The organism is Serratia sp. CY56464 (assembly GCF_052168435.1).
Taxonomy (GTDB): Bacteria; Pseudomonadota; Gammaproteobacteria; order Enterobacterales; family Enterobacteriaceae; genus Serratia; species Serratia marcescens.
Window position 1 is genome coordinate 338,934 of record NZ_JBJNMV010000002.1, and the last position, 57,671, is coordinate 396,604.

Annotated in this window: 50 protein-coding genes and 1 other annotated feature (2 of these 51 cut by a window edge); of the genes, 34 read left to right on the forward strand and 16 right to left on the reverse strand. The window is 59.7% G+C overall.

All coding sequences use genetic code 11. From position 1 onward, the window contains the following. Window positions 1-465, reverse strand: the 5' portion of a protein-coding gene (locus ACJ8KE_RS15250; RefSeq protein WP_438285063.1) for a YfiR family protein. 147 nt of this gene lie to the left of the window's left edge; the window shows 465 of its 612 coding nt (coding positions 1-465); it begins with the start codon at window positions 463-465; the stop codon falls past the left edge of the window. A 633-nt stretch (window positions 466-1,098) separates the two neighbouring features. On the opposite strand from ACJ8KE_RS15250, the gene sltY reads away from it, so the two are divergent. Further along, the gene (sltY, locus tag ACJ8KE_RS15255; RefSeq protein ID WP_016929153.1) at window positions 1,099-3,027 is read left to right on the forward strand and encodes a murein transglycosylase; all 1,929 of its coding nucleotides are present in this window, start codon (window positions 1,099-1,101) and stop codon (window positions 3,025-3,027) included. A gap of 54 nt (window positions 3,028-3,081) precedes the next feature. Further along, window positions 3,082-3,411 (forward strand): trp operon repressor, encoded by a 330-nt coding sequence (trpR, locus tag ACJ8KE_RS15260; protein ID WP_016929152.1) that lies wholly within the window; start codon window positions 3,082-3,084, stop codon window positions 3,409-3,411. Window positions 3,412-3,422: 11 nt separating this feature from the next. Here trpR and yjjX read toward each other — a convergent pair whose 3' ends face one another. Next, window positions 3,423-3,941 carry an inosine/xanthosine triphosphatase gene (gene yjjX, locus ACJ8KE_RS15265; protein WP_004933015.1) on the reverse strand — a complete coding sequence of 173 codons (519 nt, stop codon included), beginning with the start codon at window positions 3,939-3,941 and terminating at the stop codon, window positions 3,423-3,425. 101 nt (window positions 3,942-4,042) lie between these two features. Here yjjX and gpmB point away from each other — a divergent pair, with 101 nt between their 5' ends. After that, entirely contained in the window at window positions 4,043-4,690 is a 648-nt protein-coding gene (gene gpmB / locus ACJ8KE_RS15270; RefSeq protein WP_079451082.1) for a 2,3-diphosphoglycerate-dependent phosphoglycerate mutase GpmB, read from the forward strand. Here gpmB and robA read toward each other — a convergent pair. Then, window positions 4,687-5,556: an MDR efflux pump AcrAB transcriptional activator RobA gene (robA, locus tag ACJ8KE_RS15275; RefSeq protein ID WP_033641224.1), complete on the reverse strand. Its 870-nt coding sequence runs from the start codon at window positions 5,554-5,556 to the stop codon at window positions 4,687-4,689. The two genes, gpmB and robA, sit on opposite strands and share 4 nt — an antisense overlap. A gap of 342 nt (window positions 5,557-5,898) precedes the next feature. Here robA and creA point away from each other — a divergent pair, with 342 nt between their 5' ends. Then, entirely contained in the window at window positions 5,899-6,378 is a 480-nt protein-coding gene (creA, locus tag ACJ8KE_RS15280; RefSeq protein WP_004933005.1) for a protein CreA, read from the forward strand. A gap of 51 nt (window positions 6,379-6,429) precedes the next feature. Here creA and arcA read toward each other — a convergent pair whose 3' ends face one another. After that, the gene (arcA, locus tag ACJ8KE_RS15285; RefSeq protein WP_004933003.1) at window positions 6,430-7,146 is read right to left on the reverse strand and encodes a two-component system response regulator ArcA; all 717 of its coding nucleotides are present in this window, start codon (window positions 7,144-7,146) and stop codon (window positions 6,430-6,432) included. 629 nt (window positions 7,147-7,775) lie between these two features. Here arcA and ACJ8KE_RS15290 point away from each other — a divergent pair. From ACJ8KE_RS15290 to thrC, 5 genes are all read left to right on the forward strand, one after another. Next, complete coding sequence (locus ACJ8KE_RS15290; RefSeq protein WP_016929150.1) at window positions 7,776-8,462, forward strand: tRNA/rRNA methyltransferase; 687 nt, start codon at window positions 7,776-7,778, stop codon at window positions 8,460-8,462. Window positions 8,463-8,674: 212 nt separating this feature from the next. Continuing rightward, on the forward strand, window positions 8,675-8,743 hold the full coding sequence (thrL, locus tag ACJ8KE_RS15295) for a thr operon leader peptide (RefSeq protein WP_086581142.1): 69 nt from the start codon (window positions 8,675-8,677) through the stop codon (window positions 8,741-8,743). Next, window positions 8,682-8,799, forward strand: a sequence feature (Thr leader region). It overlaps the preceding gene by 62 nt. A gap of 24 nt (window positions 8,800-8,823) precedes the next feature. Beyond that, window positions 8,824-11,283: a bifunctional aspartate kinase/homoserine dehydrogenase I gene (thrA, locus tag ACJ8KE_RS15300; RefSeq protein WP_442517302.1), complete on the forward strand. Its 2,460-nt coding sequence runs from the start codon at window positions 8,824-8,826 to the stop codon at window positions 11,281-11,283. Between the two features lies 1 nt (window position 11,284). After that, window positions 11,285-12,214, forward strand: coding sequence for a homoserine kinase (gene thrB, locus ACJ8KE_RS15305; protein WP_016929148.1), 930 nt, complete (start codon window positions 11,285-11,287; stop codon window positions 12,212-12,214). A 3-nt stretch (window positions 12,215-12,217) separates the two neighbouring features. Beyond that, on the forward strand, window positions 12,218-13,507 hold the full coding sequence (gene thrC, locus ACJ8KE_RS15310) for a threonine synthase (protein ID WP_079450071.1): 1,290 nt from the start codon (window positions 12,218-12,220) through the stop codon (window positions 13,505-13,507). Between the two features lie 46 nt (window positions 13,508-13,553). Here the strand turns inward: thrC and yaaA are convergent, their stop codons facing one another. Both yaaA and ACJ8KE_RS15320 read right to left on the reverse strand, forming a co-directional pair. Continuing rightward, window positions 13,554-14,330 carry a peroxide stress protein YaaA gene (yaaA, locus tag ACJ8KE_RS15315; protein ID WP_028127867.1) on the reverse strand — a complete coding sequence of 259 codons (777 nt, stop codon included), beginning with the start codon at window positions 14,328-14,330 and terminating at the stop codon, window positions 13,554-13,556. Window positions 14,331-14,435: 105 nt separating this feature from the next. Beyond that, on the reverse strand, window positions 14,436-15,872 hold the full coding sequence (locus ACJ8KE_RS15320) for an alanine/glycine:cation symporter family protein (protein ID WP_016929145.1): 1,437 nt from the start codon (window positions 15,870-15,872) through the stop codon (window positions 14,436-14,438). A gap of 383 nt (window positions 15,873-16,255) precedes the next feature. On the opposite strand from ACJ8KE_RS15320, the gene tal reads away from it, so the two are divergent. The 3 genes from tal (at window position 16,256) to ACJ8KE_RS15335 (ending at window position 19,380) form a co-directional block, all read left to right on the forward strand. Continuing rightward, entirely contained in the window at window positions 16,256-17,209 is a 954-nt protein-coding gene (gene tal, locus ACJ8KE_RS15325; protein WP_004932982.1) for a transaldolase, read from the forward strand. 151 nt (window positions 17,210-17,360) lie between these two features. Then, complete coding sequence (gene mog, locus ACJ8KE_RS15330) at window positions 17,361-17,948, forward strand: molybdopterin adenylyltransferase (protein WP_015376607.1); 588 nt, start codon at window positions 17,361-17,363, stop codon at window positions 17,946-17,948. Window positions 17,949-18,072: 124 nt separating this feature from the next. Then, entirely contained in the window at window positions 18,073-19,380 is a 1,308-nt protein-coding gene (locus ACJ8KE_RS15335; RefSeq protein ID WP_442517303.1) for an MFS transporter, read from the forward strand. A 45-nt stretch (window positions 19,381-19,425) separates the two neighbouring features. Here ACJ8KE_RS15335 and satP read toward each other — a convergent pair whose 3' ends face one another. Further along, a complete protein-coding gene (satP, locus tag ACJ8KE_RS15340) occupies window positions 19,426-20,025 on the reverse strand; it encodes an acetate uptake transporter (RefSeq protein WP_028127866.1) in 600 nt (199 codons plus the stop codon). Window positions 20,026-20,349: 324 nt separating this feature from the next. Here satP and dnaK point away from each other — a divergent pair, with 324 nt between their 5' ends. The 4 genes from dnaK (at window position 20,350) to nhaR (ending at window position 25,989) form a co-directional block, all read left to right on the forward strand. Beyond that, on the forward strand, window positions 20,350-22,263 hold the full coding sequence (gene dnaK / locus ACJ8KE_RS15345; RefSeq protein WP_004932972.1) for a molecular chaperone DnaK: 1,914 nt from the start codon (window positions 20,350-20,352) through the stop codon (window positions 22,261-22,263). Between the two features lie 106 nt (window positions 22,264-22,369). After that, entirely contained in the window at window positions 22,370-23,494 is a 1,125-nt protein-coding gene (dnaJ, locus tag ACJ8KE_RS15350) for a molecular chaperone DnaJ (protein ID WP_004932969.1), read from the forward strand. A gap of 236 nt (window positions 23,495-23,730) precedes the next feature. Continuing rightward, on the forward strand, window positions 23,731-24,897 hold the full coding sequence (nhaA, locus tag ACJ8KE_RS15355) for a Na+/H+ antiporter NhaA (RefSeq protein ID WP_033641227.1): 1,167 nt from the start codon (window positions 23,731-23,733) through the stop codon (window positions 24,895-24,897). 192 nt (window positions 24,898-25,089) lie between these two features. After that, the gene (gene nhaR, locus ACJ8KE_RS15360) at window positions 25,090-25,989 is read left to right on the forward strand and encodes a transcriptional activator NhaR (protein ID WP_028127865.1); all 900 of its coding nucleotides are present in this window, start codon (window positions 25,090-25,092) and stop codon (window positions 25,987-25,989) included. A 71-nt stretch (window positions 25,990-26,060) separates the two neighbouring features. Here nhaR and rpsT read toward each other — a convergent pair whose 3' ends face one another. Beyond that, a complete protein-coding gene (gene rpsT, locus ACJ8KE_RS15365) occupies window positions 26,061-26,324 on the reverse strand; it encodes a 30S ribosomal protein S20 (RefSeq protein WP_004932960.1) in 264 nt (87 codons plus the stop codon). Window positions 26,325-26,714: 390 nt separating this feature from the next. Here rpsT and ribF point away from each other — a divergent pair, with 390 nt between their 5' ends. From ribF to ispH, 5 genes are all read left to right on the forward strand, one after another. Beyond that, window positions 26,715-27,653, forward strand: coding sequence for a bifunctional riboflavin kinase/FAD synthetase (gene ribF / locus ACJ8KE_RS15370; RefSeq protein WP_016929138.1), 939 nt, complete (start codon window positions 26,715-26,717; stop codon window positions 27,651-27,653). Window positions 27,654-27,809: 156 nt separating this feature from the next. Next, window positions 27,810-30,626: an isoleucine--tRNA ligase gene (gene ileS / locus ACJ8KE_RS15375; RefSeq protein ID WP_442517304.1), complete on the forward strand. Its 2,817-nt coding sequence runs from the start codon at window positions 27,810-27,812 to the stop codon at window positions 30,624-30,626. A gap of 13 nt (window positions 30,627-30,639) precedes the next feature. Continuing rightward, on the forward strand, window positions 30,640-31,149 hold the full coding sequence (gene lspA, locus ACJ8KE_RS15380) for a signal peptidase II (protein ID WP_016929136.1): 510 nt from the start codon (window positions 30,640-30,642) through the stop codon (window positions 31,147-31,149). A gap of 1 nt (window position 31,150) precedes the next feature. Further along, window positions 31,151-31,621, forward strand: a complete 471-nt coding sequence (gene fkpB / locus ACJ8KE_RS15385; RefSeq protein ID WP_016929135.1) for an FKBP-type peptidyl-prolyl cis-trans isomerase — start codon at window positions 31,151-31,153, stop codon at window positions 31,619-31,621. Beyond that, window positions 31,602-32,555: a 4-hydroxy-3-methylbut-2-enyl diphosphate reductase gene (gene ispH / locus ACJ8KE_RS15390; protein ID WP_261460069.1), complete on the forward strand. Its 954-nt coding sequence runs from the start codon at window positions 31,602-31,604 to the stop codon at window positions 32,553-32,555. Before fkpB ends, ispH begins: the two co-directional genes overlap by 20 nt. Before the next feature lie 273 nt (window positions 32,556-32,828). Here ispH and ACJ8KE_RS15395 read toward each other — a convergent pair whose 3' ends face one another. Then, complete coding sequence (locus ACJ8KE_RS15395; RefSeq protein WP_028127864.1) at window positions 32,829-33,755, reverse strand: LysR family transcriptional regulator; 927 nt, start codon at window positions 33,753-33,755, stop codon at window positions 32,829-32,831. A 191-nt stretch (window positions 33,756-33,946) separates the two neighbouring features. Between ACJ8KE_RS15395 and pvcA the strand changes: the two genes are divergently transcribed. From pvcA to kefC, 8 genes are all read left to right on the forward strand, one after another. Next, a complete protein-coding gene (pvcA, locus tag ACJ8KE_RS15400; protein WP_079450074.1) occupies window positions 33,947-34,912 on the forward strand; it encodes an L-tyrosine isonitrile synthase in 966 nt (321 codons plus the stop codon). 96 nt (window positions 34,913-35,008) lie between these two features. Beyond that, window positions 35,009-35,872, forward strand: coding sequence for a TauD/TfdA dioxygenase family protein (locus ACJ8KE_RS15405; protein ID WP_016929131.1), 864 nt, complete (start codon window positions 35,009-35,011; stop codon window positions 35,870-35,872). 25 nt (window positions 35,873-35,897) lie between these two features. Continuing rightward, a complete protein-coding gene (locus tag ACJ8KE_RS15410) occupies window positions 35,898-37,157 on the forward strand; it encodes a glycosyltransferase (RefSeq protein WP_239442147.1) in 1,260 nt (419 codons plus the stop codon). Between the two features lie 263 nt (window positions 37,158-37,420). Continuing rightward, on the forward strand, window positions 37,421-38,242 hold the full coding sequence (dapB, locus tag ACJ8KE_RS15415; protein ID WP_048796020.1) for a 4-hydroxy-tetrahydrodipicolinate reductase: 822 nt from the start codon (window positions 37,421-37,423) through the stop codon (window positions 38,240-38,242). A 470-nt stretch (window positions 38,243-38,712) separates the two neighbouring features. Beyond that, on the forward strand, window positions 38,713-39,861 hold the full coding sequence (gene carA, locus ACJ8KE_RS15420) for a glutamine-hydrolyzing carbamoyl-phosphate synthase small subunit (protein WP_071525950.1): 1,149 nt from the start codon (window positions 38,713-38,715) through the stop codon (window positions 39,859-39,861). A gap of 16 nt (window positions 39,862-39,877) precedes the next feature. Continuing rightward, window positions 39,878-43,102, forward strand: coding sequence for a carbamoyl-phosphate synthase large subunit (carB, locus tag ACJ8KE_RS15425; protein ID WP_033641234.1), 3,225 nt, complete (start codon window positions 39,878-39,880; stop codon window positions 43,100-43,102). Window positions 43,103-43,273: 171 nt separating this feature from the next. Then, window positions 43,274-43,831: a glutathione-regulated potassium-efflux system oxidoreductase KefF gene (gene kefF / locus ACJ8KE_RS15430; RefSeq protein ID WP_016929126.1), complete on the forward strand. Its 558-nt coding sequence runs from the start codon at window positions 43,274-43,276 to the stop codon at window positions 43,829-43,831. Further along, complete coding sequence (gene kefC / locus ACJ8KE_RS15435; protein ID WP_116404037.1) at window positions 43,824-45,677, forward strand: glutathione-regulated potassium-efflux system protein KefC; 1,854 nt, start codon at window positions 43,824-43,826, stop codon at window positions 45,675-45,677. The genes kefF and kefC overlap by 8 nt, the downstream gene beginning before the upstream one ends. Window positions 45,678-45,709: 32 nt before the next feature. Here the strand turns inward: kefC and ACJ8KE_RS15440 are convergent, their stop codons facing one another. Further along, window positions 45,710-46,324, reverse strand: a complete 615-nt coding sequence (locus ACJ8KE_RS15440; RefSeq protein ID WP_016929124.1) for a LysE family translocator — start codon at window positions 46,322-46,324, stop codon at window positions 45,710-45,712. Between the two features lie 128 nt (window positions 46,325-46,452). Here ACJ8KE_RS15440 and ACJ8KE_RS15445 point away from each other — a divergent pair, with 128 nt between their 5' ends. The 4 genes from ACJ8KE_RS15445 to ACJ8KE_RS15460 all read left to right on the forward strand — a co-directional run bounded on the left by ACJ8KE_RS15445 (window position 46,453) and on the right by ACJ8KE_RS15460 (window position 50,415). Next, window positions 46,453-47,259: a threonine/serine ThrE exporter family protein gene (locus ACJ8KE_RS15445; RefSeq protein WP_016929123.1), complete on the forward strand. Its 807-nt coding sequence runs from the start codon at window positions 46,453-46,455 to the stop codon at window positions 47,257-47,259. Beyond that, window positions 47,256-47,720, forward strand: coding sequence for a threonine/serine exporter (locus ACJ8KE_RS15450; protein ID WP_015376621.1), 465 nt, complete (start codon window positions 47,256-47,258; stop codon window positions 47,718-47,720). Before ACJ8KE_RS15445 ends, ACJ8KE_RS15450 begins: the two co-directional genes overlap by 4 nt. 143 nt (window positions 47,721-47,863) lie before the next feature. After that, window positions 47,864-48,346, forward strand: coding sequence for a type 3 dihydrofolate reductase (folA, locus tag ACJ8KE_RS15455; protein ID WP_016929122.1), 483 nt, complete (start codon window positions 47,864-47,866; stop codon window positions 48,344-48,346). A 179-nt stretch (window positions 48,347-48,525) separates the two neighbouring features. Then, on the forward strand, window positions 48,526-50,415 hold the full coding sequence (locus tag ACJ8KE_RS15460) for a PhoX family protein (protein ID WP_016929121.1): 1,890 nt from the start codon (window positions 48,526-48,528) through the stop codon (window positions 50,413-50,415). Window positions 50,416-50,463: 48 nt separating this feature from the next. Here ACJ8KE_RS15460 and apaH read toward each other — a convergent pair whose 3' ends face one another. From apaH to lptD, 6 genes are all read right to left on the reverse strand, one after another. Beyond that, window positions 50,464-51,315 carry a bis(5'-nucleosyl)-tetraphosphatase (symmetrical) ApaH gene (gene apaH, locus ACJ8KE_RS15465; protein WP_016929120.1) on the reverse strand — a complete coding sequence of 284 codons (852 nt, stop codon included), beginning with the start codon at window positions 51,313-51,315 and terminating at the stop codon, window positions 50,464-50,466. 2 nt (window positions 51,316-51,317) lie between these two features. Next, complete coding sequence (apaG, locus tag ACJ8KE_RS15470; RefSeq protein ID WP_016929119.1) at window positions 51,318-51,695, reverse strand: Co2+/Mg2+ efflux protein ApaG; 378 nt, start codon at window positions 51,693-51,695, stop codon at window positions 51,318-51,320. 12 nt (window positions 51,696-51,707) lie between these two features. After that, entirely contained in the window at window positions 51,708-52,526 is an 819-nt protein-coding gene (gene rsmA / locus ACJ8KE_RS15475) for a 16S rRNA (adenine(1518)-N(6)/adenine(1519)-N(6))-dimethyltransferase RsmA (RefSeq protein ID WP_016929118.1), read from the reverse strand. Next, window positions 52,519-53,520, reverse strand: coding sequence for a 4-hydroxythreonine-4-phosphate dehydrogenase PdxA (pdxA, locus tag ACJ8KE_RS15480; RefSeq protein WP_016929117.1), 1,002 nt, complete (start codon window positions 53,518-53,520; stop codon window positions 52,519-52,521). The genes rsmA and pdxA overlap by 8 nt, the downstream gene beginning before the upstream one ends. Continuing rightward, window positions 53,498-54,799 (reverse strand): peptidylprolyl isomerase SurA, encoded by a 1,302-nt coding sequence (gene surA, locus ACJ8KE_RS15485; protein ID WP_004932876.1) that lies wholly within the window; start codon window positions 54,797-54,799, stop codon window positions 53,498-53,500. Before surA ends, pdxA begins: the two co-directional genes overlap by 23 nt. A 65-nt stretch (window positions 54,800-54,864) precedes the next feature. Continuing rightward, window positions 54,865-57,225 carry an LPS assembly protein LptD gene (gene lptD, locus ACJ8KE_RS15490; protein ID WP_016929115.1) on the reverse strand — a complete coding sequence of 787 codons (2,361 nt, stop codon included), beginning with the start codon at window positions 57,223-57,225 and terminating at the stop codon, window positions 54,865-54,867. 228 nt (window positions 57,226-57,453) lie between these two features. Between lptD and djlA the strand changes: the two genes are divergently transcribed. Next, window positions 57,454-57,671: the beginning of a co-chaperone DjlA gene (gene djlA / locus ACJ8KE_RS15495; RefSeq protein WP_015376627.1), read on the forward strand. It continues 604 nt past the right edge of the window; the window shows 218 of its 822 coding nt (coding positions 1-218); its start codon is at window positions 57,454-57,456; its stop codon lies off the right edge, out of view.

Sequence of the window (57,671 nt, forward strand, 5' to 3'; positions counted from 1 at the left end):
GCTATCGTTCTCGCTGATGCTGAGAATGGAGTTGCCGGAAATGCGCTGCATGAAATTTTGTCTCTGCGCGGCGGTGATGTTCCCTAAGTAGATGACATCACAGCCGGTACTCAGCGTTGGGCTGTCGAACGGCACGCGCTCGGCTTTAATCGGACGCGGCGCGCTCAGCAGGATCGGATCGAACAGCCCTTCGGCATACTGGGTGGGTGCGGTCACGCACAAGCGGATCGGATTGGGTTCACGCGACCAGCGTGCGTAGCTGATGATGCCTACCACCACGGTCGTCACGGCGTGCGTGCGCTTTTGATAGGGATCAGCGGCGGCGTGCGTAGGCTCGGACAACGTCAGCAGCACCAACAAAACGATCAGCAGCAGGCGGCCGATATTCAGGCGTGCGTCAAGGAAGCCCGGTTCGGGGCTTTTTGCGCAACGCATCGCTATCGCGGTCTTATTCACCATCTTCACCCGCCATTCCGGCCTGATCCACCGCCCGCAGGCCGTGGCCTGACAAGGAAAAATCCGGCCCGCTTGAAGGGACAATCGTTTTGCTGAAAGCTGTCAGTCGCACTGCCTAATGAACACTATCTAACCCATAATTGGCGCGGATTGTATTATAAGATGTCTTCGTTGGGCGCTTTATGTGCTGTTTTCTCGGAATTATCTTACTTATTTTTGATAGTATAAAAATGCCCACCCGGGTTTGCCACCGCTTTTCTGCAAAGTTGGCGCGTTTAGCCTGCTGTCAGGCGATTTGCGCAACGGCGGCGTCATGTCGAAAATGCAATAATGTGTTGGCTAATAATTAAAAAGTATTTTACTTCTCCAATAAGTGCCGGGGCAGCTAATAAAAATCCGGTGGCTGGAAATATCCCGCCGGCCTGATTTGTCAGCCAAAGTAAACGTTTTTTACCTGGCCCCCGTCATGGCGATACACTTCTTCTTCTACAGTATTGAATGGATAAGCGATTGCGCTGTCTATGGTAGATATCCGCGTCCGGGCCGTGCGCCCGGCTTTATTTTGTCCCGCGGCGCCGTGGTGCGGCGGTCACCGGGGAGCTGGGCGGCTCCTGCGGTACAACCAGTGAGGAAAGAGCGAGGATGGTCAAGGTGGACAAGCGACGGCTGTTGGCAATGGGCCTGTGTCTGACGGCGTTTTCAGGCGCGGCGCTGGCGGATTCTCTGGATGCGCAACGTCAGCGTTACCAGCAGATCAAACAGGCGTGGGACGGCAATCAAATGGACGTGGTGGCGCAGCTGATGCCGACGCTGCGCGATTACCCGCTTTATCCTTACCTGGAATACCGCGAGCTGACACAGGATCTGAGCCAGGCGGGGTTCTCCGAGGTGAACGACTTTATCAAACGCCACCCGACGCTGCCGCCGGCGAAATCACTGGTGCCGCGCTTCGTCAATGAACTGGCGCGGCGCGAAGACTGGCGCACCCTGTTGGCCTTCAGCGCGCAGCCGCCCAAACCGGTGGCTGCGCGCTGCAACTATTACTACGCCAAATGGGCTACCGGTGACCAGCAGGCGGCCTGGAGCGGCGCCGATGAACTGTGGCTGAACGGCAAAACGTTGCCGAGCGCCTGCGATCGTCTGTTCAGCGTCTGGCGCGGCGCAGGCAAGCAAACGCCGCTGGATATTCTGGCGCGCATGAAGCTGGCGTTGAAAGAGGGTAACAGTTCGCTGGTCAGCAACCTTTACGGCCAGTTGCCGGCCGACTATCAAACCATGGGCAACGCCCTGGTGCGCTTGCAAAACGATCCGACCACCGTGGAAGCCTTCGCCCGCAGCGTGGGGCCGACTGACTTTACCCGTGCCGCCACCGGCATCGCCTTTGAACGCCTGGCGCGGCAGGATGTGGAAAACGCGCGGGCGATGATCCCGACGCTCGCGCGGTTGCAGAAAATGAGCGACGACGAACGGCTGGGGTTGGAAGAGGCGGTGGCCTGGCGCCTGATGGGCAGCGACGCTACCTACGAGCAGGCGCAGTGGCGCGATCAGGTGATTCTGCGCAGCCGTTCGCCTTCGCTGTTGGAGCGCCGAGTACGCATGGCGTTGGGCAACGGCGATCGGCAGGGCGTCGCGACCTGGCTGGCCCGCCTGCCGGAAGAGTCGCGCAACAAGGATGAGTGGCGCTACTGGCGCGCCAGTCAACTGATGGACGAAGGCAAACGCGCCGAAGGCGAGGAGATGTTGCGTAACCTGATGACCGAACGCGGCTTCTATCCGATGGTCGCGGCGCAGAAGCTGAACGCCACTTATCCGGTGATGGTGGCGGTGGCGGCCAAGCCGCGCACGTCGCTGGTCGACGGGCCGGAGGTCGCCCGGGTGCGTGAGCTGATGTACTGGAATATGGACAACCTGGCCCGCAGCGAGTGGGGCTCGTATGTCGCCAGCCGCAGCCGGCCGGAACAAGAAGCGCTCGCGCGCTACGCCTTTGAGCAAAAATGGGCCGATCTGAGCGTGCAGGCGACCATCGTCGGCAAGCTGTGGGATCATCTGGAGGAGCGTTTCCCGGTCGCCTGGCCGCAGGAGTTCCGCCGCGCGACCGATGACAAGGGGATCACCACCAGCTACGCGATGGCGATCGCGCGTCAGGAGAGCGCCTGGAATCCGAAAGCGCAGTCGCCGGTTGGCGCTACCGGCCTGATGCAGGTGATGCCGCGCACCGCGCAGCATACGGTGCAGATGTACAATATTCCCGGCTATGTCGGCCCGAGCCAACTGTTCGATCCGCAGACCAATATCACCATCGGCACCAGCTATCTGGAGTCGGTCTATCAGCAGTTTGGCCGCAACCGCATTCTGTCGAGCGCCGCCTATAATGCCGGCCCGTCGCGGGTGAATACCTGGCTGGGCAACAGCGCGGGGCGGATCGATCCGGTGGCATTCATCGAAAGCATTCCGTTCTCTGAAACCCGCGGCTACGTCAAGAACGTGCTGGCTTATGATGCATTTTACCGTTATCTGACGCACCGGCCGGCCAAGGTGCTGACCGACGCCGAGTGGCAGAGACGTTATTGATTTTGACGGCCCTATGGTATGCTGCTGTACTAGTTAAATAGTATGGTGGCTGCCATGACGCAATTATCGTTAAACGACCCCGCTCTTTCAGAACAAGGCAATGAGGATTGGCTGCGCTTCGTCGCGCTGCTGCAGAATTCCTTTGCGCAAGAACTGCATCAACCGCTGCTGCAGCTGATGTTGACGCCGGACGAGCGCACCGCGCTGGGCACCCGGGTGCGGATCATTCAGGAACTGATGCGCGGCGAGATGAGCCAGCGCGAGTTAAAAAATGAACTGGGCGCGGGGATCGCCACCATCACCCGCGGATCGAACAGCCTGAAAGCGGCTTCACCCGCGCTGAAACAGTGGCTTGAGCAGCAGCTGTTGCACGACGCGCCCTAGCAGACTCAGCGTTATTGCTGATAGATGGCGTTGTGGAACGGCACCAGCGCCAGCAGGAGCGCCTGGTGGTAAACGCTGGTGCGGCTCAGCCGGCCGTCGGTGAAGACGCCGATGGCGCCGCCCTGACGTTTCACCTCGGCGTTGCCGGTGATCGCCGCCATTTCGCTGCCCAATTCGCGACCGGCGCGAATACCTTGTAAGATGACCTCCGGCAGCATCAGGCTCGCCGAGCGGGATTCGCCACGGATGTGCGGGTTCTCGATGGTCATCCAGGCGAAGGTCATATTCTCTTCAATCCCGGCTTCCACGCCGACCCAAAAATCGGCCTCGGGCCTGACCTGGCGCGCTTCCATGACGCGTTGACGCGAACCGGTGCGGGTTTCGTGGTTGCCTATCGGCTGCAGCGAGACGCCGCTGGCGACGTCAACGGATTCAATGCGGTATTGGCCCGCGCCAAAGACGTCATCGAAGGCGAGTTGAATAGCCTTGATCTTTGCCGGGTTGGTAGTTGCAGCGACAACATGGTACATAACGGGTTTGATATCCTTCTGGCCGATACGCCGGGCAGCGGCAAAAGCGCCACCGGGCCGGGGATAAATGCAAATTTCACGCAGTATAACGGAAAACAAAAATGTTACAGGTATACCTCGTTCGCCATGGCGAAACGGAATGGAACGCGGCTCGCCGTATCCAGGGTCAGTCCGACAGCCCGTTAACCGCCATGGGGGAACACCAGGCCCATCTGGTCGCCAGGCGCGTCAGCAAAGAAGGCATTACGCACATCATTACCAGCGATCTGGGGCGCACGCGGCGCACCGCGCAGATCATCGCCGACGCCTGTGGCTGCGAAGTGATTAGCGATCCGCGTTTGCGTGAGCTGCACATGGGGGTTCTGGAAGAACGCCTGATCGACAGTTTGACGCCGCAGGAAGAGCAGTGGCGCAAACAGATGGTCGATGGTACTCCTGACGGCCGTATCCCTCAAGGCGAATCCATGGAGGAGCTGGGCGAGCGCATGCGCGCCGCGCTGGAGAGTTGCCTGATGCTGCCTGAAGGCAGCAAGCCGCTGCTCGTCAGTCATGGCATCGCGTTGGGGTGTTTGATCAGTACGGTGCTGGGGCTGCCGGCCTATGCGGAACGCCGTCTGCGCTTGCGCAACTGCTCACTGTCGCGCGTCGATCACCAGCAGAGCCCTTGGCTGGCTTCCGGCTGGATCGTGGAAACGGCGGGCGATGTCACGCATTTGGACATGCCCGCGTTGGACGAACTGCAGCGTTAACGCCGAATCGGGATCAGGTAATCGCACTTGATCTCGATAGGCGCCTGATGCGGACGGCGCTCGCCTTTCGGATAGAAGCGCTCGATGTCGTGCCCTTTGCGGCGCGTCAGCTGGAGCGCCGGCAGGCAGGTGCCGTAGACCGTCAGAATAAAGTCTTGCAGTCCCTCGGTGGGCCCTTCGTAGCTGAACATCGCAAACTCACCGCCCGGCAACACCAGCGGCTGGCCTTCCTGTACCTTGTCAGGCACCTGATCCGGCTCCAGCGCCGTGGTGTACAGCACTTCCTGTTCGTCGTCCTTCTCCTGGCTCGGTCGCGAGTGGTGCAGCCCGTACAGCACCGGCGGCAGGGTTTCGACGTCACCGAGGAACTGACGCCAGAACTGTGAGCGCAGTTCGGTGCGCACGGTGGTGATCTGTTCCAGCGTACAGGAGTAGCTTTGGGTCAGGCCGACCAGGTGCTTGTCCGGCAGCGAGACGAATTCCGGCTGCGGCAGGGTGAAGGCTCCCAGACGGATCGGCGGACAGATGCCGAATGCGTTCCAGTCTTCGGCGCGGCGGTACAGCGCCGGCGTTTGCGCAAACTGTTTTTTGAAGGCGCGGGTGAAGGTCTGCTGCGAGTCGAAGCGATATTGCAGGGCGATATCCAAAATCGGCCGGCTGGTCAAACGCAGCGCGACGGCGGCTTTGGACAGCCTCCTTGCCCGGATGTAAGCACCGATGGCGTTACCGGTAATATCTTTGAACATCCGTTGCAGATGCCATTTGGAGTAGCCTGCCTTGGCCGCCACGTTATCCAGCGACAAGGGTTGGTCCAAATGGCTTTCCAGCCAGCTAAGCAGATCACGAATGATACCGGCTTGATCCATAGATCTTCCTCGTAAAGCTTGGGGGTAGGAACCCGAACTGTTGATTCGTCACGCTGGTGCTGCGCTATCAGACCGATCCATGAGCCATTATGCGTTGCACTCTTTGCCTCTGCTGCGCATGCCGCGCCAGAGTTGGATTGGGGTACACCGTAGTGGGCGCAAAGAAATAACGACGCCGCATCATAGCAATTTTTTTACTCCGCGACTCTCAAAGATTTTTGTCACGCTCTGTGCTAAAACGGACGGTGCGGACCCGTAAAAAACCGATTCCGTGAGCTTAGACATAAATAATGGCGACCGCCGAACCTATTTTTGCAGCAAGGTTATACCGGAGTTAAGTAAATGAAAAAAAGCTGGATATTTTTATTCGGTTTGGTTTGCGCAACCGTTGGCAGCGCGCAGGCGGAGCAGGTGGGCTCCGTTGATACGGTGTTTAAATTGTTGGGGCCGGACCACAAAATCGTGGTGGAAGCGTTCGACGATCCGGACGTTAAAAATGTAACTTGTTATATCAGCCGCGCCAAAACCGGCGGCATCAAAGGCGGCCTGGGGCTGGCGGAGGACACCGCCGACGCGGCCATTTCCTGCCAACAGGTGGGGCCTATCGAGCTGAGCGACAAGATCAAAAACGGCAAGGCGGAAGGCGATGTGGTGTTCCAGAAACGCACCTCGCTGGTGTTCAAGAAGTTGCAGGTGGTGCGCTTCTATGACGCCAAGCGCAATTCGTTGATTTACCTGAGCTACTCCGACAAGGTGATCGACGGTTCGCCGAAGAACGCGTTGAGCGCGGTGCCGATCATGCCGTGGGCTGAGACGAAATAAAAAAACGGGGTTCAGCATGCTGAACCCCGTTTTCATGACGGCAGGCCGGAATTACTCTTCCAGATCGCCGCAGAAGCGGTAGCCTTCGCCGTGAATGGTGGCGATGATTTCCGGCGTGTCCGGCGTCGATTCGAAGTGTTTGCGAATGCGACGGATGGTGACGTCCACGGTGCGGTCATGCGGCTTCAGCTCGCGGCCGGTCATTTTCTTCAGCAGTTCGCCGCGCGACTGGATCTTGCCCGGGTTTTCGCAGAAGTGCAGCATGGCGCGGAATTCGCTGCGCGGCAGCTTGTATTGTTCGCCGGCCGGGCTGATCAAAGAACGGCTGTTGATGTCCAGCTCCCACCCATTGAACTTGTAGCTCTCGACCAGGCGGCGCTCTTCGCCCAGGCTGCCCAGGTTCATGGTGCGCGACAGCAGGTTGCGCGCGCGGATGGTCAGCTCTCGCGGGTTGAACGGCTTGGTGATGTAATCGTCGGCGCCGATTTCCAGGCCGAGGATTTTGTCCACTTCGTTATCGCGACCGGTCAGGAACATCAAGGCGACGCTGGCCTGTTCACGCAGTTCGCGCGCCAACAGCAGGCCGTTTTTGCCTGGCAGGTTGATGTCCATGATGACCAGATTGATATCATTTTCAGACAGGATATTGTGCATCTCTGCACCATCATTGGCTTCATGAACAATGTAGCCTTCCGCCTCGAAAATGCTCTTCAGGGTGTTACGAGTGACTAACTCGTCTTCGACAATCAGAATGTGCGGGGTCTGCATATTTGCTACCTAAAATTGCCAACAAAATAGAAAATCGGAAGTACAGAAGTCTTTGTTTTCTTAGAGGAGGGCAGAGATAGCGCCACGTTCCCTCTCAGCAAATGACTAAAGTACGTAAACTCGTTCTTGATGCACTTTCCATCTCATGTCAACAAGATCGCTAGCCTGGTGGGGATGCTGTTCCCTACAACCCCTGGGGTGCCGAAACGGCGCATATCCTAACCCCATTAACAGCAATATAACAGCGCGTGCCGAATTCATCACCCAACAAAACTACGCTTTGTTGACATATATCAAATTCAATTGTAGCACGTTAACAGATTTGTGAAAAACACTTACAGAAATGCCAGTTTAAGTCACAGAACCTCAAATTCTGTGAACGATTCAGCATTATCCGGCCCGATAGGATACAATTATTCGCTTATTGATCATCGCGTTGTTTTAACTTATTGATAAATAAACGCAGTAAAACATAAGCACGAATAATGACTATTACGATGGGTTTATTAGCTCAACGAGCCGTTTAATCTTGTTTGTTGCTATTAACGCGTTTATTGTTACGTAATTGTAAATATAAGCGGGCGCTGCGCCATCGTCAAAAACGCAGGCCTGCCTTCGGTGGAAGAGTGATGCAGCTTCATATTGTTTTAGTGGCTCCGGCGCGGCCGGAAAATGTTGGCGCGGCGGCGCGCGCGATGAAAACCATGGGCTTCACGTCGTTGCGCATCGTTGACAGCGAGGCGCACCTGCAGCCGGCGGCGCGCTGGGTGGCGCACGGTGCCGGCGAGATCCTCGACGGCGTGCAAACGTTCGCCACGCTAGAGCAGGCGCTGGCGGGCGTGGATTTTACCGTCGCCACTACCGCCCGCAGCCGCGCGCGCTTTCACTACTACTGTACGCCGCCCGAACTGCTGGAACAGCTGAGCGAGCGTAAGCAGTGGGTCGGCCAGGCCGCGCTGGTGTTCGGCCGCGAAGATTCCGGCTTGACCAACGAAGAGCTGGCGTTGGCGGACTTGCTGACCGGCGTGCCGATGCAGGCGGACTATCCGTCGCTTAACCTGGGCCAGGCGGTGATGGTGTACTGCTACCAGCTGGCTAGCCTGATGGGTGTCAATACGCCACAGGAAACGGCGGCGTCGGAAGGGCAGCTTAAGGCGCTGCGCCGCCGCGCCGATGCCTTGTTGAGCGCATTGGATGTCGGCGATGACCAAAAATTGCGCGACTGGCTGCACCAGCGCCTCGGCGCGCTGCAACAGCGAGATACGGCGATGCTGCATACGCTGCTGCACGACATCGAAAAAAAACTCGCCAAGTGATAGCGGCTCCATCAGACGGTTACCCAGCGTGATCCACTAGTAAATCGGCTTTAAGTTGTTTTTTTGTTCTGTCATTTTGCTTTTCACCTGTTGCATCGCGCATTACCGCCGCTGAACGGAAAATAAGCAAAAAAAAGAAATAGTTTGACTTGGGATAGCGATTGCTTTAACCAATAGAGGGGACAGAGTATTTCATGAGACAGACAGACAACATGCGCAACATCAGCCTGAAAACCACAATTATTACCACCACCGATACCACAGGTAACGGGGCGGGCTGACGCGCACAGGAAACACAGAAAAAAGCCCGCACCTAATCAGTGCGGGCTTTTTTTTCGGCTTAAATTCGGAGAGATCACACATGCGAGTGCTGAAATTTGGCGGAACCTCGGTGGCGAATGCAGAACGTTTTCTGCGCGTCGCCGACATCATGGAGAGTAATGCGCGTCAAGGGCAGGTAGCCACGGTCTTGTCCGCCCCCGCAAAGATCACCAACCATCTGGTGGCGATGATCGACAAAACGGTGGCGGGCCAGGACATTCTGCCGAATATCAGCGACGCCGAGCGGATCTTTGCCGACCTGCTGAGCGGGCTGGCGCAGGCGCTGCCGGGCTTTGAATACGATCGCCTGAAAGGCGTGGTCGATCAGGAATTCGCGCAGCTCAAACAGGTGCTGCACGGCGTCTCGCTGCTGGGGCAGTGCCCGGACAGCGTGAACGCGGCGATCATCTGCCGCGGCGAAAAACTCTCCATCGCCATCATGGAAGGGGTGTTCCGCGCCAAGGGCTACCCGGTCACGGTGATCAACCCGGTGGAGAAACTGCTGGCGCAGGGCCACTACCTGGAGTCTACCGTGGATATCGCCGAGTCCACGCTGCGCATCGCCGCAGCGGCGATCCCGGCCGACCACATCGTGCTGATGGCCGGTTTCACCGCCGGGAATGACAAGGGGGAACTGGTGGTGCTGGGCCGCAACGGCTCCGACTATTCCGCCGCGGTGCTGGCCGCCTGCCTGCGCGCCGACTGTTGCGAAATCTGGACCGACGTCGACGGCGTGTATACCTGCGATCCGCGCACCGTGCCGGACGCCAGGCTGCTGAAATCGATGTCGTACCAGGAGGCGATGGAGCTTTCCTATTTCGGCGCCAAAGTGCTGCACCCTCGCACCATCACGCCGATTGCCCAATTCCAAATCCCATGCCTGATTAAAAACACCTCTAACCCGCAAGCCCCCGGCACGTTGATCGGCAAAGACAGCACCGATGACGCAATGCCGGTCAAAGGCATCACCAACCTGAACAATATGGCGATGATCAACGTCTCTGGCCCGGGCATGAAAGGCATGGTCGGCATGGCCGCGCGGGTGTTCGCCGTGATGTCGCGCGCCGGCATTTCGGTGGTGCTGATCACTCAATCCTCTTCCGAATACAGCATCAGCTTCTGCGTGCCGCAGGGCGAACTGCAGCGCGCCCGCCGCGCGCTGGAGGAGGAGTTCTATCTGGAATTGAAAGACGGCGTGCTGGATCCGCTGGACGTCATGGAGCGCCTGGCGATCATCTCGGTGGTCGGCGACGGCATGCGCACCCTGCGTGGCATTTCCGCGCGCTTCTTCTCCGCGCTGGCGCGCGCCAACATCAATATCGTCGCCATCGCCCAGGGCTCTTCCGAACGTTCAATCTCGGTGGTGGTCAGCAATGACTCCGCTACCACCGGCGTGCGCGTCAGCCACCAGATGTTGTTCAACACCGATCAGGTGATCGAAGTGTTCGTCATCGGCGTCGGCGGCGTCGGCGGGGCGCTGATCGAGCAGATCCACCGCCAGCAGCCGTGGCTGAAACAAAAACATATCGATCTGCGGGTGTGCGGCATCGCCAACTCGCGCGTGATGCTGACCAACGTGCATGGCATCGCGTTGGACAGCTGGCGCGACGAGCTGGCCGGCGCGCAGGAGCCGTTCAATCTCGGCCGCCTGATCCGGCTGGTGAAGGAGTATCACTTGCTGAACCCGGTGATCGTCGACTGTACCTCCAGCCAGGCGGTGGCCGATCAATATGTGGACTTCCTGGCGGACGGCTTCCATGTGGTAACGCCGAACAAAAAGGCCAACACCTCGTCGATGAACTATTATCAGCAACTGCGCGCGGCCGCGGCCGGTTCGCACCGCAAGTTCCTGTACGACACCAACGTCGGCGCCGGTTTGCCGGTGATTGAGAACCTGCAAAACCTGCTGAACGCCGGCGATGAGCTGGTGCGCTTCTCCGGCATCCTGTCCGGCTCGTTGTCCTTTATCTTCGGCAAGCTGGACGAAGGGCTGTCGCTGTCGGCGGCGACCCTGCAGGCCAGAGCCAATGGCTACACCGAGCCGGATCCGCGCGACGATCTGTCCGGTATGGACGTGGCGCGCAAGCTGCTGATCCTGGCGCGCGAGGCCGGTTACAAGCTGGAGCTGAGCGATATCGAGGTCGAGCCGGTGCTGCCGCCGTCCTTCGACGCGTCGGGCGACGTGGACCATTTCCTGGCGCGGCTGCCGGAACTGGATAAAGAGTTCGCGCGCAACGTGGCCAATGCCGCCGAGCAAGGCAAGGTGCTGCGCTATGTCGGTCTGATCGACGAAGGGCGCTGTAAGGTGCGCATCGAGGCGGTGGACGGCAACGATCCGTTGTATAAAGTGAAGAACGGCGAGAACGCGCTGGCCTTCTACAGCCGTTATTATCAGCCGCTGCCGCTGGTGCTGCGCGGCTACGGCGCCGGTAACGATGTGACCGCAGCGGGCGTGTTCGCCGATCTGCTGCGCACACTGTCATGGAAGTTGGGAGTTTAATATGGTTAAGGTGTATGCACCGGCCTCGATCGGTAACGTTAGCGTCGGTTTCGATGTGCTGGGCGCGGCGGTTTCGCCGATCGACGGCACGCTGCTGGGCGACTGCGTCAGCGTGGAAGCCGCCGAGACGTTCAGTTTGCAGAATGCCGGGCGCTTTGTCAGCAAGCTGCCGGCCGAGCCGAAAGAGAACATCGTTTATCAATGCTGGGAGCGTTTCTGCCAGGAGATCGGCCGCGAAGTGCCGGTAGCGATGCGGCTGGAAAAGAACATGCCGATCGGATCGGGGCTGGGCTCCAGCGCTTGTTCGGTGGTGGCCGGGCTGATGGCGATGAACGAATTTTGCGATCGCCCGCTGGATAAGACGACGCTGCTCGGCCTGATGGGCGAGCTGGAAGGCCGCATTTCCGGCAGCGTGCATTACGACAACGTGGCGCCCTGCTATCTGGGCGGCCTGCAGCTGATGCTGGAAGAGGAAGGCATTATCAGCCAGGAGGTGCCGTGCTTCGACGATTGGCTGTGGGTCATGGCCTATCCGGGCATCAAGGTCTCCACCGCCGAAGCGCGCGCCATTTTACCCGCGCAATACCGTCGTCAGGATTGCATCAGCCACGGCCGCTATCTGGCCGGCTTTATTCATGCCTGCCATACCCGGCAGCCGCAGTTGGCCGCCAAATTGATGCAGGACGTGATCGCAGAACCGTACCGCACTCGTCTGCTGCCGGGCTTCGCCGAAGCGCGCAAGGCGGCGCAGGACATCGGCGCGTTGGCCTGCGGGATCTCCGGCTCCGGCCCGACGCTGTTCGCCGTCTGCAATGACGGCGCCACCGCGCAGCGCATGGCCGCCTGGCTGCAACAACACTATCTGCAAAACGACGAAGGTTTTGTTCATATTTGCCGTCTGGATACCGCAGGCGCTCGACTACTGGGATAACGCATGAAACTGTACAACCTTAAGGATCACAACGAGCAGGTCAGCTTCGCGCAGGCGATCAAACAAGGCCTGGGCAAGCAGCAGGGGCTGTTCTTCCCGCTGGAGCTGCCGGCGTTCGAACTGACCGAGATCGACCACCTGCTGGAGCAGGACTTTGTCACCCGCAGCAGCCATATTCTGTCGGCCTTTATCGGCGAAGAGGTGCCGGAGGCGGCGCTGAAGAAACGCGTGCAGGCCGCCTTTGAGTTCCCGGCGCCGGTGGCGAAAGTGACGGAAGACGTCTCCTGCCTGGAGCTGTTCCACGGCCCGACGCTGGCGTTCAAAGACTTCGGCGGCCGCTTTATGGCGCAGATGCTGGCGGAAGTGGCCGGCGATCAGCCAGTGACCATTCTGACCGCCACCTCCGGCGACACCGGCGCCGCCGTGGCGCACGCCTTCTACGGCCTGAAAAACGTCCGGGTGGTGATCCTCTACCCGCAGGGCAAAATCAGCCCGTTGCAGGAGAAACTGTTCTGCACCCTGGGCGGCAACATTCACACCGTGGCGATCGACGGCGACTTCGACGCCTGTCAGGCGCTGGTGAAGCAGGCGTTTGACGATCAGGAATTGAAAGATGCGCTGCACCTGAACTCGGCCAACTCGATCAACATCAGCCGTTTGCTGGCGCAGATCTGTTACTACTTCGAAGCGGTGGCGCAGCTGCCGCAGGAAGCGCGCAATCAGCTGGTGATTTCGGTGCCGAGCGGCAACTTCGGCGATCTGACCGCCGGGCTGCTGGCCAAGTCGCTGGGTCTGCCGGTGAAACGCTTCATCGCCGCCACCAACGCCAACGACACCGTGCCGCGCTTCCTGACCAGCGGCCAGTGGCAGCCGCACGCCACGGTCGCGACGCTGTCCAACGCCATGGACGTCAGCCAGCCAAATAACTGGCCGCGCGTGGAAGAGCTGTTCCGTCGTAAGGTCTGGCAGCTGAAAGAGCTGGGCCACGCGGCGGTCAGCGATGAGACCACCAGGGAAACGATGCGTGAGCTGGCCGAACTGGGCTATGTCTCCGAACCGCACGCGGCCATCGCCTACCGCGCGCTGCGCGATCAGCTGCAGGAAGGGGAGTTTGGTCTGTTCCTTGGCACCGCGCATCCGGCCAAGTTTAAAGAGAGCGTGGAAGCGATCCTCGGCCAGGAACTGCCGTTGCCGAAAGCGCTGGCGTTGCGGGCCGATCTGCCGCTGTTGTCGCACACGCTGCCGGCCAGTTTCGGCGAGCTGCGCACGTTCCTGATGGCACTTCCGGCCTGAAATTCGGTAGGTTAGAATGCGAAAAGCCGTCTTGCGACGGCTTTTTTTATGCCTGCTCCGGGCGCTTGAACACCAGTTCATTGCCCTGCGAGGCGGCTTCGTCGAAGGCGTAGCCTTCCAGGTTGAAGTCCACCAACTGCTCGCTGCGCGTCAGGCGGTTCTTGATGATAAAGCGGCTCATCAACCCGCGCGCTTTCTTGGCGTAGAAACTGATGACCTTGTATTTGCCGTTCTTCTCGTCGAGGAACACCGGTTTGATCAGCGAGCCGTGCAGCTTGGCCGGCTTCACCGCTTTGAAATACTCGTCGGACGCCAGGTTGACCACCACGTCGTCGCCCTGTTGCTCCAGCGCTTCGTTGAGCTTTTTGGTGATCTGATCGCCCCAGAAGCTGTACAGATCTTTGCCCTTCGGGTTTTCCAGCTTGATGCCCATCTCCAGCCGATACGGCATCATCAGATCGAGCGGGCGCAGCACCCCATACAGGCCGGACAGCATGCGCAGATGCTGCTGGGCGAAGTCGAAATCGGCTTCGCTGAAATCCTGCGCCTGCAGGCCGGTGTAAACGTCGCCCTTGAACGCCAGCAACGCCTGACGGGCGTTGTCCGGGGTAAATGCCGGCTGCCACTCGCTAAAGCGCGCGGCGTTCAGGCCGGCCAGCTTGTCGCTGATGCTCATCAGGCTGGCGATTTGCGCCGGCGTCAGCTTGCGGCAAATGTTGATAAGCCGCTGAGACTTGTCCAGCAGTTCGGGTTGCGTGAAGCGTTTTGTCGCCAGCGGGCTGTCGTAATCGAGCGTTTTTGCAGGGGAAATAATAACGAGCATGGCCAGATCCTGTTTATCCAAGTGCGGGTACTGTAGCAAAAAGCGCAGGAAAAAGCGGCAATCGGTCCAATAGGCGGGGCGCGCATCGCACGCGCCCCGGAAAACTCAGCGCGGCGGCTTTTGATCGTCCCACACGCCCGGCTCCAGCTGCGATTTCAGCTCCGGGAATCGGGTGGCGTCGAAGGTTGGTAGCTTGCCCAGGCGGCGCTGGCGATGGTAGTCGTCGGCCAGTTTCAGCGCCACCCGCGACAGCAGCAGGATCGCCGTCAGGTTGGTGATCGCCATTAGCGCCATGGAGGTATCCGCCATTTTCCACACCAGCGGCAGCTCCGCCAGCGCGCCGAACATCACCATGCCCAGCGCCACACAGCGGAAAATCAGCAGGCCGCCCGGATGATTGTGTTCGAGGAACACCAGGTTGCTTTCGGCATAGGCGTAGTTGGCGATGATCGAGGTAAAGGCGAAGAAGAAGATGGCGATGGCGACGAACGGCGTTCCCCAACTGCCGACGGCGGTCGACAGCGCGCGCTGGGTCAGATCGATGCCGCTGATGCTGTCGGTCGGCTGATCGAGAATGCCGGAGGAGAGGATGATCGCCGCGGTGGCGCTGCAGATGACGATGGTGTCGATAAATACCCCGAGCATTTGCACGTAGCCCTGCGAAGCGGGATGCGGCGGATAAGGCGAGGCGGACGCCGCCGCGTTGGGCGCCGATCCCATGCCGGCTTCGTTGGAGAACAGGCCGCGCTGCACGCCCTGGGTCATCGCCTGGGAGATGCCGTAACCGACGGCGCCGGCCGCGGCTTCCTGCAGGCCGAAGGCGCTTTTGAAGATCAGCGCCAGGATCGCCGGCATGTGTTCGATGTTATGGCCAATCACCCAGAGGGCCAGCAACAGGTAGGCGCCGGCCATCAGCGGCACCACCAGCTCGGCCACTTTGGCGATGGAACGGATGCCGCCGAAGATCACCACGCCGCTCAGCAGCACCAGACCGATGCCGACGTGCAGCGGTTGCAAATGGAAGGCGACGGCGGAGGCTTGCGCGATGGAGTTGGCCTGCACGGCGTTGAATACCAGACCGAACGCGATGATCAGGAAGATCGAGAACAGCACGCCCATCCAGCGCATGCCGAGGCCTTTTTCCATGTAATAGGCCGGGCCACCGCGGTAGTTGCCGTTGTCGTCTTTGGTTTTATAGAGCTGAGCCAGCGAGCTTTCCACAAATGAGGTGGCCATGCCGATAAACGCCACCACCCACATCCAGAAGATGGCACCGGGGCCGCCGGCGGTCAGGGCGATGGCGACGCCGGTCAGGTTGCCGGTGCCGACGCGCGCCGCCAGCGTGGTGCACAGCGCCTGGAAAGAGGAGATGCCGGCGCTGTCGCTTTTATTGCTGTTTTTCAACACCGAGAACATGTGGCTGAAGTGGCGAAGCTGGATAAAGCGGGTACGCAACGTGAAGTAGATGCCGGTGCCGAGCAGCAGATAAATCAGCACTGACCCCCACAAAATGTTGTTTATAAAATTCATCAGGTCCGTCAAGGGATCCCTCCTCTTATCGAAATGTCATGCGCACCTTGCAGCATCCACCGCAGGTGAAAAACATTGGCCTATTTTTTACAAGAGCTTAGCTGGAATCTGTCCGGCGTCAGTCGATTAAGATTTTTCGCAGATTAGCGGACGAATTGCATCAATTTTTTCGAATTTAACATAATTTATTCGGGCGATAGCACGTTATTGCCTTTCCATCCGCTCGGTAATGGCGAAAGATATCGGCGTAAACGGTTGCTCGCCCAAGGATAAAACAGATGCTTGCGCGCCGCGGTTTTCCAGCCTTGCGCCGGGCTTGGCGCATGTTATTATCAGGGCAGGGCATGGTTGAACAATGCCAAAAGTTCATGCACAAACGATGAGATAATGCCAACATGACCGACAAATTAACTTCCCTGCGCCAGCTGACTACAGTGGTTGCAGATACGGGTGATATCGCGGCAATGAAGCTGTATCAACCGCAGGACGCCACAACCAACCCTTCGCTGATCCTCAATGCAGCCCAAATTCCTGAATACCGCAAACTGATTGACGAAGCCATTGCCTGGGCGCGCGGCCAGAGCAGCGATCGCGAGCAGCAGATCGCCGACGCCGCCGACAAGCTGGCAGTCAACATCGGTCTGGAGATCCTCAAACTGGTTCCAGGCCGCATCTCCACCGAGGTTGACGCGCGTCTGTCTTACGACACCGTTGCCAGCGTGGCCAAGGCCAAGCGCCTGATCAAGCTGTACAACGAAGCCGGCATCAGCAACGATCGCATTCTGATTAAACTGGCCTCGACCTGGCAGGGCATCCGCGCGGCGGAGCAGCTGGAGAAAGAAGGCATCAACTGTAACCTGACGCTGCTGTTCTCCTTCGCTCAGGCTCGCGCCTGTGCCGAAGCCGGCGTTTACCTGATCTCGCCGTTCGTCGGCCGTATCCTCGACTGGTACAAAGCTAACGGCGACAAGAAAGAGTTCGCTCCGCACGAAGATCCGGGCGTGATCTCCGTGACCGAAATTTACCAGTATTACAAACAGCACGGCTACAACACCGTGGTGATGGGCGCCAGCTTCCGCAACGTCGGCGAAATCATCGAACTGGCCGGCTGCGACCGCCTGACCATCGCGCCTGCGCTGCTGAAAGAGCTGGCGGAGAGCGAAGGCGCGCTGGAGCGCAAACTGTCTTATACCGGTGAAGTGAAGGCGCGTCCTGCCGCACTGACCGAACCTGAGTTCTACTGGCAGCACAACCAGGATCCGATGGCGGTTGAGAAACTGACCGACGGCATCCGCAAATTCGCCGTAGACCAGGGTAAACTGGAAAAAATGATCGCCGACCTGCTGTAACTCCGGCAGATCGCGCAGTAAAAAGGTGGCTCAGGCCACCTTTTTTTATGCCCGACGCTCCCGCCGGCGGGGGAAGCCCTTATACTCTCGGCAATGACAACAGAACGGGAGACGAACCCGTTCGGACCCCATCAGGCTGTAGAGGTTACGCATGGATATTTTACGTATTGGTTTGGTTTCCGTTTCCGACCGCGCGTCCGGCGGCGTTTATCAGGATAAAGGCATTCCGGCGCTGGAGGAGTGGCTGGCCGGCGCGCTGGCGACGCCCTTCAAGCTGGAAACCCGGCTGATCCCCGATGAGCAGACGCAAATTGAACAGACGCTGTGCGAGCTGGTGGACGAAATGGGCTGCCATCTGGTGCTGACCACCGGCGGCACCGGGCCGGCGCGTCGCGACGTCACCCCCGACGCCACGCTGGCGATCGCCGATCGCGTGATGCCCGGCTTCGGCGAGCAAATGCGTCAGATCAGCCTACACTATGTGCCAACGGCAATTCTTTCTCGCCAGGTGGGGGCGATCCGCAAACAGGCGCTGATCATCAACTTGCCCGGCCAACCGAAGTCGATCAAGGAAACGCTGGAAGGGGTAAAGGATGAGCAGGGCAATGCGGTGGTGCATGGCATCTTCGCCAGCGTGCCTTATTGCATTCAACTGCTCGACGGGCCTTACGTCGAAACGCACGCCGCGGTGGTAGCAGCATTTCGGCCAAAGAGCGCGCGTCGCGAGATAAACCTCTAAATTTCAGCGTTCTGCGAGATCGGCTTCAGCCCGTCTGGTGTGAAAATAATTTGCCGTTATAGTAAGGATTCTTTTACAGAAAGCCTGCGGCTTTTATTTTTACAGCCTTTACCGACGGTGCCCTATGCCTCACGACAATAATCGCCGGCTGAACCGGCAAGACTACAAAACGCTGACGTTGGCCGCGTTGGGCGGCGCGCTGGAGTTTTACGACTTCATCATCTTCGTGTTCTTCGCCGCCGTGGTCGGCGATCTGTTCTTCCCGGCGGACATGCCGGAGTGGCTGCGGCTGGTGCAAACCTTCGGCATCTTCGCCGCCGGCTATCTTGCCCGCCCGCTGGGCGGTATCGTGATGGCGCACTTCGGCGATCTGGTCGGCCGCAAAAAGATGTTTACCCTGAGCATTCTGCTGATGGCGTTGCCGACGCTGGCGATGGGTCTGCTGCCGACCTACGCCAGCATCGGCATCGCCGCGCCGCTGCTGCTGCTGCTGATGCGCGTGCTGCAGGGCGCGGCGATCGGCGGTGAGGTGCCGGGCGCCTGGGTCTTCGTCGCCGAACACGTGCCGCGCCGGCGCATCGGCTTCGCCTGCGGCACGCTGACCGCCGGGCTGACGGTGGGCATCTTGTTGGGCTCGGTGGTGGCGACGGTGATCAACACCACGCTCAGCCCGCAGAGCATCGCCGGCGGCGGCTGGCGCATTCCTTTCCTGTTGGGCGGCATGTTCGGCCTGGTGGCGATGTACTTGCGCCGTTGGCTGCAGGAGACGCCGATCTTTATCGAGATGCAGGCGCGTAAAACGCTGGCCGAGGAGCTGCCGCTGAAATCGGTGGTGATCAACCACAAACGGGAAGTGGCGGTGTCGATGCTGCTGACCTGGCTGCTCTCCGCCGGCATCGTGGTGGTGATCCTGATGACCCCGACCTATCTGCAAAAGCAGTTCGCCATCGCACCGGCCTTGACGCTGCAGGCCAACAGCATCGCCACCATCATGTTGATCGCCGGCTGCATCGTTGCCGGTTTGTCGGCCGATCGCTTCGGCGCCAGCAAAACGCTGGTGGTCGGCAGTGTGCTGCTGGCCGGCTGCAGCTGGCTGTTCTATCAAACGGTGGGCGTGCGCCCGGAAATGTTGTTCGCCTGCTATGCGCTGGTGGGCTTCAGCGTAGGCGTGGTGGGGGCCGTGCCGTATGTGATGGTGCGGGCCTTCCCGGCGGAAGTGCGGTTTACCGGCATCTCGTTCTCATATAACGTCTCGTACGCTATTTTTGGCGGTTTAACCCCTATTTTTGTGACGCTGATCATGAAATTAACCCCGTTAGCGCCCGCTTACTATGTGTTGGCGCTGTCGCTCCTCGGGCTGCTGCTCGGCGTCTACCTGCATCGCGACCTGAACAGCGAAGCCGGAGAGCGGCGAGCCGACTCCTACAGCTAAAAAAAAAGCCCTGCAGTGCAGGGCTTTTTCGTCAGGGGAGGGCGATTACGCCGCGACCGGTGAGGCCGCGACGCGGGCCGGGGCCGGTTCGCCAATCGGCAGCACGGTGCGGCCGTATTGCTCGTTGAGCACTTCGGCCATCGCCAGGTAGATGGCGCTGGCGCCGCAGATGATGCCCTCATAACCAGCAAAGGTCAGCAGCGCGTGGTTGCCGGTGATGTTGCTGACGGCCAGCAGGGCGAACAGCAGCGTCAGGCTGGCGAACACGAACTGCAGCACGCGGTTGGCGCCCAGGGTGCCGAAGAACATGAACAGGGTGAAGACGCCCCACAGCGCCAGGTAGATGCCCAGCACGTGCGCCTCGGTGGCTTCAGCCAGACCCAGACGCGGCAGCAGCAGCAGGCCGACCAGGCTCAGCCAGAAGCTGCCGTAGGCGGTGAAGGCGGTCATGCCGAAGGTGTTGCCCTTCTTGTACTCCAGCAGACCGGCCAGGATCTGGGCCAGGCCACCGAAGAAAATCCCCATGCTGATGATGGCGGAGTTCAGTGGGAAAAAGCCCGCGTTGTGCAGGTTCAGCAAGACGGTGGTCATCCCGAAGCCCATCAGGCCGAGAGGGCCGGGATTCGCCAACTTGTTGGTGTGCATAAGTCCTCTGCGATAACAGAAAATTAACGGAAACAGCGAAGTAAAATCATAAATGGTCTGAATGGCCAAAAAATCGAAGTTTTCCACCAGAGCGCGCGCATCATAATGATCCCCGCAGCCGGAAACAATGATCTGAATGACGATAAAAAAAGAAATTTTTTTCGCCTTGCCCCTTGATGCCGGACTGGATGGCCCCATCTTATTTGCAACCGCAGCTGCTAACCGCGGGTCGCACTGAGATATCGGGCAGTTGAAAAGCAAAAAATCGCCCGCATATAGGTTAGCAACCTGACTGATTATGAATTTTTTAGTGGAGACGTTTAGATGGGCAAAATTATTGGTATCGACCTGGGTACTACCAACTCTTGCGTAGCAATTATGGATGGTGCCAAGGCACGCGTGCTGGAAAACGCCGAGGGCGACCGCACCACTCCTTCTATTATCGCATATACCCAGGACGGTGAAACTCTGGTTGGCCAGCCGGCTAAGCGTCAGGCAGTGACCAACCCTGAAAACACCCTGTTCGCCATCAAGCGCCTGATCGGTCGCCGCTTCCAGGATGAAGAAGCGCAGCGCGACAAAGCGATCATGCCGTACAAAATCGTCGAAGCCGACAACGGCGACGCCTGGCTGGAAGTGAAAGGCCAGAAAATGGCTCCGCCGCAGATCTCTGCGGAAGTGCTGAAAAAAATGAAGAAAACGGCGGAAGATTACCTGGGCGAACCGGTAACTGAAGCGGTTATCACCGTACCGGCTTACTTCAACGACGCCCAGCGTCAGGCGACCAAAGACGCCGGCCGCATCGCGGGTCTGGAAGTCAAACGCATCATCAACGAACCGACTGCGGCGGCTCTGGCCTACGGCCTGGACAAAGAAGTCGGCAACCGCACCATCGCGGTTTATGACCTGGGCGGCGGTACTTTCGATATCTCCATCATCGAAATCGACGACGTTGACGGCGAAAAAACCTTTGAAGTGCTGGCGACCAACGGTGACACCCACCTGGGTGGCGAAGACTTCGACAGCCGTCTGATCAACTACCTGGTGGAAGAGTTCAAGAAAGATCAGGGTATCGATCTGCGCAACGATCCGCTGGCGATGCAGCGTCTGAAAGAAGCCGCTGAGAAAGCGAAGATTGAACTGTCTTCCGCTCAGCAGACCGACGTTAACCTGCCGTACATCACCGCAGACGCGACCGGTCCAAAACACATGAACATCAAAGTGACTCGCGCCAAACTCGAGTCGCTGGTTGAAGATCTGGTTGCGCGCTCTATCGAACCGCTGAAAGTGGCGCTGAAAGACGCAGGCCTGTCGGTTTCCGACATTCAGGACGTGATCCTGGTGGGCGGCCAGACCCGTATGCCAATGGTGCAGAAGAAAGTCGCAGACTTCTTCGGCAAAGAACCGCGTAAAGACGTGAACCCGGACGAAGCGGTTGCCGTGGGCGCTGCGGTACAGGGCGGCGTGTTGGCCGGTGATGTGAAGGACGTTCTGCTGCTGGACGTGACCCCGCTGTCGCTGGGTATCGAAACCATGGGCAGCGTGATGACGCCGCTGATCACCAAAAACACCACGATCCCGACCAAGCACAGCCAGGTGTTCTCTACCGCTGAAGACAACCAGTCTGCGGTAACCATCCACGTGCTGCAGGGTGAGCGTAAGCGCGCCAGCGATAACAAATCTCTGGGCCAGTTCAACCTGGACGGCATCCAGGCGGCGCCGCGCGGCATGGCGCAGATCGAAGTGACCTTCGATATCGATGCCGACGGCATCCTGCACGTGTCTGCCAAAGACAAGAACACCGGTCGTGAGCAGAAGATCACCATCAAGGCATCTTCTGGCCTGAACGAAGACGAAATCCAGAAAATGGTGCGCGACGCCGAGCTGAACGCTGAAGCTGACCGCAAGTTCGAAGAGCTGGTACAGACGCGTAACCAGGCGGATCACCTGATCCACGGCACTCGCAAGCAGCTGGAAGAAGCGGGCGACAAACTGCCGGCGGAAGACAAAACGGCGATCGAAGCGGCGCTGAAGGATCTGGAAGCGGCGGTGAAAGGCGAAGATAAAGCCGAGATCGAAGCGAAGACTCAGGCGCTGGTGCAGGTTTCCGGCAAACTGCTGGAAATGGCTCAGGCGCAGCAGGCTCAGCAGGGTGCTGACGCCGGCGCGGACAACGCGGCGCAGAAAGACGACGACGTGGTTGACGCCGAGTTCGAAGAAGTTAAAGACAAAAAATAATCGCCCTTAAGCGGGCACGGGGCGGCCGAGGTGTCGTTCCCGGAAACCAGCACGGGCGTCGAGGCAACTCTGCGCCCGTGCACGCATGTTAAGGGTAAGCGAAAGAATGGCGAAGAAAGACTATTACGAGATTCTCGGCGTCAGCAAGACGGCGGATGAACGTGAGATCAAAAAGGCGTATAAACGCCTGGCGATGAAATACCATCCTGACCGCAACCAGGAACAAGACGCCGAAACCAAGTTTAAAGAAGTTAAAGAAGCTTACGAAGTTCTGACCGACGACCAGAAACGCGCGGCCTACGACCAGTATGGGCACGCGGCCTTTGAACAGGGCGGCATGGGCGGCGGCGGCTTTGGCGGCGGCGCCGACTTCAGCGATATCTTTGGCGACGTGTTTGGCGACATCTTCGGCGGAGGCCGCCGTCAGCGCGCCAGCCGCGGTTCCGATCTGCGCTATAACATGGAGCTGACCCTCGAGGAAGCGGTACGTGGCGTCACCAAAGAGATCCGCATCCCGACGCTGGAAGAGTGCGACGTCTGCCACGGCAGCGGCGCCAAACCGGGCAGCTCGCCGGTGACCTGTCCAACCTGTCACGGTCAGGGCCAGGTGCAGATGCGTCAGGGCTTCTTCACCGTGCAACAGGCGTGTCCGCACTGCCATGGCCGCGGTCAGATTATCAAAGATCCGTGCAACAAGTGCCACGGCCACGGCCGGGTAGAAAAATCCAAGACGCTGTCGGTGAAAATTCCGGCCGGCGTCGATACCGGCGACCGCATCCGCCTGGCGGGTGAAGGTGAAGCCGGCGAACACGGCGCACCGGCGGGCGATCTGTACGTTCAGGTGCAGGTGAAGGCGCACCCGATCTTCGAGCGTGAAGGCAACAACCTGTACTGTGAAGTGCCGATCAACTTCGCCATGGCGGCGCTGGGCGGCGAGATTGAAGTGCCGACGCTGGACGGCCGGGTGAAACTGAAGGTGCCTTCGGAGACCCAAACCGGCAAGCTGTTCCGCATGCGCGGCAAGGGCGTGAAATCGGTGCGCGGCGGCAGCCAGGGCGACCTGCTGTGCCGCGTGGTGGTGGAAACCCCGGTCAATCTGAACGACAAGCAGAAGCAGCTGCTGCGTGAGCTGGAAGAGAGCCTGGGTGGCCCGTCCGGTGACAAGAACAGCCCGCGTTCGAAGAGCTTCTTCGACGGGGTGAAAAAGTTCTTTGACGATCTGACTCGCTAACCTACTGTTTCTTTTGGTTTATGTACGAACCCCGGGCTTCTGTTCCGGGGTTTTTATTTGCGCGCCAAACCGCAAATTCCATAATATAAGTGTGACTTATTCGTGCTTTTTATCGGTTTTTCCGAGCTATTTAGCATTTATAAACTTATTTTTTCGAACTAAAACGCCCTCTATACTCACTTCATGACTGTGGTTCGCAGGGCGCTACGTCCTGCACAGATTTGGAGAGACGTACTGTGACCAACATCATTCGTCAATTTTTACGTCAGGAAGCCGCGGGCGGTATCATTCTGATCGCGGCGGCGATCGTCGCCCTGATCATGGCCAACACCCCGGCGCAGGGGATCTATCAGGCATTCCTTAACCTGCCGGTGATGGTGAAGATTGCTTCGCTGGAGATCGCCAAGCCGCTGCTGCTGTGGATCAACGACGGCCTGATGGCCATCTTCTTCCTGGTGGTGGGGCTGGAGGTCAAGCGCGAGCTGATGCAAGGCTCGCTGTCCGGGCGCGACAAGGCGGTGTTTCCGGCGATCGCCGCGCTGGGCGGCATGCTGGCGCCGGCGCTGATTTACCTGCTGTTCAACGGCGCGGATGACGTCACCCGCCAGGGTTGGGCGATCCCGGCCGCGACCGATATCGCCTTCGCGCTTGGCGTAATGGCGCTGCTGGGCAACCGCGTGCCGACCAGCCTGAAAGTGTTCCTGCTGGCGTTGGCGATCATCGACGACCTGGGCGTGATTATCATCATCGCACTGTTCTACACCCACGAAGTGTCGATGGTGGCGCTGGGCGTGGCGGCGGCGGCGACGGCGCTGCTGGCGGTGATGAACTGGCGCGGCGTGGGCAAGACCTCGTTATACATGATGGTTGGCCTGGTGTTGTGGGTGGCGATCCTCAAGTCCGGGGTGCATGCGACGCTGGCCGGGGTGATCGTCGGCTTTATGATCCCGTTGAACGTCAAAAAGGGGCCATCGCCGTCGGAAACGCTGGAGCATGAGTTGCACCCTTGGGTCGCGTTTATGATCCTGCCGCTGTTCGCTTTCGCCAACGCCGGGGTCTCTTTGCAGGGCGTATCGCTGGAAGGGTTAACGTCGCTGCTGCCGGTCGGGATTGCGGCTGGGCTGTTTATCGGCAAGCCGCTGGGGATTTTCCTCTTCAGCCTGCTGGCGGTGAAAATGGGCATCGCCCGTTTGCCTGAAGGCATCGGCTTCAAACAGGTGTTTGCCGTTTCGGTGCTCTGCGGCATTGGTTTCACCATGTCGATTTTTATCGCCTCGCTGGCGTTTGGCGATGCAGATGCGGCGCTCAGCACCTATTCCCGCCTGGGGATCCTGTTGGGCTCCACCACTGCGGCGGTGGTAGGGTATGGATTGCTGCGTCTGGCGTTGCCGCGCGTGCGTTAATCCTGAATGTGCCCGGTTAGGGCACATAATAAAATGGCTGGTCGGAGCTGTACGGTATAAAATATGTGCAGCTTCGGCCGTTCTTCGCTGGGACTAATGGGGTTATACGTTGTCTGAAGCAGGGAAAGGAAGTTTGTCGCTCGTCACGGCACACCGTTTGCCGCTGCGAAACGTTGTTAAGGAGAGCCGCTCGTGAGGATGTCGCATATCAACTTTAATCACCTTTACTATTTCTGGCAGGTCTGCAAGGCCGGTTCCGTGGTCGGTGCCGCCGAAGCGTTGTTTCTGACGCCGCAGACCATTACCGGCCAGATCAAAGCGCTGGAAGAGCGGTTGGACGGCAAGCTATTCAAACGCCAGGGGCGCGGGTTGGTGCCTTCGGAGCTGGGGCAGTTGGTGTTCCGCTATGCCGACAAGATGTTTATGCTCAGCCAGGAAATGCTGGATATCGTCAACTACCGCAAAGAGTCCAACCTGCTGTTCGACGTCGGCGTAGCGGATGCGCTGTCGAAGCGGCTGGTCAGCCAGGTATTGGAAACGGCGGTGGTGGTGGACAACGAGCAGATCCACCTGCGTTGCTTTGAATCGACGCACGAAATGCTGCTGGAGCAACTTAGCCAGCACAAGCTGGATATGATCCTCTCGGATTGCCCGGTGGACTCCAGCCAGCAGGAAGGGCTGTTCTCGCTGAAGCTGGGCGAGTGCGGCATCAGCTTTTTCTGTCGCCAACCGGCGCCGGACCTGCCGTTCCCGGCTTGTCTGGAGCAGCGCAAGCTGCTGATCCCCGGCCGCCGTTCGATGCTGGGGCGCAAGCTGCTCAACTGGTTCAATACGCAGGGCATTCAGGTGGAAATTCTGGGCGAGTTCGACGATGCGGCGCTGATGAAGGCCTTCGGCATGTACCACAATGCGATCTTCGTGGCGCCGACGCTGTATGCGCAGGATACCTACAACGATGACAACGTGGTGGAGATTGGGCGTATCGACAGCGTGCAGGAGGAGTATTACATCATCTTCGCCGAGCGCATGATCCAGCATCCGGCGGTGCAGCGCGTCTGCAACAAAGACTTCTCGGCGCTGTTTTCCTGCTAGCGGTTCACTGAACGCAGGACGTAAAAAAACCGGCCTGAGCCGGTTTTTTTATCAAGCAGATAACGAAATGCTTATTGCATTGCGTTGATGCGTGCAGTCAGGTTTGACTTATGACGCGCTGCTTTGTTTTTGTGGATCAGGCCTTTAGCTGCCTGACGGTCCACCAGTGGTTGCATTACCAGGAATGCATTTTGTGCTGCTTCTTTGTCGCCAGCTGCGATAGCTGCGTCTACCTTCTTGATGAAGGTACGCACCATTGAGCGACGGCTTGCGTTATGCTTGCGGCGTTTCTCAGACTGTACGGCGCGTTTCTTAGCTGATTTGATATTAGCCAAGGTCCAACTCCCAAATATATTCTATTGAGGACAATTCAAAGGCCGAGGAATATGCCCTTTTAGCCTTCGTTTGTCAATGGATTTGTGCAAATAAGCGCCGTTTGTACAGGCGGCACTCGCTACGTTGTGATGGCGCAGGATTTTACCAGCTTCGCTCTTGGGAATACAGTGTTTCGCGAGAAAATTCGCCAATGTTTTGCCGCGGCGGGCGCAAGCCGTTGGCCGCGGTCGAGAATCGCCCCGGCAGCGCCGGATAAACTGCGGCGAAGCCGTTTCACGCGCAGATTATCTCCGGTATGGTATGTCTATTACATAAAGGCACCAATCGCGGGTTAACCTTACCGGCTGTACAAGGTATAATCCGCCGATTTCCACTGTTTTGAGCCAGCTATGGAGCTAATTCGCGGCATTCACAATATCCGGGCGCGCCACCATGGTTGCGTGCTCACCATCGGCAACTTTGACGGCGTACACCGCGGTCATCAGGCGCTGCTGGAGCAGTTGAAGCAACAAGGGCAACGCCTCGGGCTGCCGGTGATGGTCATGATCTTTGAGCCGCAGCCGCTGGAGATGTTCGCCGCAGACAAGGCGCCGGCCCGCTTGACGCGCTTGCGCGACAAGGCCAACTATCTGGCGCAGGCGGGCGTCGATTACCTGCTGTGCGTCAAGTTCGATCCGCGTTTCGCCGCCAACACCGCGCAGGCGTTCGTCGCCGAGCTGCTGGTGGAAAAACTGGGCGTCAAATTCCTGATGGTGGGGGATGATTTTCGCTTTGGCGCCGGGCGTCAGGGTGATTTTCCGCTATTGCAGCAGGCCGGAAAAGAGTACGGCTTCGACGTGGTCAGCACCCCGACCTTCCGCGAAGGCGAGCGGCGCATCAGCAGCACCGCGATCCGCACCGCGCTGAGCGAGGACGATCTGCCGTTGGCGGAGACCCTGCTGGGCCACCCGTACAGCATTTCCGGGCGCGTGGTGCACGGCGACGAGCTGGGGCGCACCATCGGCTTCCCGACCGCCAATCTGCCGCTCAAGCGTCTGGTGGCGCCGGTGAAAGGAGTGTATGCGGTGGAAGTGTATGGCCTGGGGCCGAAGCCGCTGCCGGGCGTGGCCAATATCGGCACGCGCCCGACCGTCGCCGGCGTGCGCCAGCAGCTGGAAGTGCATCTGCTGGATGTCACAATGGATCTTTACGGGCGCCATATTGAGGTGGTGCTCCGCGCAAAATTGCGCAATGAACAGCGGTTTGCTTCGCTGGATGCCCTGAAGCAGCAAATCGCCAATGATGTGGTGACGGCCCGGAAGTTCTTCGGGTTAAAAACACTGGTTTAATCGTTTACCCTAAACAATTCGAGTTGCATCGCGGCGGCAACCGCGCGAACCCCGATGAGCTTGCACAGGCAAGTGATTCGGGTGAGAAAGGGCGGCCGACAAAGATGCAGCTTGAAGTGTGACGGGTAAATAGCCGAAAACGGAAACGAGAATCTCATGAGTGACTACAAGAATACCCTGAACTTGCCGGAAACAGGGTTCCCGATGCGCGGCGATCTCGCCAAGCGCGAACCTGGCATGCTGCAACGTTGGTATGAACAGGATCTGTACGGGATTATTCGTACTGCCAAAAAGGGCAAAAAAACCTTCATTTTGCATGACGGGCCTCCGTATGCGAACGGCAGCATTCACATTGGTCACTCGGTTAACAAGATTCTCAAAGACATTATCATCAAGTCGAAAGGGATGGCCGGCTTCGACTCGCCTTATGTGCCGGGTTGGGATTGCCACGGCCTGCCGATCGAACTGAAGGTTGAGCAACTGTACGGCAAGCCGGGCGAGAAGCTGACGGCGGCCGAGTTCCGCCAGAAGTGCCGCGAGTACGCGGCCGAGCAGGTTGAAGGCCAGAAGAAGGACTTCATCCGCCTGGGCGTGTTGGGCGATTGGGATCGTCCGTACCTGACGATGGACTTCAAAACCGAAGCCAACATCATCCGCGCGCTGGGCAAGATCATCAGCAACGGCCACCTGCTGAAAGGCGCCAAGCCGGTTCACTGGTGCACCGACTGCGGCTCGTCGCTGGCGGAAGCGGAAGTGGAGTACTACGACAAAACTTCGCCGTCGATCGACGTGAGCTTCCATGCGGCCGACGCGGCTGCCGTGGCGGCCAAGTTCGGCGTGAGCCACTTCAGCGGCGCCATCTCCCTGGTTATCTGGACCACCACCCCGTGGACCTTGCCGGCCAACCGCGCGATCTCGCTGCACCCGGACTTCACCTATCAGTTGGTGCAGGTTGACGGCCAGTGCCTGATCCTGGCGGCTGAACTGGTGGAAAGCGTGATGAAGCGCGCCGGCATCACCGAGTGGACCGTGCTGGGCAGCTGCAAAGGCGCCGATCTGGAGCTGCTGCGCTTCAAACACCCGTTCATGGACTTCGACGTGCCGGCGATCCTCGGCGAGCACGTGACGCTGGACGCCGGTACCGGTGCGGTGCATACCGCGCCAGGCCACGGCCCGGACGACTTCGTGATCGGCCAGAAATACGGCCTGGAAGTGGCCAATCCGGTAGGGCCGAACGGCTGCTACCTGACCGGCACCTACCCGCTGCTGGACGGCAAGTTCGTCTTCAAGGCCAACGATCTGATCGTCGATCTGCTGCGTGACAAAGGCGCGCTGCTGCACGTCGAGAAGTTCCTGCACAGCTATCCGTGCTGCTGGCGCCACAAGACGCCGATCATCTTCCGCGCTACGCCGCAATGGTTCATCAGCATGGATCAGAAAGGCCTGCGTCAGCAGTCGCTGGAAGAGATCAAGGGCGTGCAGTGGATCCCGGATTGGGGTCAGGCGCGCATCGAAATGATGGTCGCCAACCGTCCGGACTGGTGCATCTCGCGTCAGCGCACCTGGGGCGTGCCGATGTCGCTGTTCGTGCATAAAGAGACCGAGCAGCTGCACCCGCGCAGCGTTGAGCTGATGGAAGAAGTGGCCAAACGCGTCGAGCAAGACGGCATTCAGGCCTGGTGGGATCTGGACGCGGCCGACATCCTCGGCGCGGAAGCCGCCGACTACGTGAAAGTGCCGGATACGCTGGACGTGTGGTTCGATTCCGGTTCCACCCACGCCTCGGTTGTCGACGTGCGTCCTGAATTCAACGGCCACGGCGCCGACATGTATCTGGAAGGCTCCGACCAACACCGCGGCTGGTTCATGTCATCGCTGATGATTTCCACCGCGATGAAGGGCAAGGCGCCGTACAAGGAAGTGCTGACCCACGGCTTCACCGTCGACGGTCAGGGCCGCAAGATGTCCAAATCGATCGGCAACACTGTCAGCCCGCAGGACGTGATGAACAAGCTGGGCGGCGACATTCTGCGTCTGTGGGTGGCGTCGACCGATTACACCGGCGAGATCGCGGTGTCCGATGAGATCCTCAAGCGCTCCGCCGACTCTTATCGCCGCATCCGCAACACCGCGCGCTTCCTGCTGGCCAACCTGAACGGGTTCGAGCCGAGCACCGATTGCGTGGCGCCGGAAGACATGGTGGTGCTGGATCGCTGGGCGGTCGGCCGCGCGCTGGCGGCGCAGCGGGATATCGAGCAGGCTTACGCCAACTACGATTTCCACGAAGTGGTGCAGCGCCTGATGCAGTTCTGTTCGGTCGAGATGGGCTCCTTCTACCTGGATATCATCAAGGATCGTCAGTACACCGCGAAGAGCGACAGCGTCGCCCGCCGCAGCTGCCAGACCGCGCTGTATCACATCGTCGAAGCGCTGGTGCGCTGGATGGTGCCGATCATGTCGTTCACCGCAGACGAGATCTGGGGCTTCATGCCGGGCAAACGCGCGCAGTACGTGTTCACTGAAGAGTGGTACGACGGCCTGTTCGGGCTGGCGGAAGGCGAGTCGATGAACGACGCTTTCTGGGCTGAGCTGCTGAAAGTGCGCGGCGAAGTGAACAAAGTGCTGGAGCAGGCGCGTGCCGACAAACGCCTCGGCGGTTCGCTGGAAGCGGCGGTGACGCTGTATGCCGACAGCGAGTTGGCGGCGCGTCTGAACAGCCTGCAGGATGAGCTGCGCTTTGTGCTGCTGACCTCTGCGGCAAGCGTTGCGCCTTTGGCGGATGCGCCGGCCGACGCGCAGGCTTCCGAGCTGCTGAAAGGGCTGAAGATCGCCTTCAGCACGGCGCCAGGTGAGAAGTGCCCGCGCTGCTGGCATTACACCACCGATATCGGTCTGGTGGCGGAGCACGCAGACATCTGCGGCCGCTGTGTGAGCAACGTCGCCGGTGACGGCGAGAAGCGTAACTTTGCCTGAGAACTCGCGCCTGATGAGTAAACCAATTTGTTCGACCGGCCTGCGTTGGCTGTGGGTTGTAGTGGCGGTGTTGGCGCTGGATTTCGGCAGCAAGCAGTGGATCCTCGCTAACTTTACGCTGGGCCAGTCCCAGCCGTTGATCCCGTCGTTCAACCTGTTTTACGCGCGCAACTACGGCGCCGCGTTCAGCTTCCTGGCCGATCACGGCGGTTGGCAGCGCTGGTTCTTCGCCGGCATCGCCATCGCCATCGTCGCGGTGCTGCTGGTGATGATGTACCGCAGCGCGGCACAGCAGAAGCTGAACAACATCGCCTACGCCTTTATTATCGGCGGGGCGCTGGGCAACCTGTTCGATCGCCTGTGGCACGGTTTTGTGGTCGATTTCATCGACTTCTACGTCGGTGATTGGCACTACCCGACCTTCAATCTGGCGGACAGCTTTATCTGCGTGGGCGCGGCGATGATCGTGCTGGAAGGTTTCTTGTCGCCGGCGAACAAAGACGCAAAGAGTAAAGGTGAGTAATATGACGGCTCAGGTTATCAGTGACAGCGCGGTGCTGGTTCACTTCACGCTGAAACTGGAAGACGGTTCGACCGCCGAATCCACCCGCAGCAGCGGCAAACCGGCGCTGTTCCGCCTGGGTGACGGCAGCCTGTCGGCGCCGCTGGAAGAGCAACTGCTCGGCCTGCGCGCGGGCGACAAGCGCGCCTTTACCCTGCAGCCGGAAGCGGCGTTCGGCGCGGAGAACCCGGATCTGGTCCAGTTCTTCTCGCGCCGCGACTTCGCGGAAACCGGCGTGCCGGACGTGGGCACCATCATGCTGTTTACCGCCATCGACGGCAGCGAAATGCCGGGCGTGGTGCGCGCGGTGGCGGAGGATTCAATCACCGTCGATTTCAACCATCCGCTGGCGGGCCATCCGGTGACCTTCGACATCGAAGTGCTGGAGATCGATCCGCAGCAGGAGGAGACGCATGCAAATATTGCTGGCTAACCCGCGCGGCTTCTGCGCCGGGGTTGATCGTGCGATCAGCATCGTGGAACGTGCGCTGGAGCTGTACGGTGCGCCGATCTACGTGCGACATGAAGTGGTGCACAACCGCTACGTGGTCGACAGCCTGCGTGAGCGCGGCGCGGTGTTTATCGAAGAGATCGCCGAAGTGCCGGACGGCTCTATCCTGATCTTCTCGGCGCACGGCGTTTCTCAGGCGGTGCGCGCCGAAGCCAAGGCGCGCGATCTGACCATGCTGTTCGACGCCACCTGTCCGCTGGTGACCAAGGTGCATATGGAAGTGGCGCGCGCCAGCCGCCGCGGCACCGAAGCGATCCTGATCGGCCATGCCGGGCATCCGGAGGTGGAAGGCACCATGGGCCAGTATAGCAACCCACAGGGCGGCATGTACCTGGTCGAGTCGCCGGAAGACGTGTGGAAGCTGCGGGTGAAAGACGAAAACAACCTGTGCTTCATGACGCAGACTACGCTGTCGGTGGATGATACCTCGGACGTGATCGACGCGTTGCGTCAGCGTTTCCCGAATATTATCGGGCCACGTAAGGATGACATTTGCTACGCCACCACCAACCGTCAGGAAGCGGTGCGCAACCTGGCCGGCGATGCGGACGTGGTGCTGGTGGTGGGGTCGAAGAACTCCTCCAATTCCAACCGTCTGGCGGAACTGGCGCAGCGCGTCGGCAAACCGGCTTATCTGATCGATTCGGCGGCGGATATTCAGGAAAGCTGGCTGAGCGAAGCGCGCAATATCGGCGTTACCGCCGGCGCCTCGGCACCGGACGTGCTGGTGCAGGAGGTGATCTCCCGCCTGAAAGCGCTGGGCGGCCTGGACGTGCATGAAATCAGCGGGCGCGAAGAGAACATCGTGTTCGAAGTGCCGAAAGAGCTGCGCGTGGACGTCCGTCAGATTGACTGATGTGCGTGAGTGAATGACAACGGGGGGCTTAGGCTTCCCGTTTTTTTTGGGAAAGCGAACCGCGTAAAAAATAACACTCCATGCATATTCAAATTTTCTGCTAACTAAAGTCAAATTTATTCTGAGTATTTGAAATAACGTCGGTGTGGTTAATTATATAGGCTGGCGAAAAGTCATTAATAAGAATATCATTAGGCTGCAATCTAAATAGGCCCGGTGTTGGCAAAGTGATTACAATAATTACAATAATGGATGTTGCAGATGTTTCTTATTTTATTCCTGCCGAATATGTTCTACGGCGGTTAATCCCTTCTCCTGCAAATAGAGTTTCATATGTTCCAGCAACCGTCTGACTTTTAATGGCTGGATCTCCCTACGTGGCATAATGGCGTAGCAATTAATTTCCGGTAAGCGCCAATCGGGCAATATTTCAATCAGCTCACCGCTGCGCAATTCACGTTCAACATTGGCGAAGAAATTGCGAATGATACCCTTGCCGGTCAACGCCAACTCCTTCATCGCCATACCGCTGTTGGTGAACAAACGCCCGGTCATGCGCATGCGGTGTTCATCGCCGTTGCGATGGATAAGACGGACAAACTGTGGGTTGCCGAGCGGCGTAAAGGTGACCCAATGGTGATGGGTCAGCGCCTGCGGCGAATCCGGCACGCCGTGGTGTGCCAGGTAGGCCGGTGAGGCGCACAACACTTCGCGGCAGCGGGCCAACCGCGTGGAAACGTAGCTGGAATCGGCCAGCACGCCGCCGCGTATCGCCAGATCGATGCGTTGCGCGATCAGGTCTATCTTCTCATCGTGGATCTCCAGCCGCAGCGTGAGCCGAGGATGCTCGTCGAGAAAGCTTTGCAACGCCGGCACCAGATAGTGAGTGGCGAATTCGGTGGAGGTGGCGACGCGCAGTTCGCCGACCAGCTCTCCACGCAGCGCGGCGATCCGTTGTTGGCCACGTTCGGCAGCGTGGATCATCAGCAGGCAATCTTCATAAAAACACAATCCTGCTTCGGTCAGACTCAATGAACGCGTCGATCGCAACAGTAATTGAATGCCCAGATGCTCCTCCAGCTGGCGAATATGTTGGCTGACGGCGGAGGTCGTCATGCCCAATTCTTTTGCCGCCATGCTGAATGCGCCGCAATCGACCACTTTTGAGAAAATGGCCATGCGTTTTAAAATATTGCTCATAGTTTGTTAAGCACAACTTAACCAAGATTGTGAATTATACGGGCTAATAATATAGCATCATCTCTTCTATATTGCCTGAAGCATATAAACGACGGGCTGATTATTATTTTGCAGAGATTTTTTCTCTTTTTGATAAATCTTATTGCGCTTATCAATAATACTCCCGCACCACATCGTAACAGGAGCTCATTGTGGACAGCGCTCAGAAAGAAGAAATATCGTTAAAGATCCTACGTGAATTATTGCAATACCGCCGCCGTTTCCCCGGCGACGACACCTCGATCGCTGAAGAAGAACGGCGGGTCACTCAGGTGCAATTGCCGCGCATTCGGGCATTCATCGAAAACGAGCAACGTATCGAATTCGTGCTGCCGGCCTTCCCGACCAAGTCGCCCAACACCAACAAGGTGATCGGCGCGGTGCCGGACATGGCGGAGCGGCTGTCGCTGATCTTCCTCAACTCGCTATGCCAGCGCATTCAACTCTACTACCCGCCGGGTGCGCATATCGTTATCTGCTCCGATGGCCACGTGTTCGGCGATCTGATCCGCGTCAGTGACGAAGCGATCAACCGCTATCAGCGCGAAATTGAAAACCTGCTGCATGAAGTGGGCGCGACGCATCTCAGCGTATTCAACCTCGGCGACGTCAAAGGCCTGGCCGAACATACCGATGATTACGATCTGCTGCGCCAACTGTTGGTGGAGGGCTATGCCGAATCGGAAGAGGCGATCAAACAGCAGTTGATGCAGGACGAACAGGGCCTCTTGCTGTACCGCGCCATCACGCGCTTCCTGTATGAAGACAGCCAACTGCCGGGCTACAGCGGTTCCAACGCCGCGCTGCAGAAAGACGCCAAACAGCGCGCCTGCGGAGTGATCCAGCGCAGCTGGGCCTGGGGCAATCTGCTGGCGCAGCATTTCCCGGCGGCGATCCGCCTGTCGATTCACCCGCAGCCGGTCGACAGCCTGAAAATGGGCATCCACATGATGCCGACCAAAGACGACTGGCTGACGCCGTGGCATGGCGTGGCAGCCAACGTGAACGGCCAGTTCGTGCTGATGAAGCGTAAAGACGCGCAGAGCCTGGACGGCGAATTGGTGGCGATCCGCGGCACGCCGAGCCATTACCTGATCGAACAACCGCAGATGGCCTGAGGCCGCTGCAGGCTTTTGCGCCCGAAATCCTGGCGGACGCGTTTTTGACGGCACGTTGCCGTGTGAGCAGCACATTCGATGCAAGGAGAATCACCGATGAATAACCAACCGCTTAATTGCCATATTCAACCGAATACCCCGTTTGGCGCGATCCTGACGCCGCAGCATCCGGGGCAAAAGATCGGCGAACTGCCGGTGGCAGCGCTGCGGGCGCTGGCGCAGGAACATCACTTGCTGGTGCTGCGCGGATTCGACTCCGGTTTCAGCGATGGAGAGGTTCTGACGCGCTACGCCGAGCAGTGGGGCGAGATCATGATGTGGCCGTTCGGCGCGGTGCTGGACGTGAAGGAACATCCGGACGCCAAGGATCATATTTTCGACAGCAGCTACGTCCCGCTGCATTGGGATGGCATGTATAAGCCGACTATTCCCGAATTCCAGCTGTTCCACTGCGTGGCGGCGCCGTCGCCGGACGAAGGCGGGTGCACTACCTTCGTCGATACCACGCGGCTGCTGGCCAATGCGGACGAAGCGTTGCTGGATCAGTGGCTGTCGGTCTCGATCACCTACCGCATCAAGCAGGTGGTGCATTACGGCGGTGAAGTCTGTTCGCCGCTGGTGGTGCAGCACCCGAACGGCAGAGGATTGATCATGCGCTACAATGAACCGCCGACGGAAGGGAAAAAATTCCTCAATCAACATGCGCTGGAATATCACGGTGTGCCGGAACAACAGCAGGAACAGTTCCACCACACTCTGCAGCAGCATCTGTACGATCCGCGTCACTATTATGCCCATCAGTGGCAACAGGGCGACGTGGTGGTGGCGGACAACTTCTCGCTGCTGCACGGCCGCGAGGGCTTTACCGCCCGTTCCGCGCGTCATTTGCAGCGCGTGCATATTCAAAGCAATCCGGTGTGCGCCAATCTGGCGCTGAAGCCGGCCAACGCAGAAGCTTAAAAGGAGCATTATGGCAAGGATACTGATGGCGGCGGTCGCCACTCCGGGACACGTCTACCCGATGTTAGCCATCGCTCGCCACCTGATCGCCCAAGGGCATCAGGTGCGGGTGATGACCGGCGCGCTGTTCCGCGAACGCGCCGAAGCGGCTGGGGCGAGCTTCGTGCCGTTCGACGCGCAGGTGGACTTCGACTATCGCCACCTGGAGGCGCATTTCCCCGAGCGCGCCGCGCTGCCGCCGGGCAACGCGCAGATGGCGCTGGCGCTGAAAGATTTCTTCGCCGCGCCGATCCCACTGTTGGATCGTCAGCTGCGTGCGGCCATCGCCGCCGAAAAGACCGATCTGCTGATGGTGGAGAACTGCTTCTACGGCGTGCTGCCGCTGCTGCAGTCCGCCGAACGGCCGCCGGTCTTCGGGATCGGCGTCACGCCGCTGTCGTATTCTTCGCGCGACGCCATTTTCTATGGCCCGCGCATCCCGCCGGCGCTGCTGCCGCGGACGCTGACCCGTGAGCAGTTGGTGGATGAAGAAACGCGGGTGTTGCTTGATGAGGTGCAGCAAAGCTTTGATGCCGCGCTGGTGCAGGCGGGCGGGCGGCCGCTGAATCGCCCGTTCACCGACGCGCTGATCGGCGGCTGCGAGCGTTTCCTGCAGTTGGCCACCACGGCGCTGGAATATGAGCGTGACGATCTGCCGAGCGGCGTGCGCTTCGTCGGCCCGCTGCGCAGCGGCGGCCAGCCGGCGGCGGAAGAAACGCTGTGGGAGGCAAACGATGATCGGCCGCTGGTGATCGTGTCTCAGGGCACGCTGGCCAATGTCGATCTGCATCAGCTGATCGTGCCGACGCTGCAAGCGCTGGCGCATCTGCCGGTGCGGGTGTTGGCCACCACCGGCGGGCGGGCGACGGAAGGCCTGATGGACGCGCTGCCGGGCAATGCCAGAGTGCGCGAGTTCATCTCCTTCGAACGCTGGCTGCCGGAGACGGCGCTGCTGATCACCAATGGCGGTTACGGTTCGATCAACTATGCGCTGAACAGCGGCGTGCCGCTGATCGTCGCTGGCACGGGCGAAGACAAACTGGAGGCGGCCGCGCGCGTGGTCGCCGCCGGCTGCGGCATCAGCCTGCACACCAGCACGCCGAGCCCTGAACAGATCCTGGCGGCGGCGACGCGCATTCTGCAGCAGCCGATCTATCGACAACGCGCAGCGCTGGTGCGTGAGGACTATGCCCGCCACGATGCGCTGACGGCGATCGCCAACGAAGTGGCCGCCATTACCGCCTGACCACGCTGTGATCCTTTCCCCAGGCGCCGTTTTCGGCGCCTTTTTTCTGCATTTTTTTGTCATGGAAACTGCATGATTATGTACAATCGTCGCAGGCCGCCAAATCGGTTGAATGTTAATCTCACGACAGCGCCGCTGATAAAAGCGGGGGAATATCATAATTTTCTAATTATGAAATGAATCCTCTGGCGACGCTGAAGCGGGGCAGTTACCCTGAATCGATAGCCTAATGGGATAGGCGTCAAATCAAGAAGAGAGCAAGCATGAGTGATTCACAAATCCGCATTGCGATTGCGGGCGCCGGCGGCCGGATGGGCCGTCAGTTGATCCAGGCGGTGCAGCAGGCGGAAGGCGTGGTGTTGGGCGCGGCGCTGTCGCGCCCGGGTTCAAGCCTGATCGGCGTCGACGCCGGCGAGCTGGCGGGCATTGGCGCGCTGGGCGTTAAGGTAAGCGACAGCCTGGAGAAAGTGGCGAGCGAGTTCGACATTTTGATCGACTTCACCCGCCCGGAAAGCACCCGGAGCTACCTGGATTTTTGCGTGGCGCACCACAAGGCGATGGTGATTGGCACCACCGGCTTCGATGACGCCGGCAAGCAGGCGATCCGCGCTGCGGCGCAGCACATCGGCATCGTGTTCGCCGCCAACTTCAGCGTCGGCGTCAACCTGGTGCTGAAACTGCTGGAGAAGGCCGCGCAGGTGATGGGCGACTACACCGACATCGAAATCGTTGAGGCGCACCACCGCCACAAAGTGGATGCGCCGTCGGGCACGGCGTTGGCCATGGGCGAAGCGATCGCCGGCGCGCTGGGGCGCGATCTGAAAAACTGTGCGGTCTATGCGCGCGAAGGCCATACCGGCGAACGCGATCCGAAAAGCATCGGCTTTGCCACCATTCGCGCCGGCGACATCGTCGGCGAGCACACCGCGATGTTCGCCGACATCGGTGAACGGGTGGAAATCACCCATAAGGCCTCCAGCCGCATGACTTTCGCCAGCGGCGCGGTACGCGCGGCGGCCTGGCTGCATAACCGGGATAAAGGTTTGTTTGATATGCGAGACGTATTGAATTTGGACCAGTTATAATTGATTTGCATACCATCGTGATGTGGTTGTATTGGTCATAATGCTATGATAATCGGGCAATAATTTTATTGTCCTTTTTTTTAACATGATAAATATCATGTTGGCTTTGTTTCATTGCCAAAGATGTTATTTATCTATATTTACTTTGCTAATCATCTCCTTTTTTTCCACCCTCGGCTTTTTTAGCGTCTTTTTTGTCCCATTCCGGCGCCGTTTTCCATCATTCTTCCCCGCAACCGTTTTCCAGCCCCGGTTTTCTGTGTTTTTATCGGCGCTCAAGCCGCATGCGCGCCGAGAACTGCAAAAATAAAACAAAAAACGGCAGTTTGGGTAGACAAGCCAGGCACTCATCATTAAAATGCGCCCAATTTGCCAAAAATTGGCCTCGCGGACGGTTTTTGCATTGATTTAGATCGCGATATCTGAATTAATATGCAAATATTGTGATTGATTATTCCTTGGAGGGTGTTTTGATAAAGTCAGCGCTATTGGTTCTGGAAGACGGAACCCAATTCCACGGTCGGGCCATCGGGGCAGAGGGAACGGCAGTGGGGGAAGTGGTCTTCAATACGTCGATGACCGGTTATCAAGAAATCCTCACTGATCCTTCCTATTCCCGCCAGATCGTTACTCTTACTTATCCTCATATCGGCAATGTCGGCACCAATGCTTCCGACGAAGAATCCTCCGCAGTACACGCCCAAGGCCTCGTCATTCGCGACCTCCCGCTGATCGCCAGCAACTACCGCAACGAAGAAAGCCTGTCCGACTACCTCAAGCGTCACAACATCGTGGCGATCGCCGATATCGATACCCGCAAATTGACCCGCCTGCTGCGCGAGAAGGGTGCCCAGAACGGCTGCATCATCGCCGCCGATTCGCCGGACGCCGCGCTGGCCCTGGCCAAGGCGCAAGGTTTCCCGGGGTTGAAGGGGATGGATCTGGCGAAAGAGGTCACCACCCAAGAGGCCTACAGCTGGCAGCAAGGCAGCTGGACGCTTGAAGGCGACCTGCCCGAAGCCAAAACCGCCGCGGAACTGCCATTCCACGTGGTGGCTTACGACTACGGCGCCAAGCGCAACATCCTGCGCATGCTGGTGGATCGCGGCTGTCGCCTGACCGTGGTGCCGGCGCAGACCCCGGCCGACGACGTGCTGAAAATGAATCCGGACGGCATCTTCCTGTCCAACGGCCCGGGCGACCCGGAGCCGTGCGACTACGCCATCACCGCCATCAAACAGTTCCTGGAAACCGACATTCCGGTGTTCGGCATCTGCCTGGGCCATCAGCTGCTGGCGCTGGCCAGCGGGGCGAAAACCATGAAGATGAAGCTCGGCCACCACGGCGGCAACCACCCGGTGAAGGATCTGGACAACAACACCGTGATGATCACCGCGCAGAACCACGGCTTTGCGGTAGATGAAAACAACCTGCCGGCGAACCTGCGCGTGACGCACAAATCGCTGTTCGACCATACGGTGCAGGGCATTCACCGCACCGACAAGGCGGCGTTCAGCTTCCAGGGCCACCCGGAAGCCAGCCCAGGCCCGCACGACGCTGCGCCGCTGTTCGATCACTTTATCGAACTGATTGAGACTTACCGTTCTAACGCCAAATAATCAGGAGCAGTAAAAAATGCCAAAACGTACAGACATAAAAAGCATCCTGATCCTCGGCGCGGGTCCGATCGTTATCGGCCAGGCGTGTGAGTTCGACTACTCGGGCGCCCAGGCGTGTAAAGCGCTGCGCGAAGAGGGTTACCGCGTCATTCTGGTCAACTCCAACCCGGCGACCATCATGACCGACCCGGAGATGGCCGACGCGACCTACATTGAGCCGATCCACTGGGAAGTGGTGCGCAAGATCATCGAAAAAGAGCGCCCGGATGCGGTGCTGCCGACCATGGGCGGCCAGACGGCGCTGAACTGCGCGCTGGAGCTGGAGCGCCAGGGCGTGCTGGCCGAGTTCGGCGTTACCATGATCGGCGCCACCGCCGATGCGATTGACAAGGCCGAAGACCGTCGCCGTTTCGATGTGGCGATGAAGAAAATCGGTCTGGATACCGCGCGTTCCGGCATCGCGCACACCATGGAAGAAGCGCTGGCGGTAGCCGCTGACGTCGGTTTCCCGTGCATCATCCGCCCTTCCTTTACCATGGGCGGCACCGGCGGCGGCATCGCCTACAACCGCGAAGAGTTCGAAGAGATCTGCGAACGCGGCCTGGACCTGTCGCCGACCAACGAGCTGCTGATCGATGAATCGCTGATCGGTTGGAAAGAATACGAGATGGAAGTGGTGCGTGATAAGAACGACAACTGCATCATCGTCTGCTCCATCGAAAACTTCGACGCTATGGGCATCCACACCGGCGACTCGATCACCGTCGCGCCGGCCCAGACCCTGACCGACAAGGAATACCAAATCATGCGCAACGCCTCGATGGCGGTGCTGCGTGAGATCGGCGTTGAAACCGGCGGCTCCAACGTGCAGTTCTCGGTCAACCCGAAAACCGGCCGCCTGATCGTTATCGAAATGAACCCGCGCGTGTCGCGCTCTTCGGCGCTGGCGTCGAAAGCCACCGGCTTCCCAATTGCCAAGATCGCCGCCAAGCTGGCGGTGGGCTATACCCTCGATGAGTTGATGAACGACATCACCGGCGGCCGCACCCCGGCGTCGTTCGAACCGTCCATCGACTATGTCGTAACCAAGATCCCGCGCTTCAACTTCGAGAAGTTCTCCGGCGCCAACGATCGCCTGACCACCCAGATGAAGTCGGTCGGCGAAGTGATGGCCATCGGCCGCACCCAGCAGGAATCGCTGCAGAAAGCGCTGCGTGGTCTGGAAGTGGGCGCCACCGGCTTCGATCCGAAAGTGAGCCTGGACGATCCGGAAGCGCTGACCAAAATCCGCCGCGAGCTGAAAGACGCCGGTTCCGACCGCATTTGGTACATCGCCGACGCCTTCCGCGCCGGTTTGTCGGTTGACGGCGTTTTCAACCTGACCAACGTCGACCGTTGGTTCCTGGTGCAGATTGAAGAGCTGGTGCGCCTGGAAGAGCAGGTGGCCGAGGCGGGCATCAACGGCCTGAACAAAGACTTCCTGCGCACTCTGAAGCGCAAAGGCTTCGCCGATGCGCGTCTGGCCAAGCTGGCCGGCGTCGCCGAGAGCGAAATTCGCAAGCTGCGCCACAGCTACGGCCTGCATCCGGTATACAAGCGCGTGGATACCTGCGCGGCGGAATTCGCCACCGACACCGCCTACATGTACTCCACCTATGAAGAAGAGTGCGAGTCCAATCCGACCAACGACCGGCCGAAAGTGATGGTGCTGGGCGGCGGGCCGAACCGCATCGGCCAGGGCATTGAGTTTGACTACTGCTGCGTGCACGCTTCGCTGGCGCTGCGTGAAGACGGCTACGAGACCATCATGGTCAACTGTAACCCGGAAACCGTCTCCACCGACTACGACACCTCGGACCGCCTGTACTTTGAGCCGGTAACGCTGGAAGACGTGCTGGAAATCGTGCGCATCGAGAAACCGAAAGGCGTGATCGTGCAGTATGGCGGCCAGACTCCGCTGAAGCTGGCGCGCGAGCTGGAAGCCGCAGGCGTGCCGGTTATCGGCACCAGCCCGGACGCCATCGACCGCGCCGAAGACCGCGAGCGCTTCCAGCAGGCGGTCAACCGTCTGGGCCTGAAGCAGCCAGCCAACGCCACCGTCACCGCCATCGAACAGGCGGTCGAGAAGGCGGCGGCCATCGGCTATCCGCTGGTGGTGCGTCCTTCCTACGTGTTGGGCGGCCGGGCGATGGAAATCGTCTACGACGAAACCGACCTGCGCCGCTACTTCCAGACTGCGGTCAGCGTATCCAACGATGCGCCGGTGCTGCTCGATCGCTTCCTGGACGACGCGGTGGAAGTGGACGTTGATGCCATCTGCGACGGCGAACGCGTGCTGATTGGCGGCATCATGGAGCACATCGAGCAGGCGGGCGTGCACTCCGGCGACTCCGCGTGTTCGCTGCCGGCGTACACCCTGAGCCAGGAAATTCAGGACGTGATGCGTCGCCAGGTGGAAAAACTGGCGTTCGAGCTGCAGGTGCGCGGCCTGATGAACGTGCAGTTCGCGGTGAAAGACAACGAAGTCTACCTGATTGAAGTCAACCCGCGCGCCGCGCGCACCGTGCCGTTCGTGTCCAAAGCGACCGGCGTGCCGCTGGCCAAAGTGGCCGCGCGCGTGATGGCGGGCAAAACGCTGGTCGAGCAGGGCGTGACCGAAGAGATCATCCCGCCGTACTATTCGGTGAAAGAAGTGGTGCTGCCGTTCAACAAATTCCCGGGCGTCGACCCGATTTTGGGGCCGGAAATGCGCTCTACCGGGGAAGTGATGGGCGTGGGCCGCACCTTCGCGGAAGCCTTCTCCAAAGCGATGTTGGGCAGCAACTCGGGCATGAAGAAACAGGGCCGCGCGCTGCTGTCGGTGCGCGAAGGCGACAAGGCTCGCGTGGTCGATTTGGCCGCCAGCCTGCTGAAGCAGGGCTTCGAGCTGGACGCGACCCACGGCACCGCGGTGGTGCTGGGCGAAGCGGGCATCAACCCGCGCCTGGTCAACAAGGTGCACGAAGGGCGTCCGCATATTCAGGACCGTATCAAGAACGGCGAGTACACTTACATCGTCAACACCACGGCAGGCCGTCAGGCGATTGAGGACTCCAAGCTGATTCGCCGCAGCGCCTTGCAGTACAAGGTGCACTACGACACCACGCTGAACGGCGGCTTCGCCACCGCGATGGCGCTGAAAGCGGATCCGACCGAGCAGGTGACGTCGGTGCAGGAAATGCACGCGCGCATCGGCAAGTAACCGCGCGATAACGCAACGTAAGGGGCGCTGCAGATGCAGCGCCCTTTTTTATTCAGCGAATTTGTCGGCTGGCGTTAAAAATTTCCGCTATCAATCAGTGGGCAAACTGTCACTCTGTGTGATTGGTATATGCTTGGTGTATTGGCAAGGAACGAAGGAACGACGATAACAATGATTCTGATAATTTATGCTCACCCGTATCCCCGGCATTCGCATGCCAATCACCGCCTGCTGCAGGCGGTGAGGGATCTCCCCGAGGTGGAGGTGCGCTCGCTGTATGAGCTGTACCCCGATTTCAATATCGACATCAACGCCGAGCAGCGGGCGGTGGAACGCGCCGACCTGGTGGTGCTGCAACATCCGATGCAGTGGTACAGCTTCCCGCCGTTGTTGAAGCTGTGGATCGACAAAGTGCTGGAGCACGGCTGGGCCTACGGTCACGACGGCAATGCGCTGGTGGGTAAAGACTGCCTGTGGGCGGTGACCAGCGGCGGCGACGAGCACCACTTCGAGCTGGGCGATTTCCCCAACTTCGCCGCGCTGGCGCAGCCGCTGCAGGCCACGGCGATCTATTGCGGCATGACCTGGCTGCCTTATTTCGCCGTGCACAATACCTTTACCTGCAACGAGCCGGCGCTGCTCGCCGCCGGCGAAGCCTACCGCCAGCGGCTGGTCGACTATCTGATGGAACATGCCGAAGCGGAAACCCGGGAGGCCAGCCATGGATAATCACCACATGATGATCGAGGGGCTGATCTATCTCGGCTCTGCGGCGCTGTTTGTGCCGATCGCGGTGCGCCTGGGACTGGGCTCGGTGCTCGGTTACCTGATCGCCGGCTGCATCATTGGCCCCTGGGGGCTGAAGCTGGTGTCCGACGCCGAGTCGATCCTGACCTTCGCCGAGATCGGCGTGGTGCTGATGTTGTTTATCATCGGCCTGGAGCTGGATCCCAAACGGCTGTGGACGCTGCGCGCCTCGGTGTTCGGCGGCGGCAGCATTCAGATGGTGGGCTGCGGCCTGGCGCTGAGCGCCTTCTGTTACTTCCTTGGCCTTAACTGGAAGGTGGCGTTGCTGATTGGCCTGACGCTGGCGCTCTCATCCACCGCCATCGCCATGCAGGCGATGAGCGAACGCAATCTGACGCCGTCGCCGATCGGCCGCAGCGCGTTTGCGGTGCTGCTGTTCCAGGATATCGCGGCGATCCCGCTGGTGGCGATGATCCCGCTGTTGGCCAGCAGCGGCGCCACCACAACGCTGGGCGCTTTCATGCTGTCGGCGGCCAAGGTGGTGGGCGCGTTGACGATGGTGGTGTTGCTCGGCCGCTACGTCACCCGTCCGCTGCTGCACTTCGTCGCCCGTTCGGGCATGCGCGAAGTGTTCAGCGCCGTGGCGTTGTTCCTGGTGTTCGGCTTCGGCATCCTGCTGGAGATGGCCGGGCTGTCGATGGCGATGGGGGCGTTCCTCGCCGGGGTGCTGTTGGCGAGCTCTGAATACCGCCACGCGCTGGAGAGCGATATTCAGCCGTTCAAAGGACTGCTGCTGGGGCTGTTCTTCATCGGCGTCGGCATGTCGATCGACTTCGGCACGCTGTTCCATCATCCGTTGCTGATCGCCTCGCTGCTGCTGGGCTTTATGCTGATCAAGGCGGCGTTGCTGTGGCTGATTGGGCCGCTGCTCGGCGTGCCGAAGCGCCAGCGCGGCCTGTTCGCCATTCTGCTGGGGCAGGGCAGTGAGTTCGCCTTCGTGATCTTCAGCGCCGCGCAGCTGGCCGGCGTCTTGCCGGTTGAATGGGCCAAGTCGCTGACGCTGGCGGTGGCGCTGTCGATGGCGGCCACGCCGCTGCTGTTGGTGATCGCCGCGCAGCTGGAAAAAAATGCGCCGAAAGAGGATCGCCCGGCTGACGTCATTGATGACGAGAACGCCAGCGTGATCATCGCCGGCTTCGGCCGTTTCGGCCAGATCGCCGGTCGTTTACTGTTGGCCAACGGCGTGCACACCGTGGTACTGGATCACGATCCGGACCATATCGAAACGCTGCGTAAATTCGACACCAAGGTGTTCTACGGCGACGCCACGCGCGCCGATCTGCTGGAGGCCGCCGGCGCCGCTCACGCCAAGGTGCTGATCAACGCCATCGACGACGTGGAAGACAGCCTGGCGTTAACCGCGCTGGCCAGACAGCACTTCCCGCATCTTAAGGTGGTGGCGCGGGCGCGCGACGTCGATCACTGGTATCAGCTGCGGCAACTGGGGGTGGAAAAACCGGAGCGCGAAACCTTTGAAAGCTCGCTGCGCATCGGCCGTGAAACGCTGGAGCTGCTGGGGCTGGACGCCTATGAGGCGCGCGAGAAAGCGGACACGTTCCGTCGCTACAACCTGAAGATGCTGGAAGATACGCTGGATAATTACCAGGATACTGAATTCCGTATCGCCAGCCTGCAGCGGGCCAAGGAGATGCTCAGCGCGGCCATCGAGCAGGATCAGAATCGGTTGGCGCGGGTGCAGCAGACCGGCTGGCGCGGCAGCATCGACGGCAAGGCGCCGGAGGATGAAGTGGTGGAAGCCAAAGGATAACCGCAGGGGCGCCGTGATGGCGCCCCTTTTGCTTAGCTCAGCGCGACCTTGATGCCTAAGGCGATCAACATGCCGCCCAGCAATTTGTCGACGATCTTCTGCGTCTTTTCCAGCCCGCGGCGCACCGGCCCGCTCTGGATCAGGAACACCAGCAGCGGCCACCAGATGACCGACAGGCCGAGAATAATCCCCGCGTACCACAGCTTGTCCCCCAGACCGGAATCGATCTGCAGCACTTGGGTGAAGACCGCCAGGAAGAACAGGGTGGCTTTCGGGTTCAGCAGGTTGCACAGGTAGCCTTGCGCAAAGGCGCTCTTCAGGCTGACCCGCTGTTGCGGCAGATTGCTGACGTTCATTTTTCCGCCGCCGCGCGACAGCAGCGCCTGGATGCCGATCCACACCAGATAGACCGCCCCGGCGTATTTCAGCAGGTTGAACAGCCACGGCGTGGTGGTGATCACCACCGCCAGCCCGGCGACGCAGTAGGACATGTGGGTGGCGACGCCGCAGATCACGCCGAAGGCGGTCATCATGGCGGCCAGCCGCGGGTAGCGGGCGGCGTTTTTGATCACCAGGAAAAAATCCGGGCCGGGGGAGAGCATGCCGAGGGCGGCAATGCCGGCGACGAACAACGAAGTTTCAAACATGGGAGACGTCTCGCGCAAAAGGCAGCAATCTGGCGATAATAACGCCGCTTCCTCTGATGCGCATCAACCCAATGAGGTATTGTTAGGCTCTATGATAATAATTCATCTCCCGCCAGCGACGGAGCACCATGCAGCAGACGACCACTACCGCCACAGACAGGCCGGAACCGCACCGACAACAACGCGAAATCACCCGACTGTGCATTCAATGCGCGCTGCTGCTGTTGCAGCACGGCGCCGAGAGCACGGTGGTGGAACAGTTGTCGACCCGCCTGGGGCTGGCGCTGGGGATGGACAGCGTGGAAAGCTCGATCTCCGCTAATGCGGTGGTGTTGACCACTCTTAGCCATGGCGCCTGCCTGACCACCACCCGCAAGAACGTCGATCGCGGCATCAATATGCAGGTGGTGACCGAAGTGCAGCATATCGTGATCCTCGCCGAGCATCGCCTGGCGGATGCGCACGACGTGGCGCGCCGCTTTGAAAGGATTCGGCCGCTGCGCTACCCGCGCTGGCTGGTGGTATTGATGGTAGGGCTATCCTGCGGGTGCTTCAGCATGCTCAACGGCGGCGGCGGCGACGCCTTCCTGGTGACCTTTATCGCCAGCGGCGCGGCGATGCTGGTGCGCCAGATCCTCACCGCCCGCCAGATGAATCCGCTGATCAATTTTTGCCTGACGGCATTTGTCGCGACGTCGATCTCCGGACTGCTGCTGCGCCTGCCGGCGTTTAAAGACACCTCGAGCGTGGCGATGGCCGCCAGCGTGTTGCTGCTGGTGCCGGGCTTCCCGCTGATCAACGCGGTGGCCGACATGTTCAAGGGGCACGTCAATACCGGACTGGCGCGCTGGGCGATGGCCAGCCTGCTGACGCTGGCGACCTGTATCGGCGTGGTGATGGCGATGTCGCTGTGGGATCTGCGGGGGTGGTCATGAATCTGCTGTGGGCCTTGTTGCAGGAGATGCTGTTGGCGGCGGTGCCGGCGCTGGGCTTCGCCATGGTGTTTAACGTGCCGTTGCGCGCGCTGCGCTATTGCGCATTGCTCGGGGCTATCGGGCGCGGTTCGCGCATGCTGATGATGCATGCCGGCATGAACATTGAGTGGGCCTCGCTGTTGGCGGCGATCCTGATTGGCATCATCGGCATCTACTGGTCGCGCTGGCTGTTGGCGCATCCGAAGGTGTTCACCGTGGCGGCGGTGATCCCGATGTTCCCCGGCATTTCCGCCTATACCGCGATGATCACGGTGGTGGAGATCTCGCATCTGGGCTACAGCGAAGCCCTGATGGAGACCATGATCACCAACTTCCTCAAGGCCAGTTTCATCGTCGGCGCGTTGTCGATCGGCCTGTCGTTACCGGGCCTGTGGCTGTACCGCAAACGCCCCGGCGTGTGAAATCGCCCGGCGGGCGATCGTTGGTTATTAGATATACTGATAAGAGCTATCTTATATATTCATCTTGCTTGATTAGCCTATCGACGGCACTCAGGCCTTTACGTATAGTGTCACCAATTTTGCTGCCTACACAGGGTTAAACAATGATTATCAGCCTGATCGCTGCCTTGGCGGCGGATCGCGTTATTGGCATGGAAAATGCCATGCCGTGGCACCTGCCGGCGGACCTTGCGTGGTTTAAACGCAACACGTTGAATAAGCCGGTTATTATGGGCCGCAAGACCTTCGAGTCCATCGGCCGCCCGCTGCCGGGCCGCCACAATATCGTTTTGAGCAGCCGCCCGGGCAGCGAAGCCGGGGTGACCTGGGTAACCTCGCTGGATGAGGCGCTGGCCGCCGCGGGCGACGTGGAGGAAGTGATGGTGATCGGCGGTGGGCGCATCTATACCCAGCTGCTGCCGCGCGCCGACCGTCTGTACCTGACGCACATCGACGCCGAAGTCGGCGGCGATACCCACTTCCCGGATTACGAGCCGGACGAGTGGGAAACCACGTTCAGCGAATTCCACGACGCCGACAATCTGAACTCGCACAGCTACTGCTTCGAAATCCTGCAGCGCCGCTGATTTCAGCCCGTTAGCCAACTCTCCCGGGGGCGCAAGCAATTGCGCCCCCGGCCTTTTTGCGCCGGTCATTTGTAACCTTTCCGTCACATTACCTGATTAGTATGAAGCCCAACTCCGAGCGCCACGGCAACTCTGGTGAATCTTGACCGCGGCGCCATAACTAAAAAGGTAACCACGTTATGACCAAGCAAATTGAGCAATTAGACGCCGACCGCCTGATCGATCCCACTCGCCGCAAGCTGCTGCTTGGCAGCGCCGGCGCCGTCGGCCTGGCCGGCTTTCTCGGCGGCGGCATCTGGTCGGTTTCCGCCGAGGCGTTGGCCGAGGATCTGCCGCCGAACACGCTGCTGGGCTTTCAGGGCATCGCCGCATCTACCGCCGACGAGGTGACCATCGCGCCGGGCTACCGCGCGGAGGTGCTGATCTCCTGGGGTGAGCCGCTGGTGGACGGCGCGCCGGCCTTCGATCCGCAGGGCAACAACAGCGCCGCCGATCAGGAAAAACAGTTTGGCGATAACAATGACGGTATGAGCTTCTTCCCTATCGATGACAATCACGGCGTGATGGCCATCAATAACGAATACGTCAACGAACAGTATCTGTTCGCCCACGGCGGCGCCAAAGCCACCAGCCTGGAAGAGGTGCGCAAGTCGCAGGCGGCGCACGGCGTCTCCATTGTCGCGGTCAAGCGGGTCGGCGACGGCCAGCGCTGGGAGGTGGAACGTCCATCGCGCTATAACCGCCGCATCACCGCCAACAGCGAAATGCAGTTCAGCGGCCCGGCCGCCGGGCACCCGCTGCTGCAGACCGCCGCCGATCCGAGCGGCCGCAAGGTGCTGGGCACCTTCGGCAACTGCGCCAACGGCAAGACGCCGTGGGGGACCTATCTGACCTGCGAGGAAAATTTCGACACCTATTTCGGCACCCGTCAGGCCGATTATCGAACCACGCCGGAACAAAAGCGCTACACGCTGAAGGTCAGCGAACCGGAGCGCAACTGGCCGGACTATGACGAGCGCTTCGATGTGGCGAAGAATCCCAACGAATTCAACCGTCACGGCTGGATCGTCGAGATCGATCCGCTGAATCCGAGCTCGACGCCCATCAAGCACACCGCGCTCGGCCGCTTCAAGCATGAAAACGCGGCGGTGACCGTGGCCAAAGACGGCCGTCTGGTGGTGTACATGGGCGACGATGAGCGCGGCGAACATATCTATAAGTACGTTTCCAAAGGCGTGGTCGACGCCGCCAATCCGGCCAACAATCGCACGCTGCTGGACGAGGGAACGCTGTACGTGGCGCAGTTCGACGGCGATGAGGCCGGCACGCCGCTGAAGGGCAAAGGGCGCTGGATTGCGCTTGAGTTTGGCAAGAATGGCCTGACGCCGGAGAACGGTTTCCGCGACGAGGCCGAAGTGCTGATCTTCGCCCGCAAGGCGGCGCAGCAGGTCGGCGCCACCAAAATGGATCGCCCGGAGTGGATCGCGGTGAACCCGCATGACGGTCGCGCATACTGTACGCTGACCAACAACAGCAAGCGCGGTGAGGAAGGGATGCCGCTGAACGCCGCCAACCCGCGACCGAACAATATCTATGGCCAGATCATTCGCTGGGACGAAGGCGGCGACGCCACCGCCGACGTCTTCGCCTGGGATATCTATGCGCTGTGCGGCAACCCGATCGCCCACCCCGAGGGCGTCAACCGCGGCACGCCGAATATCACGGCGGAAAATACCTTCAACAGCCCGGACGGGCTGGGCTTTGATCGCGCCGGCCGCCTGTGGATCCTCACCGACGGCAAGTACAGCAACAAGGGCGATTATGTCGGGCAGGGCAACAACCAGATGTTGGTGGGCGATCCGATCAGCGGCGAGATCCGCCGTTTCATGGTGGGACCGAAGTCCTGCGAATTGACCGGCATCACTTTCACTCCGGACTACAAGACGATGTTCGTCAACGTACAACATCCGGGAGAAGAGGGCGATTCGCACTTCCCGAACAACAGCCCGCGCCCGCGTTCATCGGTATTGATGATCACGCGTGAAGATGGCGGGGTGATTGGGGCGTAAGGCGACAATATAGAAAACAAAGGCGGCCACCGGGCCGCCTGTGTATTTTCAGGATGCGGCTAATCTGCCGGCGTGGTCAGACGCCTCGCCCCGATTGGCGGGCTGCGTGAAGTAACGGCGGTCTTCCCAGCGCAGCATCGTCAAGTCACCGCCCCAGCAACAGCCGGTATCCAGCCCGATCACGCCTTCCGGCGTGCCCTTGCCTTCGAGCGAGGCCCAGTGGCCGAAGATGATGGTGTATTCGGGGTCGACCAGGCGCGGCAATTCGAACCACGGCTTCAGCGGCGCCGGCGCGCTGCCCGGCGCATCTTTGCAGATCATGTCGAGTTGGCCGTTGGGGAAGCAGTAGCGCATGCGCGTCAGCGCATTGGTGCTGAAACGCAGGCGCGCCAGGCCGCTCAGCTCCGGCGCCCAGTTGTTCGGCATGTCGCCGTACATGGCGTCGAGGAACAGCGGGTAGCTGTCGCTGCTCAATACCGCTTCCACTTCGCGCGCGCACATTTTCGCGGTGTCGATATCCCACTGCGGAGTGATGCCGGCGTGCGCCATCACCAGCTTTTGCTCATCGTCCACCTGCAGCACCGGTTGGCGGCGCAGCCAGTTGATCAGTTCGTCGGCGTCAGGCGCCTCCAGCAGCGGGGTGATGCGATCTTTGGGTTTGTTGCGGCTGATGCCGGCGTAAACCGCCAGCAGGTGCAGATCGTGGTTGCCCAGCACCATGCGCACCGCCGGGCCGAGCGAGCGCACGTAGCGCAGCACGTCCAGCGAGGCGGGGCCGCGCGCCACCAGATCGCCGGTCAGCCACAGTTGATCGCGCTCGGGATCGAACGCAGCCTGAGCCAGCAGCGACTTCAGTTCATCGAAACAGCCGTGAACGTCGCCGATAAGGTATGTCGACATAATTAATGGATCAGCGTTGGAATGGCTAAGCGAAACACGGGAATAGCGGTGCGGAACGGCTGACCCTGATGGTCAACCATTTCGTAATGGCCTTCCATGGTGCCCAGCGGCGTTTCCAGAATGGCGCCGCTGGTGTACTGAAACTCTCCGCCGGGCGGAATGACGGGCTGTTCGCCGATCACGCCTTCGCCCTGGACTTCGGTTTGGCGGCCGTTGCTGTTGGTGATCAGCCAGTAACGGCCCAGCAGTTGCACGTCGGTCCGCCCCAGATTGCGGATGGTGATGGTATAGGCGAAGACGTAACGCTCTTCTTCAGGGATCGACTGTGATTCCACATAGATGCTCTGAACCTGAATACACACGCGGGGCGAATCAATCATGACAACAACTCCTTATTGCTGCGGCGCCGGATTGGCTGACAGCCAGTTGGCCAGCTTGCAGTACTGCGCCACAGAAATATTCTCTGCTCTGAGCGAAGGATCGACGCCCAGTTCCATCAGCTGTTCCGGCGTGAACAGGTCGCCCAGGCTGTTGCGGATGGTTTTCCGCCGTTGGTTGAACGCCTGCGTGGTGATGCGGCTCAACATGCGCACGTCGCCCACCGGGTTCGGCAGCACGCTGTGCGGCACCAGACGCACCACGGCGGAATCGACCTTCGGCGGCGGCGCGAACGCGGTCGGCGGCACTTCCAGCACCGGAATGACGTTGCAGTAGTACTGCGCCATCACGGTCAAACGCCCGTAGGCCTTGCTGTTTGGGCCGGCCACCAGACGGTTGACCACCTCTTTTTGCAACATAAAGTGCATGTCGCGGATTGCCTGAGTATAGCTGAAAAGGTGGAACATCAGCGGCGTCGAAATATTGTACGGCAGGTTACCAAATACGCGCAGCGGTTGGCCAGCTTCCTCGGCCAGTTCGGCGAAATTCACCGTCATGGCGTCCTGCTGGTGGATGGTCAGCTTGTCTTTCAACCGTGGGTGGTTCTCCAACCGGGTGGCCAGATCGCGGTCCAGTTCGATCACCGTCATGCGGTCCATGCGTGCGCCGACCGGCTCGGTCAAGGCGCCGAGGCCGGGGCCGATCTCGACCACCGCTTCGCCCGGTTGCGGGTGAATGGCGGAGACAATGCTATCGATGACAAACTGATCGGTTAAAAAGTTTTGTCCAAAGCGTTTGCGGGCAAAGTGCCCTTGGTGGACTCTGTTATTCATTACAATTAATTATCATTTTAATGGCGAGATTCAGGGCCGTTTGGAAACTGCCGACATCGGCGGTGCCGGTGCCGGCCAGTTCCAGAGCGGTACCGTGGTCGACCGAGGTGCGTATGAAAGGCAAACCGAGGGTGATATTCACCGCGCGGCCGAACCCTTGGTATTTTAGCACCGGCAGCCCCTGATCGTGATACATCGCCAGCACCGCATCGGCATCTTGCAGATATTTGGGCTGGAACAGGGTGTCCGCCGGCAGCGGGCCGATCAGATGGATACCGTCAGCGCGCAGCGCGTCGAGCGCCGGGATGATGGTGTCTATCTCTTCGCGCCCCATATGGCCGCCTTCCCCGGCGTGGGGATTCAGACCGCAGACGTAAATGTGCGGCTGGGCGATGCCAAATTTGGTTTTCAGATCGTGGTCGAGAATGCGAATGACTTCGAACAGGCTCTGCTGCGTGATGGCGCCCGGCACCGCCAGCAGCGGCAGGTGGGTGGTCGCCAGCGCCACGCGCAGCTCTTCGGTCGCGAGCATCATCACCACGCGATCGCAGCGGCTGCGATCGGCAAAGAATTCGGTATGGCCGATAAACGGCACGCCGGCGTCGTTGATCACGCCTTTGTTCACCGGGCCGGTGATCAGGGCGGAAAACTCGCCGTTCAGGCAACCGTCGCAGGCGCGCGCCAGGGTTTCCACCACGTAGGCGCTGTTGCCTACGTTCAGTTCACCGGCGGTGACCGGCTGAGCGAGCGACACCGGCAGCACGGTCAGCGTGCCGGCGCGTTGCGCCTCGGCCGGTTGCTGCGGTTGGTAGTCGCGCAGCGTCAGCGGTAGGCCCAAACGCTTGGCGCGTTCAAGCAGCAGGGCCGGATCGGCGCACACCACCAGCTCAACAGGCCAATCCTGTTGCGCCAGGGCGGCTACCAAATCCGGCCCCACCCCGGCGGGTTCGCCGGGGGTAATGACGACGCGTTTATTGCTGTGCATCGCTGCCATCGAGGATCTTCACGTAAGCCTGGGCGCGCTGTTCCTGCATCCAGGTCTGCGCCTCTTCGGCGAACTTACGGTTGAACAGCATGCGGTAAGCGCGATCTTTCTGCGCGGCGTCGGTTTTATCCACCTGACGGGTATCCAGCAGCTGAATCAGGTGCCAACCGAAGGAAGAGTGCACCGGCGCGCTGATTTCACCTTTGCTCAGCTTCAGCAACGCATCGCGGAAGGCCGGATCGTAGATGTCCGGGGAGGCCCAGCCCAGATCGCCGCCCTGCATGGCGGAACCCGGATCCTGCGACAGCTGTTTGGCTTCGTCGGCGAATTTGGCGCGGCCGCTCTTGATCGCTTCCGCAACGGATTGCAGCTTGGCGCGCGCCTGATCGTCAGTCAGCACCACCGAAGGCTTCAGCAGGATGTGACGGGCGTGCACTTCGGTGACCGACACCGACTGGCTCGCGCCGCGGATGTCGTTCACTTTCAGGATGTGGAAGCCGACGCCGGAACGGATTGGGCCGACGACGTCGCCTTTCTTGGCGCTCACCAGACGTTCAGCGAACAGGGTCGGGATCTCTTGCAGCTTGCCCCAGCCCATGTTGCCGCCTTTCAGCGCCTGAGAATCGGCGGAGTAGGTGATCGCCAGCTTGCCGAAGTCGGCGCCGCTGTTGATCTCACCCACCAGGCGTTTGGCCAGCTCTTCGGCTTTATCGACCTGCTGCTGCGACGGGTTTTCCGGCAGCGGGATCAGGATGTGGCTGATGTTCATTTCGGTGTCGCTGCCGTTCTGCGCGCCCACCTGTTTGGCCAGCGCGTCCACTTCCTGCGGCAGGATGGTGACGCGGCGGCGCACTTCGTTATTACGCACTTCGGAAATCAGCATCTCTTTGCGGATCTGCGAACGGTAGGTGTTGTAGTTCAACCCTTCGTACGACAGGCGGCTGCGCAGCTGATCGACGTTCATGCGGTTCTGCGCGGCGATGTTGGCGATCGCTTTGTCCAGCTCAGCGTCGGACACGGTGATGCCCATTTTCTTGGCCATCTGCAGCTGGATATTATCCATGATCAGCCGTTCGATGATCTGATGGCGCAGCGTCTTGTCGTCCGGCAACTGTTGGCCGGCCTGCTGGGCGTTGAGCTTGACTGACTGCAACAGACCGTTGACGTCGCTTTCGAGTACCACGCCGTTATCCACGACGGCGGCGACTTTATCCACTTCTTGGGGTGCTGCGAACGCGGCATTGGCGCAAACCACCAATCCGAGAATAAGCGTTCTCCAGTTCTTCATACATTTCCCATTATGTAATCCGCAAATGCGGGTGAAAGTTCTCGTTTTCAAAGTGTTGCAAAGCGTCAGAATGCGCGCTGATACGGCAGAATGCCGGAGCGCATCATTTCCGCGGAGCCGAGACTATGATCGCTGCTCAGGCCGCGCAGTTCGACGTTGAACGAAACTCTGTTGTCGTAAACGCTGGTATTGTTGCTGTTGTTCCAGTCGGTGATCTTGCGCTCATAGCCCAGGGTCACCGCCCAGCAGCAGGTGTTATACTTCAGCCCCACCAGCTGATCGGCGGATTGTTTGGCGCGGGTGTCGTAGTAGTACGCCCCGACGACCGCCCAACGATCGGCGATCGGCCAGCTGCCGGTGATGCCCACCTGCGAGATGCCGTCCTGGAAGGCCGGAATCGTTTTGGTGTTCAACGCTGTCTGGATGTATTCCGGCGTGGCGTAACGGTAGTTCAGCTGCACCACGCGCTCGGCGTCCTGGCGGTATTCCACCACGCCGTTGCCCAGCGAGACGCTGTTCAGGCGGGTGTCGTACTGCAGGCCGCCGCGCAGGCCCCAACGATCGTCGATTTTCCAATAGGTATCGCCGGCCCAGGCCACGCTGCCGGTATCGTCGTTGTTATCGTATCCCGTCACCTGATCGCCGGTGCGCGAACGGCTGAAGTAGTAGATTTGACCCACGGAAGCGTTAAAACGTTCCACCAGCGCGTCATCATAAATGCGCGTGGTCAAACCGGTGGATACGCGGTTCTGCGAAGCGATGCGATCCAGGCCGCTGTAGGTGCGGTCGCGGAACAGGCCGGAGTAGTCGGTCTGCAGCAGCGTGGTGTCGTAGGTGTAGATGTTGCTCTGGTCGCGGTACGGCACGTACAGGTACTGCACGCGCGGCTCCAGCGTCTGGGTGGCGCCTTCGGCCCAGATCATCGGCCGCTCGAACACCAGCTTGCCGTCGACCTTGAATTGAGGCAGTACGCGGTTGACCGAGTCATCAAGATCCGGCGCAGCGACGCCTTTGCGGCTCTGGTAGTTGGCGGCGAAACCGTCAGGAATATCCTGCTGGTAGTGGGTCGCCATCACTTTGGCTTCGGTGTTCAGGCTGGCCCAGCCGTTGGTGAGCGGCAGACTCAGCGTCGGCTCCATATGCAGACGGGTGGCGTCCGGGCTGTACGGGTTGACGCTGGTGAACTTGGCCGCCTGGCCGTAAATATGGAAGTCGAACGGACCGAGGTCGTTCTTGTAATAGTTCAGATCCAGCTGCGGCTGGACTTTATACGACTCCGACTGTGAACGATCGGTATCGTCGTAAATCTGGAACTGCTTGGAGCTCAGCGTGGCGTTCCAGTTTTCGTTGGCGTAGCCGAGGCTGAATTTCTGCGTGGCGTAGCCGTCGGTAGTGGAACCGTACTTGGAGTCCAGATCGGTGAAGTATTTGGAATCGCTGACCTTGGTGTAGTCGACGTTGAAGCGCCACACCTGATCCATGACGCCGTTGTGGTTCCAGTAGAACAGCCAGCGTTTGCTGTCCTCATGATCTTTGCCGTATTCCTTGTCGTCCGGCAGCCAGTCGAACTCCATCAGGCCGAGGCCCGGCTGCACCAGATAGCGGAACTCGGTCTGCCACTGCAGGCCGCGTTTGGACATATAGTGCGGCGTGATGGTGGCATCGTAGTTCGGTGCGATGTTCCAGTAGTACGGCAACATGAACTCGAAGCCGTTGTTGCTGCCGTACTTGGCGTTGGGGATCAGGAAACCGGAACGGCGCTTGTCGCCGACCGGCAGCTGCAGGTACGGGCTGTAGAACACCGGCACGCCGCCGATGCGGAAGCGGGCGTTCCATATTTCCGCCACCTGCTCTTCGCGATCGTGGATCACTTCGGAACCGACCACGCTCCAGCTGTCGTCGCCCGGCAGACAGGAGGTAAAGGTGCCGTTTTCCAGGATGGTGTAACGGTTGGCGCCGCGCATTTTCATCTTGTCGGCGTCGCCGCGCCCCTGACGGCCGACCATCTGGTAGTCGCCTTCATAGACGTCGGTATCTTTGGTATTCAGGTTCGACCAGGCCTTCGGGCCTTTCAGTTTGATCTGATTGTCGCTGTAGTGCACGTCGCCGGTGGCGGTGACGGTGCGCACCGGTTCCGTCTGGCCAGGGTTTTCCGTCTGGTTCAGCTCGACTTCTTTGGCGGTCAGGGTGCTGTTGCCCTGCTCGATATGCACGTTGCCGCTGAACAGGGCGCTTTTGGGGTAGTCAGCGCGCGAGTCATCGGCATTGATGGTCACCGGCTGGCTGTTCGGATCGCCGCTGACCAAAGGCTTGTCGTAAACGGGAACGCCAAGCATGCATTGCTCGGCCAGATCAGCCAGCGCATGCTGACTGTAGAGTGCCGTCCAAATCATCGTGGCCAGCAGTGTTGGGAAACTTTTTTTCATACGCGGTTTTGGTGTTCCGTCATCAGAGGCGTCGTGTCCGGCAAACGGTCAGAGACTATATTACTCATCTGCGTTGCGCTAGTGCTAAATCCAGCCGTTTACTTGCGTCGTCGTTAGGCGCAAAGATAAATGACAGGTATGATAATCCAAATTCTAGGAAAAATCGCCTGCGCCCTTTCCTGAAGCGAAGGAGAGCGGGCGGCTTTCGGCATGATAATTGAGGAGTATATGCAGTATTGGGGAAAACTGCTCGGCGTCATCGTCGCCATCTGGTCTGGCGCGGGATTCTGGGGTGTAGTTCTGGGGCTGATTATCGGTCATATGATCGATACGGCGCGCAGCAACAAGCGCAGCCGGGGGTTTTTCACCGACCAGCAAACGCGGCAAACGCTGTTTTTCCGCACCACTTTTCAGGTGATGGGCCACCTGACCAAATCCAAGGGACG

Bases quoted from the DNA above. Each gene is read 5' to 3' on its own strand.
- sltY (WP_016929153.1), top strand. From the start codon at position 1,099: ATGGTCAAGGTGGACAAGCGACGGCTGTTGGCAATGGGCCTGTGTCTG.
- trpR (WP_016929152.1), top strand. From the start codon at position 3,082: ATGACGCAATTATCGTTAAACGACCCCGCTCTTTCAGAACAAGGCAAT.
- yjjX (WP_004933015.1), bottom strand. From the start codon at position 3,941: ATGTACCATGTTGTCGCTGCAACTACCAACCCGGCAAAGATCAAGGCT.
- gpmB (WP_079451082.1), top strand. From the start codon at position 4,043: ATGTTACAGGTATACCTCGTTCGCCATGGCGAAACGGAATGGAACGCG.
- robA (WP_033641224.1), bottom strand. From the start codon at position 5,556: ATGGATCAAGCCGGTATCATTCGTGATCTGCTTAGCTGGCTGGAAAGC.
- creA (WP_004933005.1), top strand. From the start codon at position 5,899: ATGAAAAAAAGCTGGATATTTTTATTCGGTTTGGTTTGCGCAACCGTT.
- arcA (WP_004933003.1), bottom strand. From the start codon at position 7,146: ATGCAGACCCCGCACATTCTGATTGTCGAAGACGAGTTAGTCACTCGT.
- ACJ8KE_RS15290 (WP_016929150.1), top strand. From the start codon at position 7,776: ATGCAGCTTCATATTGTTTTAGTGGCTCCGGCGCGGCCGGAAAATGTT.
- thrA (WP_442517302.1), top strand. From the start codon at position 8,824: ATGCGAGTGCTGAAATTTGGCGGAACCTCGGTGGCGAATGCAGAACGT.
- thrB (WP_016929148.1), top strand. From the start codon at position 11,285: ATGGTTAAGGTGTATGCACCGGCCTCGATCGGTAACGTTAGCGTCGGT.
- thrC (WP_079450071.1), top strand. From the start codon at position 12,218: ATGAAACTGTACAACCTTAAGGATCACAACGAGCAGGTCAGCTTCGCG.
- yaaA (WP_028127867.1), bottom strand. From the start codon at position 14,330: ATGCTCGTTATTATTTCCCCTGCAAAAACGCTCGATTACGACAGCCCG.
- tal (WP_004932982.1), top strand. From the start codon at position 16,256: ATGACCGACAAATTAACTTCCCTGCGCCAGCTGACTACAGTGGTTGCA.
- mog (WP_015376607.1), top strand. From the start codon at position 17,361: ATGGATATTTTACGTATTGGTTTGGTTTCCGTTTCCGACCGCGCGTCC.
- ACJ8KE_RS15335 (WP_442517303.1), top strand. From the start codon at position 18,073: ATGCCTCACGACAATAATCGCCGGCTGAACCGGCAAGACTACAAAACG.
- satP (WP_028127866.1), bottom strand. From the start codon at position 20,025: ATGCACACCAACAAGTTGGCGAATCCCGGCCCTCTCGGCCTGATGGGC.
- dnaK (WP_004932972.1), top strand. From the start codon at position 20,350: ATGGGCAAAATTATTGGTATCGACCTGGGTACTACCAACTCTTGCGTA.
- dnaJ (WP_004932969.1), top strand. From the start codon at position 22,370: ATGGCGAAGAAAGACTATTACGAGATTCTCGGCGTCAGCAAGACGGCG.
- ribF (WP_016929138.1), top strand. From the start codon at position 26,715: ATGGAGCTAATTCGCGGCATTCACAATATCCGGGCGCGCCACCATGGT.
- ileS (WP_442517304.1), top strand. From the start codon at position 27,810: ATGAGTGACTACAAGAATACCCTGAACTTGCCGGAAACAGGGTTCCCG.
- lspA (WP_016929136.1), top strand. From the start codon at position 30,640: ATGAGTAAACCAATTTGTTCGACCGGCCTGCGTTGGCTGTGGGTTGTA.
- fkpB (WP_016929135.1), top strand. From the start codon at position 31,151: ATGACGGCTCAGGTTATCAGTGACAGCGCGGTGCTGGTTCACTTCACG.
- ispH (WP_261460069.1), top strand. From the start codon at position 31,602: ATGCAAATATTGCTGGCTAACCCGCGCGGCTTCTGCGCCGGGGTTGAT.
- ACJ8KE_RS15395 (WP_028127864.1), bottom strand. From the start codon at position 33,755: ATGAGCAATATTTTAAAACGCATGGCCATTTTCTCAAAAGTGGTCGAT.
- ACJ8KE_RS15405 (WP_016929131.1), top strand. From the start codon at position 35,009: ATGAATAACCAACCGCTTAATTGCCATATTCAACCGAATACCCCGTTT.
- ACJ8KE_RS15410 (WP_239442147.1), top strand. From the start codon at position 35,898: ATGGCGGCGGTCGCCACTCCGGGACACGTCTACCCGATGTTAGCCATC.
- dapB (WP_048796020.1), top strand. From the start codon at position 37,421: ATGAGTGATTCACAAATCCGCATTGCGATTGCGGGCGCCGGCGGCCGG.
- carB (WP_033641234.1), top strand. From the start codon at position 39,878: ATGCCAAAACGTACAGACATAAAAAGCATCCTGATCCTCGGCGCGGGT.
- kefF (WP_016929126.1), top strand. From the start codon at position 43,274: ATGATTCTGATAATTTATGCTCACCCGTATCCCCGGCATTCGCATGCC.
- kefC (WP_116404037.1), top strand. From the start codon at position 43,824: ATGGATAATCACCACATGATGATCGAGGGGCTGATCTATCTCGGCTCT.
- ACJ8KE_RS15440 (WP_016929124.1), bottom strand. From the start codon at position 46,324: ATGTTTGAAACTTCGTTGTTCGTCGCCGGCATTGCCGCCCTCGGCATG.
- ACJ8KE_RS15445 (WP_016929123.1), top strand. From the start codon at position 46,453: ATGCAGCAGACGACCACTACCGCCACAGACAGGCCGGAACCGCACCGA.
- ACJ8KE_RS15450 (WP_015376621.1), top strand. From the start codon at position 47,256: ATGAATCTGCTGTGGGCCTTGTTGCAGGAGATGCTGTTGGCGGCGGTG.
- folA (WP_016929122.1), top strand. From the start codon at position 47,864: ATGATTATCAGCCTGATCGCTGCCTTGGCGGCGGATCGCGTTATTGGC.
- ACJ8KE_RS15460 (WP_016929121.1), top strand. From the start codon at position 48,526: ATGACCAAGCAAATTGAGCAATTAGACGCCGACCGCCTGATCGATCCC.
- apaH (WP_016929120.1), bottom strand. From the start codon at position 51,315: ATGTCGACATACCTTATCGGCGACGTTCACGGCTGTTTCGATGAACTG.
- apaG (WP_016929119.1), bottom strand. From the start codon at position 51,695: ATGATTGATTCGCCCCGCGTGTGTATTCAGGTTCAGAGCATCTATGTG.
- rsmA (WP_016929118.1), bottom strand. From the start codon at position 52,526: ATGAATAACAGAGTCCACCAAGGGCACTTTGCCCGCAAACGCTTTGGA.
- pdxA (WP_016929117.1), bottom strand. From the start codon at position 53,520: ATGGCAGCGATGCACAGCAATAAACGCGTCGTCATTACCCCCGGCGAA.
- surA (WP_004932876.1), bottom strand. From the start codon at position 54,799: ATGAAGAACTGGAGAACGCTTATTCTCGGATTGGTGGTTTGCGCCAAT.
- lptD (WP_016929115.1), bottom strand. From the start codon at position 57,225: ATGAAAAAAAGTTTCCCAACACTGCTGGCCACGATGATTTGGACGGCA.